The following is a 57,671-nucleotide window of genomic DNA, read 5'->3' on the forward strand; positions in this document are numbered from 1 at the left end:
CATTCTACTTGACGGTCACACAAGATATTGATTTTGAAGATGGTTCTATTGATGTAAATAAAACGCTTCATCATCAAATAAACGAAGTTCAAAAAGATAGAATCGGACCTCCTAAAACTGAAAAAGCCTATAGAAAAATAAAAGTTGATAAAAAACTTTTAGAGGAATTAAAAGACCTTAAAAAACCCGCTGACCAAAATAAGGAAATATATGGTGACGAATATCACTATTATGAAGATTTACAAAAACAAAAATATGATTTAGTTTTTTGTTATGATAATGGAGAATTTATTCCAAAGTCTACTCTTTTTAATGCCTTGAAAAGAGTTTTAGAAAAATCTAAATTAGGTAAAAGAATTACTATTCATGATTTAAGAGACACACATACTGTTATGTGTTTAGAAGCTGGTATGCCCTTACAGGAAGTTTCAGAAAGATTGGGTCATGAAGATATAAGTACAACGAATGAATTTTACATTCACATTACCGATAAAATGAAAAACACTTCTATTGAAAAATTGGAAAATTACATGAGCGAACTTCTTGATGAATAGGTTAGAATATCGGTCAAAAAAGTCCGTCAAAAATGCTAGTCGGTCAAAGTTTGTTTTTCAGTCGGTCAAAATAAAAGTCGGTCAAACTCATGAAAAATTTGACCGACTAAGAAATGTTATTATATCAATACTTAATAGCTTAGAATTTTGAATGGTAGTTCTCAATTTCCCAAGAATGTACACTTGTACGGTAGCTATCCCATTCTGATTTCTTCAATGAGACATACTCGCTGTATACATGCTCTCCTAGTGTTTTAGCAGCAATCTCACCTGATTCTAATGCTTTGATTGACTCTGCTAAGCTACCAGGCAGGTTATCAATACCCAGGAAGGCTCTTTCCTCTTCCGTCATATGGAAGATATCCTCATTAATTGGAGCTGGCGCTTCTAATCCTTGTTCGATTCCATCTAAACCTGCTGCAGCAATAACTGCAAACGTTAAGTAAGGGTTTGCGGATGGATCTGGACAGCGTAATTCCACACGTGTCGCCAAACCTTTCTTGGCTGGAATACGAATTAGCGCTGAACGGTTAGAAGCAGACCAAGCAATATAACATGGTGCTTCATAGCCTGGAACTAAACGCTTGTAAGAGTTTACTAGTGGGTTTGTGACTGCCGTAAAGCTCTTTACGTTTTCTAGGACACCTGCAATGAATTGGTATGCTTTTTCCGATAATTGTAACTCATCTTCTGGATTAAAGAAGGCATTTTCGCTTCCTTCAAAGAATGACATATTGACATGCATACCAGAACCGTTGATTCCAAATACTGGTTTTGGCATAAATGTAGCGTGCAATCCAAATTTCTTCGCAACTGTCTTCACGACCCATTTATATGTTGTTGACAGGTCTGCTGCCGTTAAAGCATCAGCATATTTAAAGTTAATTTCATGTTGTCCTTCTGCTACTTCGTGATGAGATGCTTCAATGGTAAAGCCCATTGCTTTTAAGGCACGGTAGATTTCTAAACGAACGCGCTCGCCAAGATCATGTGGTGATGGCTCAAAATAACCTGCTTTATCACCGAGTTCTTGCGTTGCATATCCATTTTCATCTGTTTTAAAAAGGAAAAATTCTAACTCAGGTCCAACTGAAATCGTGTACCCTTGATCAGCAGCACGTTCAACTGTTTTTTTGAGAACATTTCTCGTATCCCCAGCAAAAAGTGAGCCGTCTGGGTTCTTTACAGAACATAAGAAGCGTGCTTCTGCATATCCCTCTTCTACTGTCCAAGGAAGAACTGCGAATGTAGCTAAATCTGGTTGAAGATAAAGGTCCGATTTATTAATCGGTGAAAAACCTTTAATCGAAGAACCATCAAACATCATTTTACCTTCTACGACATCTTCTAGTTGCTCAACTGTTACCGTAACGTGCTTTAAGATCCCTTCTATGTCGACAAATTGCAAGTGTAATAGTTCAACACTTTTTTCGTTAATCGTTTCTTTAATTAGTTCTAAAGTTGTTGCAACTGCAGGTGTGTTTGAAATGAATGTTTTCGTCATGTTATATTACCTCGCAATTTCATGTTATATTTTGTTACATCAATAAATAGATTATATTTTAAAAAGCATAGTTTGACAATCTTTTTTTAGTAAATTTTTTGAATATTTATGCTGTTTTTTTAGTAAGCGTTTTCATCTTTTAGGCATTAAAAGGAAGTTTTTTCAATCTGCGTGGGTTTTTTGGTTTATAAATATACAAAAATATGCATAATGATCTTATAAAAAGATGTCTGACACGAGCTATTAGAGTATGTAATAGGTTGACCATTTTTCTTGGTTAAGAAATACGACATACAATAAAGAGAAAACCCTCTATCCGCTGATAGAGGGTTTTCTCTTTATTATGATGCTTTTTGGATATCTATATCTTTTCCTTCTTTACGCATCTTATTAAATTCAGCAGTCGCTGTGAATAGGACGTCTGTGGATGAGTTCAGTGCTGTTTCAAAAGAGTCTTGTAAAACTCCGATGATAAAGCCTACCCCAACTACCTGCATAGCCACATCAGCTGGAATTCCGAATAAGCTGCATGCTAGAGGAATAAGTAATAAGGAACCGCCAGCAACCCCTGAAGCACCGCATGCACATACAGCGGACAATACGCTGAGGATGATTGCTGTAGGTATATCCACTTGAATTCCTAATGTATGAACCGCTGCAAGTGTCAAAACAGAAATCGTAACAGCTGCACCAGCCATATTGACGGTGGCGCCAAGTGGAATAGATACAGAATAGGTATCCCTATCTAATCCTAGTTTTTCACATAATCTCATATTGACAGGAATGTTTGCAGCCGAGCTGCGTGTAAAGAATGCTGTAATACCGCTTTCCTTTATGCACTTAAATACAAGCGGGTATGGATTCTGACGAATTGCCGCAAAGACAATGATTGGATTAACAACAAGTGCCACAAAGACCATGCAGCCAATCAAAACTAAAAGTAATTTTCCATAACTAAGTAAAGATTCAATTCCATTTGTAGTAATAGACTCAATAACTAGACCCATGATTCCAAATGGTGCAAACTTAATGACCCATGTAACTACTTTGGATACGGCATCTGAAAAATTAGAAATCATTGTTTTTGTCGTATCCGGGGCATTTTTTAAAGCAACACCAAGGACTATAGCCCAAGCTAAAATACCGATATAGTTCCCATTAAAAATGGCCTTCACTGGGTTATCCACAACGTTCATCAGTAATGCTTTGAGTACCTCTACCACACCACCAGGAGCCGCCAACTCCTCAGCACCCTTTGCAAGTGTTAAGCCTACAGGAAAAATAAAGCTTACAATAACAGCTACTAATCCAGCTAAAAAGGTTCCTAGAAGGTATAGGAAAATAATAGACTTCATATTCGTTTGGTGACCACTCTTGTGTTGAGCGATGGCTGACATAACTAAGAAAAGTACCAGCACTGGTGCTATTGCTTTTAATGCCCCTACAAACAAAGAACCTAATATCACAATGGGTTTTGCTACTTCTGGGATCGTAACCGCCAGGATAATACCAATAATCAAACCTACAATTATTTGTTTTACCAGACTCATATGATTCCACTTATTCATTAGTTTTTTCAAGATATATTCCCCCACTTGTTTGAGATAATATTGCAACATTCATTGTCTATTTAGATGTGCATGTTCACTCTCCACTTAATCAACTGAACTATTCTCTAACAAATAGTATTATAATGAATATTTAGACATATTACAATAGTATTATTTTTTGTTAAATGTAGTAAATAATAAAAATAAAACACTGCTCTCAAATGTGAGTTCCCTCTGATGAACTGCTTTTCAAATGATCCAGCTTAAATAAAAAGAGTAATAGTATTGATTCAAAGTGTACAGCTATGATTTTTCACGAAATATCCTTCCGCACTTCTTTCCTTGAGATTAAGATATTTTCCACCTCATTCACATTGTTTGTTATTTGACTATATTAACTTAATAATTTGCATGAATCAAGTAATATTTTAAGATAAAACACGAACGTTAATAAAAAAATACTAAAAAATGTTCGAGTTTAATTAAATGTAGATTCCTTTGAATATTGAACTAAAGAATATAAATGTACACAGTAAAAGAGAATTCAGTGTAGAATAACTATTATGAAGTGGAGGTCGTAAAATGAAAAAAGTGATTATTTATTCCCAAGAGACGTGCCCACCTTGTCATGCGGAAAAACTATGGTTAAAAGAAAATGGGATTGAGTTCGAAGAAAAAGATATTCGTAAAAACGATCAATATCTGCAAGAACTTATTGAACTAGGTGCTTCTGCTACACCAGTAACCATTATCAAAGACGAAGATAGCGAAGAGGTCATCCTAGGATTTGATCAAGCTAAATTCGCTGCATTATTTGGGGTTTAATGTCTGTAATAAGTTAAAGTTATATAACAAAAAAATGGCATGCGTCAATTCGCATGCCATTTCGTGAGTCAATTTGTATTCGTGCACCTCAAAACGGTAACCTTAAACTAATACGAGCAAGTGCTTTTTGAGAAATATATTTCCCTTCCAAGGAACCTATCAGTTACAAATAAATGTAGATTTTATTCTCCTACTATCTTCCCGTTCTTTAGCATCTCCTCTGTTAAGGTGATTCCTTCCTCCTTAGCTGCTTTTTTGTTGATAAACAGCTCAAGGTTTTCCGGGAAGCCAACTGGAATTTCGTTAGGTTTCTTTCCTTTGAGAATTTCCACAGCATTTTACCGGTAGAGTAGCCTAGATCGTGATAGTCAAATCCATAAGATGCGAAGGTTCCACGTTTTACAGAATCGCCTTCACCGACAAAGGTTGGGATATTTTGGGCGTTGGCAACAGTTATAACCGATTCTAGGGCAGAAACAACGGTGTTGTCCTTTGGAATGTATAATACGTCCGCACGTCCTACCATTGACTCTGCTGCTTGTTTTACTTCGGTACTAGCAGTTATGGTTGTTTCAACCGCCTCCAGCCTTACTGCCTCTAATGCGGTTTTCGCGTGTTTAACATTTACAACAGAGTTGGGTTCACCATTGTTATATATGATGCCTACCTTCTTGGCATCGGGGATAAATGTTTTAATTGCAGCAATCGTATTCTTTATCGCATCTGGGTGCGTATCAGATGTGCCTGTCGCATTCCCGCCTGGCTTTTCCAGGCTTTTGACAAGTTCGGCCCCGACTGGATCAGTAATGGCGGTAAACAATATTGGAATATCCTTCGTCTGCTTGACCACCGCCTGAGCACTTGGGGTGGCGATAGCCAAAATAAGGTTATTCTTGTCTGCAACCAATTTTTGGGCAATAGACATATTATTGTTCATATCTCCCTGGGCATTTTGGTAATCAAGCTTCAAGTTCTTTCCTTCTTCATAGCCAGCATCCTTTAGTGCCGCGATAAAACCCTCTCGTGCAGAATCAAGTGACGGATGCTCGACAATTTGCGTAATGCCTATTTTCACCACTTTCTCGTTTTTGTCCTTTGTCTGTCCGCCAGTTTCCTTACTTCCCCCTCCACATGCCGAAAGCAACAATAACACTCCAAACAAAAATAGTGCTAAACTCTTTTTCATCCATTGATCCTCCTAAAATTACTCAACTATTTATGTATTCTACTGATGAACAATAAATGAAGCAGTCTCCTTACTATCGTAAATTTTTGTAATAAATTTATAATATTCAGATTTTACCACGTATAGTAAGTGTGGGACAATAGTAATTTTAAGTGTAAGACGTTTTATAGTGATTAACATATTAATAACAAGGAAATTTATTCTTGATACCAAAACAAGAACAAGTCACAATCCAATTGCTGGAGTGTCTGCACAATTCTCCACATAGAATATAAGAAAAAGAAGGCTGACTCGCAACGTGCACAAATCAACTTTTTATTATGTTTTTTTAGGACTTTTATAAATGAATACAAAAAAAAGCTCTTGGACCAACCTAAATAGCTGATTGGGCCAAGGTCTTTTTCATTTATTTATGTTATTTAAAATTTCCACTCGTTCCTCATTTAATCTAGCTTACATTCTACAAAAATCCTTATGCGAAACGATAGTAGATCAATAAAAAGGTCGCCAGCACAAAAATGAAGTTTAAAAATACAAAGATAAATTGATCAACTTTTGTTTTATGCATTTTAATTGGCGGATTATAGAATGAAACACCCTCTATAATAAAGATGATTAAAACAACGTGAATCATGAAATGGCCGATGACTTCTGTCAATCCAAAGAGCATTGTGGTTGAGATAAAAATTCCTGTTACCACAAAACCAAGTACTCGATTTAAAATACCAACAACTAATAAATAACCTACAATAAATTCGATGAACGCCGCCATCACAACAAACAAACTTGGTTCAAAGCCAAATGTAGGCACATGATGGTTAGTGACAATATCCAATGCCATACCTGGATAAACCCATTTTTCGACGGCTACCCAGCTCAGTGATAACCCTGTCCCTAAATAGAGAAATGGGAACCCTGCCTTCTCCAGCTTTGTACTCCCTACCAATAAGACACCAATAATGGCTACATAAAAACCATAGTCTAACATATAAAAAATGCCATGATGGATCGTTACATAAATAAATAATCCTAATAGAATAGAAGCACCGATTTTTGTTGAAATATGATGAGGAATCAATAAAAATCCAATGGTCACCCACGCTAATATAGTAATGAAAGTACTACTTATGTGAAACTCAGGAGCAAATAACGTTCCATTTATCATTTGAATTATCAATGCAATGGCGGTCCCATATTTTAATAAGTATCTAGAATACTTTCTTAGACTGGATAGACGATCCTCCATTTTTTTCATTGGTCCCCATTCAGCCATTTTCGGAATGATCAAGGTTAATGCAGCTAAAACAATAGCCGCAACTAGAGTTAAAAATATAAACACCGGTGATAATATATGTTCAATAGACTCCTTATGTGGCACTACTTTTGTGAACCATTTCACATGTGCCTGTGCAAAAAAAGGTGTCATAATAAGCCCTAGTGTTAATAGTATCTGAAATATCTTTTTCATTAGTAATCCCCCTAGTATTATAAACAACATGACTATAGTGATAATATACATGATAAATCATTATCATATCCGTCCTATAATTGAACTTTTTGTGAAATATTTCACAAAAGGAATTGGTCCATCGCATATGCGAGGAACTATCTAACGTAAACTATCAAGTCAACTTTTGTTTTCTTTTTTTGACTAGTTGGATTTAATTGAAGCATGATAAGGATTAAAATTAAAAGACCGAACATGCAGCAACACGTCCGATCAAGTTTATATTATATTTCCCTCAAAGGGGATCGACTATTTTCACACCAGGCGCTAAACACAAGAATACCTATCTCAATCCTTTTAGTCTACAAAAACTCCCCAACCGTCAGAATAACCACCATGTGGTTTGCTTAAGTTATTTAAATTATTCTGTATTTTAATTAATTCATTATAATTTAATAGCATTCTTTTAGAGCAACAACATGCCCACTCGTCAGTTTCGTCGTCTTGATCTAAGAAACAATTGAATCCTTCTTCTTTTAGTACTTGTGTTAATTTTTCTCCTGTTGTTTGATCAGGCACAGCAACAAAAAATTCCACTGATTGTTGTTTTTTAAAATCTAATCCCTCTTTATATAGACTTCGTAAAGCATCTCCATCAGCATCATTAGGAAATTTCATTCTTTTTCCTCCAAATTCTAGTACATTCATTGTTGTCATTATAATTCACTTATTTCTTTTCGACAAACCAGAAAGCTGACCGGATACTTATTTTATCCAAATTAGATAAGCTACTCTTATTCGTTTAGCAAGTAATTAACTGCTCTATTCTACTCCCGGAAACCATCCAGGCGAATGAATAATGGCCTTCCAGAGGGGATCTGGTACTTCCAGTTCGTGCTGATGATTCTTATTTATTTTGGTGACAATCTCAGATTCTCTACCTTGTTCCACTTTTTGCACCCACTCAGGATCAATAATTAGTTCACGTGCCAATGCGATTAAAGGGACTCCTGTTTCGTATGCTTTTAAGGCATCATCAGCTGTATAAATTGAACCGACACCGATTACTGGAACTCGGTCACCTACAAGCTCCTGAATGATTTCAAGACGTGAACGTGTATCCTCAACTCCCCGTTTAGGTGTTGATCTGAAATCCTGCAATGAAACATGAAGGTAATCAAGGTCTTTTTCTGCAAGTGTATCTATTAGTGCAAGTGTGTCAGCCATAGTGATCCCAGGTGTTTCAGGTTCCTCAGGGGAAAAACGATAGCCAACCAAGAAAGGCTCCTTCCCATATTCAGCAACAACTCTCTTTACTTCATCAATAACCGCTAGAGGAAAAGTTAGACGTTTTTCAAGAGTCCCACCCCATCGGTCTACACGACGATTAGAATGAGGGGAAAAGAATTGCTGAATCAGGTACCCATTGGCACCATGTAATTCAACACCATCATAACCTGCTTCAATGGCTCGTCGAGTGGTTTCTCCAAAATCGCGAATAATGGATTCGATCTCTGTTTCAGTCAATGCCCGGGGTACAGGTTTTCCTTTACCTTCTGAAGGAACTGCACTAGCACTTACCACATCACCATCTACTAATTCAGGTGGAACCTGGCGGCCGCCATGGAAGATTTGCAAAATCGCTTTCGCCCCCTTCTCTTTAATCGCTGATGCTAGACGACGCAAACTTGGTATCATTTCATCACGGTCTCCACCAAATTCACCATGAAATCCTTTACCATTCCTGGTCACATAGGTACATGCTGTAATGACCATTCCGACGCCATTGGATCGCCTTTCATAATACTTGACCTCCGCATCTGAGACGGTCCCATCAGGATTTGATGAGAAATTGGTCATTGGTGCCATGACAATGCGATTTTTTATTTGAATCCCCTTTCCTATCGTAAATGACTCAAATAATGGTGCATATTTTAAATTCATCATGCTTTACTCCTCCACCTTGTTCATTAATGTTAAATTGGAAATTACTTTACCCAATCTACAACTTCATCCTATAGTTTACCGTTTCGTTCAAGGCAAATTCCTAACATATTAAGTGTGCTTTACAATTAATTCTGTCAAAGCTTCTTTTGGTTGGAAGCCGATAACCTTATCTACTTCAACACCGTCTTTGAAAAGAATCAACGTTGGAATGCTCATGACGCCAAATGCCCGTGTTGTTTCTGGGTTCTCATCTACATTAAGTTTGATAATCCCAACTTTATCACCGATTTCAGCATCGATTTCCTCCAACACAGGTGCAACCATTTTACAAGGGCCGCACCACGGAGCCCAAAAATCTACTAACACCAATCCCTCTTTCATTTCTGAAGCAAAAGTTTGATCTGTTACGTGTGAAATAGCCATTATTTTTTCCTCCAATTTAATTTTATATTTTTGGCTCTGTTAAGGCTCATTGTGGATTTTGGCACTATGTTGATTGGAGCGGAAGGCGCGAGACTCCTGCGGAAAAAGAGGCTCCCGGACCGCCCGCGGAAAGCGAGCGCCTGGAGCGGAAATCAACATACAAGTTTAACATAGCTATATTTTTAAAAAACTTTATTGTTCTCTCAGACAAATATTTAATAATTACCTTTTTGCATCTAAATCCCTAATTCTGTTTCCACTGATTTTATATTCAGATTTCTTGTTATTCACTTTTGGAATTTTTTTACTAGATGCTAATTTCGCCGATAATTCCTTAAACCACTGCTCATCTTTAAAAAGTAAAGCTAAATCTATTAAAGCTAAAAGCTCACTTTCATTTCTACCTGTTAACTCTGGCAGCTTTTCAGCCCGTTTATTTAGGATCCAAATCGATTTTCCAATCGCTTTTTCATTGTCACTGTCGACCACATTTACTTGTAGAATTTCTTTGTGAGAGTCTACGGTTTCAACATACCCTTGAATCAGTTCTCCATCTTTTGACCTTCCATGTACCCAATCCCCATTTTCAAATCGATTGTTATCGGCCATCGTCATCTACACCCCTTAAATGTTATAAAAAAAGTTACAGTTTGGTTTTTAAAAAAAGTATATCATCAATATCGCGTCATACTGTAATAAAATAATATACAGAATACATGAAAGAAAAAACTAAATCATGTGCAACGTTTAATTTTTTCTAAAACAGTACTAAGAGTAATATTCTCTAAATATTTTTCAAAATACAATTCAGCATCATTGAAAATTTGATCCATAATCACCTGGGTATTAGACGATATCACACATTTTTGCTCCGGATCACCTGTGCACCAGTTTGGTTTTAGGCTTCCTCGTGAAACTATACGATAAATATCTGCCAATGATACCTCTTGAGAGTTACAGTCGAGAATATAGCCACCGCCGATACCTTCTTTTGTCTTAACAAATCCATGATTTCGCAAACAACTCATGATCTTGCGAATCCGTGCCGCGTTTGTACAAACATTGGTAGCGATCGACTCACTGCTAGCCATATGATCTGGTAAATATGCTAAATAGACTAAACTATGGACGGCTATTGTAAAATCACTATTCACTTTAATGCTTCCTCCTCAAGAAGATTAATGTAATTTTAATATTTACAGTTTATAAAGTCAACAAAAAATAACTCCATATTAATAATTTCCACTATAGCCCATTTGTTTTTGGCAATCAAAAAATTTAGTTTCTGCAGGATAAATTTTATTCATTATTTAGAAGAAGCACACTGTAGCATTTCATAAAATAATTTCCTAATGGTTACATTATAATAATAAAACTAGGGGGGTTTAGCATGACGACTTCGAGCCAAGCACCTATTACCTCATCAGAATTAGCAAATTTGTGGATGGCTTATCAAGAAAAAACCATGATGCTTAGAGTATTGGAACATTTTATCGAGCACTCCGATCCTGAAGGAAAACAACTGTTACAGTCGCATTATAATGGTGCCGCCAAAAACATTGAGATGATTAAAATTATTTTTCAACAAGAAGGCGCAGTAATTCCAATTGGTTTTACAGAAAACGATGTATATAAAAGCGTTCCAAAGTTATTTGATTTTATGTACGATATTATGTATCTACATTTGATGACTAAAGTGGAAATGAGCCTTTATGCACTTTTCACAGGCATGTCCTATCGAAAGGATATTGATGATTTATTTATCGGAATGACAGCTGCATCACAATCAATGAACAGCCAAGCAACTCAATTCCTTTTAGAAAAAGGGGTACTGGTACGTCCACCTTTTGTATCAATGCCAAAACAGGTAAATTTTGTACAGGAGAAAAATTATATGGATGGGTTTAATTGGTTTAGTGAAACTAGATCCCTGAATACTGTTGAAGTTTCTCTTATCCATCATGCAATTGAAACTAATCTTGTAGGGATGCAATTAATGATTGGATTCGCTCAAGTTGCTTCTGATAAAGAGGTTCAAAAATATCTTGCCAAAGGAATGGAATTGTCCAAAAAAATCGAAATAGATTTAGGTGAATTCTTACGCCAAAGTTATATTGAGCCCCCAGCTACTCATGCTGGTAAAGCAACAACGTCAAAAGCCGCGCCATTTTCTGACAAATTGATGATGTACAATACCAATTTGTTAGCTTCATTTGGGCTCGGAAGTAATGCATTAGGCACTGGATTTTGTTTACGGAGTGACTTGCCGGCTAAAATGGCTTTTAACGCAAAAAATATTTTCACTTTTGCTCAAGATGGGGGAAAGATTATGATCAAAAATGGCTGGATGGAAGAACCACCACAGATAGAGGATCGAAATCAATTAACCAAATAATTGTTTTTTGAGAACAGCAAAACTAACCTTAAAAAAGGCTAGTTTTTTTCTATTTGAGGTTCCAAACATTTGATCCACTCCTTATTGTTTGCTTTTTCAATATAATAACGTATTAATCATAGATATCTCAATAGAGAAATAAATTTAAATACGAACATTAATTTATTTTTAAATAATAATCATTCGTTAATTATTTTGTATCTGTTCCGCAGGAACTTATACTTTAACTCATAAAAAAGAGACCTGACTCAATAATGATATGAATCAGGTCTACTATCGAACTCGACATTTATTTAGGTAATAAGGATTTTCCCATCAAATAACGGTCCACTTCATGTGCAACCTGACGGCCTTCGTTGATAGCCCAGACAATAAGGCTTTGCCCTCTTCTTGCATCTCCCGCAGCAAATACACTTTCTACGTTTGTTCTGTACTCACCGTATGCTGCTTCGATCTTTTGATTGGCAGCTTTTACACCAAATTGGCTTAAAAGCGGCTGCTCCGTTCCCTCAAATCCAATCGCAATAAACACAAATTGAGCGGGCCATACTTTTTCTGTACCTGGTATTTCTTTAAAATAGAACCGACCTTCATCGTCTCTCAATTTTTCCATTTGGATGGTATGAAGTTCTTTAAGGTTGCCGTTTTCATCCGCTACAATTTTCTTGGTTTGGATAGAATACTGACGTGGATCTTCACCAAACTTTGCTTCTGCCTCTTTATAAGCATAATCCATTGTAAAAACATTGGGGTAGGCAGGCCACAGATTTCCTGAAGTACGAGTCTCAGGTAACTGCGGGTGTTTACCAAACTGAACCACACTACGGCATTTTTGGCGAAGGGCTGTAGCTACGCAGTCAGCTCCGGTGTCGCCTCCGCCAATGACAATGACGTCCTTGCCTTCAGTAGTAATAAACTGGCCATCTTCAAAGTTAGAATCCAAAAGACTCTTTGTCGATTTGCTCAGGTACTCCATCGCAAAATGGATTCCCTTCGCAGATCGGCCTTCAATTACAAGATCACGCTGTTTCTGAGCGCCAGTGCAAAGAATTACAGTATCGAATTGTGCTTGCAAATCTTCGGCAGTAATATCCTTTCCAACCTCAGTATTGGTGACAAAATCAATACCTTCTTGACGTAACAAGCTAATTCTCCGCTCTACCACTTCTTTATCAAGCTTCATATTTGGAATGCCGTACATAAGTAATCCACCTGGACGGTCTGAACGTTCAAAAACCGTTACCGAGTGACCTGCTTGGTTAAGTTGATCGGCACTGGCTAATCCAGCGGGGCCGGAACCGATAATCGCTACTTTCTTCCCGGTCCGTGAAACTGGAATACGAGGCGTGATCCAGCCATTTTCAAAACCTTTATCGATAATTGCCTGCTCAATGTTTTTAATCGTTACCGCTGGATCAGTAATAGCCAACGTACATGAACCTTCACACGGAGCTGGACAAACTCGCCCTGTGAACTCAGGGAAATTATTCGTTTTTAGCAAACGATCGAGCGCTTCTTTCCAACGGCCACGATAAACCAAATCATTCCACTCTGGAATAAGATTATGAATCGGACAGCCTGATGTTGCTCCTTGAATTTCCATTCCTATATGGCAGAAAGGAGTGGCACAATCCATGCACCGTGCTCCTTGTCTGCTTAATGTTTCATCTGAGAAAGGAACTGAATACTCTTTCCAGTCGCTTAAACGCGTAAGGGGATTTCGTTCTTTTCCTTTTTCTCGGTTGTATTCCATAAATCCTGTTGCTTTTCCCATCTTCCTCTCCCCTTTCTTAGCGTAGTACAGCTTCTGGCTGTTTAGGTGTATTTTTCTGTTTGGAGGAATTGGCCAAAAACGCACTCATTATTGCGTCTTCTTCTGTTAAACCTGCTTCCTTTTGCTTCTGAATTTGCTCCAACATGCGTTTATAGTCCTTTGGAATGACTTTGTTAAATTTTCTCACATGATTTTCCCAGTTTTCTAGAACACAGCTTGCTTTCACACTGTTCGTATTATAGAAATGAGTTTGAATCAATTGCTTAAGCTCATTCTCATCGTTTTTCGTTAAGGACTCAATTTCAATCATCTCTTGGTTACATAACTTCTTAAAGGCATCTTGATCATCAGCTAATACGTACGCAATTCCGCCAGACATCCCGGCAGCAAAGTTTTTGCCGACATCACCTAAAATAACGACACGTCCACCAGTCATATATTCACAGCCATGGTCACCAATTCCTTCGACCACGACGTTCACACCGCTATTACGGACTGCAAATCGTTCACCTGCACGTCCATTTATATACGCTTCACCGCTTGTCGCACCATATAAGGCAACATTTCCAGCGATTACATTTTCGCCTGCCGATAGTTTTGAAGATTCGTCTGCTTTCACAATCAACTTTCCGCCCGATAAGCCTTTTCCAAGGAAATCGTTTACGTCACCCGAAATCTCTAATGTCACGCCTTTCGGAACAAAGGCACCGAAGCTTTGACCTGCAGATCCAGTAAATCTTAGGGTAATCGTATTTTCAGGAAGCCCCTCTTCACCGTAACGCTTCGATACCTCACTTCCGACGATTGTTCCAACGACACGATTCACATTCGAAATCGGGAAGCTCGCATCCACTGGAATTCGATCTTGTAATGCTTGTTGAACCGCCGGCAAGATTTTTTGAATATCAAGTGAATCATCAATTTTATGATTTTGTGGAGTCTTGAACGTACGAACTCCTTCAGGTTGATGCAGCAATGGAGTTAAATCTAGATCCTTTGCTTTCCAGTGTGCTTTTGCACGGTCACTCATTTTCAGAACATCTGTACGGCCTACCATTTCATCAACCGTTCTAAAGCCAAGCTCAGCCATTAGTTCACGTACTTCTTGGGCAACAAAACGCATATAGTTTACGATGTAATCAGCTTCTCCTGTGAACTTTTTACGAAGCTCCGGATTTTGTGTAGCAATTCCAACCGGGCAAGTATCTAAGTGACATACGCGCATCATGACACATCCGAGCACGACAAGCGGGGCAGTCGCAAAACCAAACTCTTCTGCCCCAAATAACGCAGCCATTACGACATCTTTTCCAGTCATTAATTTACCGTCTGTCTCAAGGACAACACGTTCACGCAAGCCATTAAGCATTAATGTTTGGTGTGCTTCGGCAAGTCCAAGCTCCCATGGTAATCCCGTATGTTGGATACTGGTTTTTGGTGATGCTCCTGTTCCGCCGTCATAACCACTGATTACAATAACATCAGCTGCACCTTTCGCAACACCTGCCGCAATCGTTCCTACTCCGCCCTTAGATACGAGCTTAACGCTGATTCGGGCATCCCGATTGGCATTTTTTAAATCGTGAATCAGCTGTGCCAAGTCTTCAATCGAGTAGATATCATGGTGCGGCGGCGGCGAAATCAGCCCGACTCCTGGTGTAGAACCACGAACATCGGCCACCCATGGGTAAACTTTGTTCCCAGGCAGCTGTCCGCCTTCACCTGGCTTTGCCCCTTGTGCCATTTTAATTTGAAGCTCATCAGCATTGACAAGATAGTGACTTTTCACTCCGAAACGGCCTGAAGCAATTTGCTTCACAGCACTTCGGCGATTATCGCCATTTTCATCCAAGATAAAGCGGCTTGAATCTTCCCCGCCTTCACCCGAGTTGCTTTTTCCTCCTAAGCGATTCATCGCAATCGCCAATGTTTCATGGGCTTCCTTACTAATGGATCCAAATGACATTGCTCCTGTTTTAAAACGTCGAACAATGGAATCGACTGTTTCTACTTCCTCTATTGGTAAAGACTTTCTCGATTCATCAAATAAGAACAAATTCCGTAAGAATCCAATTCTCTCTTCATTTGCTAGCTTGGAATACTTTTTAAATAATTCGTAATCGCCTTTACGACAAGCCCATTGCAGGGTATGAATGGTTCCAGGGTTAAACGCGTGATGTTCCCCTGTTTTTCTCCACTGGAAATTACTTCCTGAATCTAATGTTTGATCATAAGAACCCGCAAATGCAGCAGTATGGAGCATCTTCGCTTCTTCAGCAATCGTATCTAAACTGATACCGCCAAGCTGAGAAACTGTTCCAGTAAAGTAACGTTCAATGACATCTCCACTAATTCCAACTGCTTCAAAAATTTGCGCACCGCGATAGCTTTGGACGGTTGAAATTCCCATTTTGGACATGACTTTTACAACGCCCTCAGTCATTCCTTTTACATACTTGCTTACTGCTTCCTCATATGTGAACGGTAAGCTTCCATCTAAAATAGCCTGCTTATATGTTGCGAAGGCAAGATACGGATTGATGGCATCAACACCATAGCCAATTAAAGCGGCCAAATGATGAACTTCACGTACTTCCCCTGATTCAATAATGATGCTTGCTTTCGTTCTGCTGCCTTCACGAATCAGATGCTGATGAAGGGCGCTTGCAGCCAATAATGAAGGAATCGCTGCTTCCTTTTGATTCATGTTACGATCAGATAAGATTAATAGACTTACACCTTCAGAGATGGCAGCATCCGCCTCTTGGCAAATCTTATCAAGACTGCCTTCGATATCTTCAGTGAACAGAATGTCAATTACCTTACTCTTAAAATCAACTGAATCCAATGATTTTAGCTGTTCCAGTTGACTATTGGTAATTACCGGTGTATCCAGCTGAATTCGGCGGCAGTTTAATTCTGAAGGATTCAATATATTTCCTTCCGCCCCTAATAATGTCATCGTCGATGTGACAATCTCTTCACGAAGTGAATCAATTGGCGGATTGGTTACTTGGGCAAATAGTTGCTTGAAGTAGTTAAACAAGGATTGAGCACGGTCAGATAAAACCGCTAATGGCATATCATTTCCCATTGCTCCAATTGGATCTTTCCCTTCGCTCACAACAGGAACTAGATATTTTGAAATATCTTCGTATGTGTAGCCAAATGATTTCTGGCGAACTAGTAAATCCGATAGAACCTCTTCTTCGTTTTGTCCATCATCATTTAATCGAACCAGTTGCTCATCTAACCATTGTTGATAAGGAAGAGCTTCAGCCATCTCGGATTTTACTTCTTCATCCGAAATAATTCGGCCTTCTTCTAAATCAATCAATAGCATTTTGCCTGGGCTTAAACGTTCTTTATATATTATTTTCTCGGGTTCGACATCGATGACGCCAACCTCTGATGAAAAAATAATATAATCATCATCAGTAACGTAATAACGAGCCGGACGAAGGCCGTTACGATCTAATATTGCCCCAATTTGTTTTCCATCCGTAAAGGAAATAGCTGTTGGACCATCCCAAGGTTCCATCAGACAGCTATGATATTCGTAAAAAGCTCTCTTTTCCTTTGTCATATGCGGGTTTTCTGACCATGGTTCAGGTATCAGCATCATCGCAGCGTGAGCAGGTTTCCGGCCAGCTAACACCAAGAATTCAAGTGCGTTATCCAAAATCGAAGAGTCACTTCCATCTGTATCTAAGAGTGGGAGCACCTTTTGCAGGTCCTCACCAAATGCTTCCGACACAAATTGCTTTTCACGCGCCTTCATCCAATGGACATTACCGCGAAGTGTATTAATTTCCCCATTATGGATCAGGTAGCGGTTTGGATGAGCTCTTTCCCAGCTAGGGAACGTATTTGTACTAAAGCGGGAATGCACTAAAGCGAAAGCCGATACAAAACTCTCATCCTGTAAATCTAGATAAAATCTGTTTACCTGTTCCGGTGTTAATAACCCTTTATATACAATGGTTCTGCTTGAAAGGCTGGCAAAATAAAAACTTAATTCAGATTCCTTAGCCCACTGTTCTGATTGTTTTCTAATGATATATAATTTACGCTCAAAAGATAATTCATCCAACAGTTCCTCGTTTGCTCCGATAAATACTTGGCGGATGAACGGGCGGCTTTTCTTGGCTGTTTCTCCGATTGTTTCTGTATTGACAGGCACAGTCCTCCATCCGAGAACCGTCTGACCTTCTTGTTCAACCAATTTATTGATATACGATTCTATTTTTTCTCTTTCAGAATCATTATTTGAGAAAAAAAGCATCCCTACCCCGTAGCGACCTTTTTCAGGTAATTGGACGTTCTGGAGGGCTTTGCGAAAAAAGCTATCTGGAATCTGGACCATGAGCCCGGCGCCATCTCCTGTAAATGGATCACTTCCCTGTCCCCCGCGGTGGTCTAGTTTACAAAGCATGCTTAGTCCTTTTTTTACAATCTCATGAGATGCATGCCCTTTAATGTGGGCATATAATCCAATTCCACATGCATCATGTTCATATTCAGGGCGGTAGAGACCTTGTGCCTTTGGTAGTTGATGAAATGTCATTATTATCTCCCCCGTTCTTAATTTTCCGATAAATCAGTATGAAGTAATTTTAAGTTTTAATATACATATAAACAATATATAATTAAGATTAAATCAATCTTGTTTTAATATGAATGGAGGAAATTAAGGTGGAATTGCGTCAATTACGATATTTTATGGAGGTAGCTGAACGCCAACATGTAACAGAAGCGGCTGAAAATCTAAATGTAGCCCAATCCGCGGTAAGTTTTCAGATTGCCAAGCTTGAAGATGAACTCGGTGTTCGTCTATTTGAACGAACCGGAAGGAATATTAAGTTAACCCAGATTGGAATGATCTTTTTAACTCATATAAAAAAGGCGATAAAATTTCTTGATGAGGCAAAAGAAAAGATTGATGAGTATTTAGATCCTCAATCCGGCACCATTAAAATTGGATATCCAACAAGTTTAGCCAGCTATTGGCTTCCAACGGTTATCTCTGCTTTTAGAACAAAACAACCAAACGTTGTTTTCCATTTGCGTCAGGGCTCCTATCAATACTTAATTGATGCCGTTAAAAATGGAGAAATTGATCTAGCGTTTATTGGCCCCGTCCCAACCAAAGATCCTGATATTGAAGCAAAGATTTTATTTACCGAAAACATTTCTGCTTTGCTTCCTGCAAACCATTCACTTGCCGACCGAAAGAGGTTAGATCTAGGTGAGTTACGAAACGATTCCTTTGTTTCATTCCCAAAAGGGTATATTCTCCAAAAAATTGCAGTAGAGGCATGCAAAGAAGCAGGATTTGTACCAAATATCACCTCAGAGGGAGAGGATTTAGATGCATTAAAGGGACTAGTTTCAGCAGGCATCGGGGTATGCCTCTTACCAGAAAGCACCGTTCATGACTCCATTCCACGGTTTACAGTAAAAATACCGATTGATTCCCCTCAAGTCAAAAGAACAGTTGGCCTAATCACACCAAAAATTAGAGACCTAGCACCCTCCGAAAATCTCTTTTACCAATTCGCGATTGATTTTTTCCGCGTATTAGAGCAGTTTCAATAGATTGGATTTTCGGTTTTATTTTCAGTGTTATTTTCAGTGTCATTTTCGGTGTCATTTTCGGTGTCAGGCACCGTAAAAAGACACTTATGTTCATTTGTTTATGTGGGGTGGACATTATACCCATCTCCCTTTTTATGTGGTCACAGGATCAAGAGATTTATCAATCATAAGCCGTATGAAGGTCAAAAGTTGTCGCAGCAACATTAGATTTGTCCTTCATAGAGGCCATGAAGGATAAAAGTCGCCGAGGGAACAATAGATTTGTCCTTCATAGAGGCCATGAAGGACAAAAATCGCCGAAGGAACATTAGATTTGTCCTTCATAGAGGCCATGAAGGACAAAAGTCGTCACAGCAACATTAGATTTGTCCTTCATAAGAGCCATGAAGGACAAAAGTCGCCGAAGGAACAATAGATTTGTCCTTCATAAGGGCCCGCTTATGAAGCTGCTAATAATAGTTAACGGAATGCCTTAGATCCTATATCTGTTCGGTAATGAGCACCTGTAAAAGATACTTTTTCTACTGATTGGTAAGCTAATTCCCTTGCTTGTCCTAGATTTTCTCCAATCGCAGTAATTCCTAGAACTCGTCCGCCATTAGTTACAATCGCGCCTTTCTCTTGCGTTGTACCGGCATGGAAGACGATTGTCGGATAAGCTATTTGGTCCAATCCGTTAATTACTTGGCCCTTTTCGTATGGGCCCGGATAGCCAGCAGAAGACATAATGACGCAAACAGCGGACTTTTCTTTCCATTTCACCTCTACATTTTCTAATTCTCCAGTGAGACTTGCCAGCAAGATATCAAGTAAATCTGTTTCGAGCAGTGGAAGAACTACTTGTGTTTCCGGATCGCCAAAGCGTGCATTGTATTCAATGACCTTTGGACCCTCTTTTGTCAGCATCAAACCCGTATAAAGAATCCCTTCAAAAGGACAACCTTCCGCTGCCATCGCTTTTGCAGTTGGTTGGACAATATCTTCGATTACCCGCTCAACCATTGATGAATTAATATGCGGTAAAGGAGCGTACGTTCCCATTCCACCAGTGTTTGGTCCTTTGTCATCATCATACACTGGCTTATGATCTTGAGCTGGAACCATTGGCTTCACAACCGTCCCATTCACAAAAGCAAGCAGGGTCATTTCTTCTCCCTCAAGATATTCCTCCACTACCACCCTCGCACCTGCCGAACCAAACGTAACTTCCTTTAGCATACTTTTAAGCGCTTTCTCAGCTTCCTCCAGTTTTTTTGCTACAACCACGCCTTTTCCTGCAGCTAAGCCATCCGCTTTGATAACGATTGGTGCTCCTTCACTGCGAACATAGGTAAGTGCCTCCTCGTAGTTTGAAAAAGAAGCATATTTAGCTGTCGGAATCTCATACTTCATCATTAATTCTTTAGCGAACTCCTTACTTCCCTCTATCATTGCCGCTTCCTTTGAAGGGCCATATACTGGTAATCCCTGCTCTTTAAAATAATTAACAATACCCAATGAGAGAGGCTCTTCTGGTCCAACAAAAGTAAGGTCTATTTGTTCCTTTTTGGCAAAATCCGCCAATTTCTCAATTTCTGAAACAGCTATCGAAACGCATTCTGCTAATTCTGCAATTCCAGGATTGCCAGGAGCACAATACATTTTTTTAATTTTAGGACTTTGCGACAGTTTCCAAACAATTGCATGTTCACGTCCGCCTCCCCCTACGACTAACACCTTCATTTAGTCTTACCTCCTAGTGTTTAAAATGTCTTATGCCCGTAAACACCATGGCGATTCCATGCTTATTTGCTGCTTCAATCGATTCTTCATCCCGAATCGATCCACCTGGTTGAATGATGGCGGTAATACCTGACTTAGCAGCTTCTTCGACCGTGTCTGACATCGGAAAAAATGCATCGGAAGCAAGGAAGGAACCAATTGCTTTATCTCCCCTTGCTCGATGGCTATTTTCGCTGAACCTACCCGATTCATTTGACCAGCACCAACGCCAATTGTTTGAAAATCCTTTGTCAGCACAATTGCATTGGACTTCACATGTTTCACCACTTTCCAGGCAAAAAGAAGCTGTTCCACCTCTTCTTCCGTAGGCTTTCTTTCGGTAACTACATGAAGATCCTTCGAACTAATTTGCTTTACATCTTCTTCCTGAACTAGTACTCCTCCAGAAACAGAGGAAAGCTGCCGTTCTGGTTGCGAGTCCATTTTTAACTCGGCGACTCGAAGCAAGCGGAGGTTTTTCTTCTCCTTCAACACTTCCAATGCCTCTTCATCAAAATCAGGCGCCATAATGATTTCAAGAAATATTTCTTTCATCCTTTCAGCTGTTGGCCTATCAATTTTACGATTTGCGGCAATGATTCCGCCAAAAATCGATACAGGATCGGATTCATAAGCCTTTTGATACGCCTCAAGGATTGTCTTTCCGATACCTACTCCGCATGGATTGGTATGTTTTACCGCTACGACTGCTGGTTGAACAAATTCTTTTACTAATTTTAAAGCCGCATCATCATCATTGATATTATTGTAAGATAATTCTTTTCCGTGTAATTGTTCAGCTGTTGATAGAGTTCCTGATTTTGTTAATGGTTTTCGGTAGTATGCCGCTTTTTGATGAGGGTTCTCTCCGTATCGCAGGTCTTGTGCTTTCTCGAATGTAACGGTATATTGCTCCGGCCACTCTTCTCCCACTTGATTCGTTAAATAATTGGAAATTTAGGAATCTTAGGCCGCAGTATGACGAAACACTTTCGCCGCTAACCTTCTTTTTGTATCTATGTTCACATCCCCATTTTTCATTTCAGTCAGAATGATTGGATAATCCTGAGCATCCACAACAACGGTAACAAAAGCATGATTTTTAGCTGCTGAACGCAGCATAGTCGGACCGCCGATATCAATGTTTTCGATTGCATCTTCATAGGTAACATTGGGTTTCGCAATCGTTTCTCTAAAGGGATATAAATTCACCACCACCAAATCTATCGGCTGAATGCCCAGCTCTTCAATTTGCTTACGATGTTCTGCCTTATCTCATATGGCTAAAAGGCCACTATGAATATTGGGATGAAGTGTTTTTACACGACCATCTAATATTTCTGGAAAACCAGTAACCTCAGATATTCCAGTTACCTTTACACCTTTTTCAGCAAGCAGCTTTGCCGTACCGCCAGTTGAGATAATTTCCACTCCGAGTGCTTGTAATTCCTGTGCAAATTCCAAGATTCCCGTTTTATCTGAAACACTTTTCAGGGCCCTTCTCATTTTACAACCTCCTTATTCGCCAGGCTCTGGATCACTTCCGGAAATAATGTGTGCTCTTGCTCCTGAATCTTTTTGATTAATGTTTCTCTTGTCTCATCCGAATCGATTGTGACTGTTAGCTGGGCGATAATAGGCCCTGTATCCATTCCTTCGTCGACATAATGGACCGTGACACCGGTCACCTTTACCCCATAATCCAGTGCTTGACCAATGGCATCTTTTCCTGCGAATGCTGGCAATAAGGACGGGTGGACATTGATTATTTTCCGATCGTAAGCCTGGAGTAAGACATGACCTAGCAGTCGCATATATCCGGCCAGTACGATAAAATCAACGTCCAGTTGTGTTAACTTTTTAAGGATCTCTTCTTCATAAGCCTGTTTGTTTGGATAGTCCTTGGCCATAAAAGTAAACACCGGAATCCGTTCATCCCTTGCTTTCTGGACTGCAAGGGCTTCAGGACGGTCACTGACCAGTAAAACCACTTCAACGTTTTTGATTTTTTTCGAATGAATGGATTCTATAATCGCCGCAAAATTAGAACCCGTACCAGAAGCAAAAACTGCAATCTTCATATTTACTCCTTCTTGAATACGACGTCTTCAGTACCTTTTTGCACTGTACCAATTACGTAGGCATCCTCACCCAACGTTTGCAGGTGCTCGATAATTGCCGTGGTTTCTGCAGAATCTACAACTAATATCATTCCGATTCCCATATTAAAGGTTCGGAACATATCATAATCTGAAATATCGCCTGATTTTTGGATAAAGGAAAAAATTCCTGGGACTTTCCAAGATCCCTCCTTAATTTCGGCTTGAAAGCCTTTTGGAAGAATTCGTGGAATATTATCATAAAAACCTCCTCCCGTTACATGAACAAGACCATAGACAGTATATTTTCTTACAGTTGAAAGGATGGATTTTACATAAATTTTGGTTGGTTCAAGCAATACACTTCCCAGTTCAGCCCCCAATTCATCCACATAGTCACCTAATGAGAACTTAGCATCCTCCAATAGAACTTTTCGGACAAGTGAAAAACCATTGCTATGTACTCCACTTGAAGCTAAACCAATTAGAACTTGACCTTCTTTTACTTGCGAACCATCAATGACATGTTTTTGATCTACCATACCAACGGTAAAGCCTGCAATATCATATTCCTCGTCCTGATACATTCCCGGCATCTCGGCAGTTTCCCCGCCAATTAGTGAACACCCCGCCTGCACACAACCATCTGCAATCCCTTTAACTATGGCTTCAATTTTTTCCGGGATGATCTTACCACAGGCTAAATAATCTAGAAAAAAAAGCGGCTCGGCCCCTTGGACGATAACGTCATTCACACACATGGCAACCGCATCGATTCCAATCGTATCATGCTTGTTCATGGCAAAAGCAATTTTCAATTTGGTCCCTACTCCATCCGTACCAGAAACAAAAACAGGTTCTTCCATCTTCGTTAAATCTGGTTTAAATAGAGCCCCAAACCCTCCTAATCCCGTTAAAACCTCTGGACGGAAGGTTTTTTTTACATGTTTTTTCATTCGTTCAACGGCTTCATTTCCCGCATCGATATTGACCCCAGCTTGGCGGTACGCATCACTCATTCGTTTCTCTCCTTTACGGTAAACTTGCAGAGATTTCCTGCATATTGAGCTTTTTTAATAATCCCGAACGCATTATGTTAGGAATTGCATTCTTCCAGGCTTCTTTTAATGTAGTAATCGGTTGAGAAATAACGGTCTTTCCATTATGTGTAATTGATAGTTCCTGACCTTTCACCCTACCGATTTCTTTTATAGGCACCTCCTGCTGTTGCGCCATTTCCTTTATCCTCTCCGCATGTTCCGGAGAAACGGAAAGAATGATTCGAGATTGAGTTTCACTAAAGAGGCTTAAGTCCGTTCGCAGTTCATCGGTTAACTTGATTTCTGCTCCCAACTTCCCACCAATACAGCTTTCAGCTATTGCTACTGCTAAACCGCCTTCTGCCGTATCATGAGCTGATTGGACTAATCCTTCTTGAATCATATTAAGGGTAAAGGTTTGAATCTTTTTTTCCAAATCAAGGTTTAACTGCGGCGGGCGCCCTTCGATCTTGCCTGTCATAATTTTTTGGTATTCCGACCCGCCTATTTCTGCTTTTGTTTCCCCAATTAAAAAGATTATATCTCCGTCTTTTTTAAATTCTTGAGTAGTAATATGGTCGATATCTTTAATTAGCCCGACCATGCCAATGGTTGGTGTTGGAAAAATAGCTTCTCCTTTTGTTTCGTTATATAGGCTGACGTTTCCGCCAATAACCGGAGTATTGAGTTGACGGCACGCTTCACTAATTCCATCCGCTGCCTTTTCAAACTGCCAGAAGATTTCCGGCTTTTCTGGACTTCCAAAGTTCAAGTTATCAGTAATAGCTAAAGGCTCTGCACCGGAACAAACGACATTACGGGCCGCTTCCGCTACCGCAATAGCTCCTCCAACAAACGGATCAAGATATACATACCTTCCGTTGCAATCCGTTGTCATCGCCAGTGCTTTTCGTGTTCCACGGATAGCAACTACAGCCGCATCCGATCCAGGTATGACTGCCGTATTTGTTCTAACCATATAGTCATACTGTTGATATACCCACTCTTTGCTGGCAATCGTCGGCGATGCTAGCAGCTGTTGCAGAACTGAATGATAATCCTTTGGCTCTTCAATAGCTGCAGCTGTGTCTAAGGATGAATATTGTTCGTAATAGGGCGCCTCTTTAGATGGCTTACAATACACTGGGGCATCTTCTGCCAGCTTGTCAGCGGGGATTTCCGCAACTATTTCTCCCTTGTGAAGTAAACGGAGTTGGTTATCATCAGTCACCCTGCCGATCACAGCGGAGTGGAGCCCCCATTTATCAAATATCTTTTTTACTTCCCCTTCCTTTCCTTTTTTCACAACAACCAGCATTCTTTCTTGTGATTCGGAAAGCATCATTTCGTAGGCATTCATTCCTCTTTCTCGCTGTGGAACGAGATCAAGATCCAATTCAACGCCATTTCCCGCTTTACTGGCCATTTCAGAGCTTGAGCTGGTTAAACCTGCTGCCCCCATATCTTGTATCCCGACCACATGACCAGAGGCGATTAATTCAAGAGTGGCTTCCAGCAGCAATTTTTCCATAAAAGGATCTCCCACTTGGACGGCTGGACGTTTCGCTTCGGAATTTTCACTCAACTCTTCTGAAGCGAATGTAGCTCCATGAATGCCGTCTCTTCCGGTAGCAGCTCCAACATAAATTACAGGGTTATCAATCCCTTTAGCCACGCCTTTTTGAATTTCATCATGGCTGATTAAACCCACACACATGGCATTAACAAGGGGATTGCCTTCATAGCAATCATCAAAGTAGATCTCTCCGCCAACCGTCGGTATGCCCATACAGTTACCATATCCGGCAATACCCGCAACCACATTTTCAAAGATATATTTGGTTTTTGGGTTATCAAGTTCGCCAAAACGAAGCGAGTTCAATAAAGCGATTGGGCGAGCCCCCATAGAAAAAACATCCCGAATGATACCGCCAACCCCCGTTGCAGCACCTTGATAGGGCTCAATCGCCGAAGGATGATTATGGCTTTCAATTTTAAACACGACTGCTTGATTATCACCGATATCAACGATACCTGCTCCTTCTCCAGGGCCTTGCAAGACATGCGGACCGGAAGTCGGAAAACGTTTTAGCACTACCTTCGAATTTTTATAGCTGCAATGTTCGGACCACATGACACTAAATATGCCCGTTTCCGTATAATTTGGTTTCCGCCCAAGGATTTCGATTACTTTATCAAATTCTTCATCGGTTAATCCCATTTCCCGATAGACCTTCTGCTGGGCGATTTGCTCAGGATTTGGTTCTTTAAACTGTACCATGTTGTTTCCTCCAGTAACTTAAAATAGATGAAAACATACGTTTTCCGTCATCTGTTCCCAGCCATTTATGAACCGCACGTTCCGGGTGGGGCATTAAACCTAATACATTTCCTCTCTCATTGATCACCCCTGCAATCTCAGAAATCGACCCATTTGGATTCGTCCCTTTATATCTGAATACGATTTGATTGTTTTTTTCTAATTGATCCAATGTCTCTTGATCACAATAATAATTTCCGTCGCCATGGGCAATGGGAATACGTATCGTTTCACCTTCTTGATAGTCTAATGTGAACGGAGTTTGATTGTTTTCTACTTTTAAATCAATAGTGTCACAATGAAATTTTAACCGCTGATTTCTTCTTAAAGCACCTGGCAAAAGATTAGCTTCAGTTAGTATTTGAAATCCATTACAGACACCAAGAATCAATTTCCCTTCTTCAGCCGCAATTTTCACCTGCTCCATGACAGGAGACAAGCTCGCAACAGCCCCTGGCCGCAAGTAATCTCCATAGGAAAATCCCCCTGGAACAAGAATCGCATCATATTTTGATAGGTCCGTTTCTAGATGCCATACATATTCGACCGACTGTTCAATCGTATCTAAAACAGCCTTATACATATCCACATCGCAATTTGAGCCAGGAAAAACCAGTACAGCAAAGTTCAACTTATTCCCCTCCTATCCTTCCTGCTTAGTAAGTTCAAACCGAAAGTCTTCAATCACCGTATTGGCTAACAGCTTCTCACACATATCCTTTACTCGTTCTGCTGCCGCCTTTTGATCATCGCTATTAATTTCAAGCTCCATGTATTTTCCTATTCGTACATCTCCAACCTCATCATATCCTAGTGAATGCAGTGACTCATGTACGGCATTCCCTTGTGGATCTAATACACTTTCTCTTAAGGTTACATATACCGTTGCTTTAAACATTGACACTACCCCCAATTCTCCTTAATATTTCTTGATAGGCTTCCTCAACGTTCCCTAAATCCCGCCTAAACCGATCTTTATCTAACTTTTCCTTTGTATGGGCATCCCAAAATCGACACGTATCCGGAGAGATTTCGTCTGCTAAGATAATAGTTCCTGCTGGGGTTTTTCCGAACTCTACTTTAAAATCCACTAAGATAATATCTTTGTTTAACAGATATTCGTTCATAATTTCATTGATTTTTAATGCTTCCTTTCGAATGGCTGCTACTTCAGACTCTTTAGCCAGCCCAAGAATGGCAATATGATCATTGTTAATCAAAGGGTCCCCTAGCTCATCATTTTTATAGTAGAATTCTACAATTGTTTCTGGGAGTTCCTTCCCTTCCTTCCATCCCAGCCTTTTTGCAAGTGAGCCCGCCGCTATATTTCGAACGACAACCTCAATCGGGATAATCTCTACTTGCTGAACAATCTGCTCTGTTGATGAAATCTTTTTAATAAAATGATTATCCACGCCTTTTTCTTTTAATAAACTTAGGAAAATGGCACTAATCTCATTATTTAGAGTTCCTTTTCCTGCTATTTGACCTTTTTTCTCGCCATTGAAGGCAGTGGCATCATCTTTATATTCAATCCAATACTTTCCTGGTTCTGATGTTTTAAACACTTTTTTCGCTTTACCTTCATAAAGCTGTTCTAATTTTTCCATTATTTTTCACTCTTTTCACTGTTTGGTTATGTTTTTAGCCGGACAACTAAAATAGCCGCGTATCCTTATGACCAAATTCCAAGATCCTTAATTTGCTCGTCTATTCGCTCGAGAGTTGAACCTAAAAAATTAATGTGACCCATTTTCCGATTTTCTACGCTTTCCTTTTTGCCGTATAAATGTAGTTTGGCTGTTGGAGGAAGCTGTTCTATTTTATCTAGCACTTGCCTTAGATGCTGACCTAAAATATTAACCATTATAATCGGAGTTAAAAGAGTAGTATCTCCTAAGGGCAGTCCACATATTGCCCGAATATGTTGCTCAAATTGAGAAGTAATACATGCGTCCATTGAATAATGCCCGGAATTATGGGGTCTTGGTGCTAACTCGTTCACGATAATTTCACCATCATTCGTAAGGAACATCTCTATCGCAATTAATCCAACTACTTGTAAGGAGTCTGCTATTTTCAATGCTGTAGTTTCCGCTTGAATCCTTTGCTCATCGGTGATTCTAGCAGGAACGAAAGACTGATGCAGGATATTATTAATATGGACATTTTCAGCTACTGGGAAAGTTTTTGTTTGACCTTTAATATTTCGGGCAACAATCACTGATAATTCTTTACTAAACGGGATAAATTGTTCGATGATCATGTCCATCCCTGCCTTATTCCAAGCCTCCTTTGCAATTGGAATTTCATCCCTTTTTTTTATTACCCATTGCCCTTTCCCGTCGTATCCCCCTGTAGCTGTTTTCATTATGAAAGGCAATCCCAAACAATCGATAGCCGTTTCAATGTCATTCTCCGATTGTATGACCAAGAAAGGAGCTACTGGCACATTGATGGACTTTAACGTGGATTTTTCCCGAATACGATTTTGGGTTATTTTGAGCAGCTCGCTTCCTTGAGGTACAAAGGATGTAGTTTCTAACATGGAGGTTATAGTAGAATCTACATTTTCAAATTCATAAGTAATAACATCTGAGGAATCTGCTAGTTCTTTAACTGCTTTAAGCTCAAAATAGGGAGCTGTGATTTGAAGATCTGCAACCTGTCCACATGGTGAGTTAGGTGTCGGATCCAAAGTAATGAAACGATATCCCATATTTCTACCAGCAATTGAAATCATTCTTCCAAGCTGGCCTCCCCCTAAGATACCAATGGTTGAGCTGGGTTTAATTAATGTCAAAGTATTTCTCCTCCCTGACCTTATATAAATTTTTCATAATTTTAGGTTTTCCTGAAACACACTCCTTTACTTTTTTTAATCAAAAAAAACTTTTATTGTTTATAAAACCAATACAAATCATCTAGACATGAGAGATAAGGATAAAAATTCTGCTTTCGCCAAAAATAATGAAATGACATAAAGGGGAGGAATACTAAAATGGATTCAGAAATGCAGGAAAAATGCGGTGTATTTGGAGTTTTTAATCACCCCCAAGCGGCCGATTTAACATATTATGGACTACATGCCCTTCAACACCGTGGCCAGGAGAGTGCAGGAATTGTGGCTAGTGATGGAAAATCATTCAGGTATCACAGGGGAATGGGATTAGTTACCCAAGTATTTTCACGTGAGATCCTTGATGGACTAAGCGGAAATATGACCATCGGTCATGTACGATATTCTACTTCTGGTGCAAGTTTACTACAAAACGCACAACCTCTTGTTTTTAAGTACAGTGAGGGCGATTTGGCCGTTGCCCATAACGGGAACCTAGTGAATGCCAATATCGAACGGAAGGTTCTCCAGCAACAGGGTGCCATCTTTCAGACAACAACTGATACGGAAATTATTGCTCACCTAATAGCCCGTTCCAGTAAAAAATATTTTAATGAAGCTGGACCTGATGTCCTGAAGCGGATTGACGGTTCCTTTGCTTTGCTGATCATGACCGATAAAGAAATGCTGATTGCCCTAGATCGTCATGGGTTACGTCCCCTTAGCCTTGGAAAAATCGGTGAATCCATTATCGCGTCATCAGAAACATGTGGACTAAATGCGGTAGATGCTAAGTTCTGGAGGGATGTTGAACCGGGCGAATGGCTTCTTGTTAACGAGAAGGGAATAAAAACAGGAAGATTTGCTGCAAAAGGTGACGTTTCCCTTTGCTCCTTTGAATTTGTTTATTTTGCTCGTCCAGATAGTGTGATTCATGGAAGAAGTGTCTTAGCCATACGGAAAGAATTAGGCCAAATTTTAGCAAAAGAACATCCGACACCAGCTGATGTTGTCGTTGCCGTTCCAGAATCGAGTGTCCCTGCAGCAATGGGTTATGCCCAACAATCAGGAATTCCATATGAAATGGGAATCATCAAAAACCCCTATGCCGGTCGTTCATTTATTGAACCAACCCAAGAATTGCGGGACTTGGCCGTTCGTCTAAAATTAAGTGCTGTCCGTGAAATTCTCGAGGATAAGCGGGTCGTGCTTGTTGATGATTCGATTGTTCGCGGAACGACAAGCAAGCGAATTGTTGAATTGATTCGTCAGGCAGGTGCCAAGGAGGTCCATGTTCGAATTAGTTCCCCTATGGTAAGAAATCCTTGTTTTTATGGAGTGGATATGCCGACCAAAGAAGAACTTTTTGCTAACAAACATGAACATGAACGAGCAATGGGAAATGTGATTGGAGCAGATTCATTAGCCTTCTTAAGTACGGAAGGGTTATTAGAGGCGGTAGATGTAGATCTTGCAGAAACAAGCAGTCGCTGTATCGCCTGTTTTAGTGGAGCATATCCAACTAAATTGTATTTGAAGTGATAACCTTAATTAAACTAGGACCTTCTAAAATGGAAGTCCTAGTTTATCATTGTATTTATTCCCGAATAAACCCAAACTTTTGAAATCAAATTATCTTTTCATTCATAAATTGCGATTATTATTATTAATGTTAGTTTAGATGTTACGATAAAGAAAAACCTTCAAATTTATGAAGGTTTTAGCTTATTAATACGAATATTTGATTCAAGCCTTGCAAAAAAAGAAATATGCGACCTATTTCCCCTGAAAATCACTAATTAATTAATTTTCATCATTTTCGTACGCGATAACCACTACTTTTTTATGAGCTTGCTCACTTATTTTTTCTTCTAGTGATTGAATTTCATTGATTAAATTAGGTGAAAGCGTAGCTGCAACATACTGATTTTCACTATTCAATATCATTACTCCTTTGCGATATTTGTCTTAGGTATCTTTAAAAACCTAAATTAAAGATTTTCCTGCATCAGGAGAAAGAATTGGATCCCAGCCGGTAATAATAGCACTTTTTCTGCCTGAATATCATTATTATTCAGTTCACTTCAATGTCTTATTCATTTTCGTAATTGTCTACCCCTCAATTTGAAATTCCTGTGGAGAAATTTGATTACCTTGTGCATTATTATTATTACACCACCTTTTGAAAGGATAAATTTTTCTTTTCCTCCCAATAATTTGAAACAAAAATGATTGGAACTCGTAGATAAAGGGAGGAAAGGATGTGGGTGCATTGAACAGATACTCAATTGAAGAATTTATCAAACAATCGGAGCAGAAGGATAAAGGCGAAGGTTTTTTTGAATTAGAGACTCCCCGGCTTTTGGAGGTAAATTTAGACGGTCAAGTTTGGGCCAAAGCTGGCTCAATGGTTGCCTATCATGGAGAAATAAAATTTGTACGTGAAGGAATATTAGAACACGGTCTAGGAACCGCGTTCAAAAAAGCATTTACAGGAGAAGGCGCTTCCTTAATGAAAGCGAACGGAAAAGGCAAGTTATATCTCGCGGATAGCGGCAAGAAGATCATCATCCTGAATTTACAAAACGAATCCATCTATATTAATGGGAATGATCTACTTGCTTTTGAACCAAGTATTAAATCGGAAATTAAATTAATGAAGAAAATTGCCGGAATGATGGCAGGCGGGTTATTTAATGTTCGTTGTGAAGGAACCGGAATGATTGCTTTTACTGCGCATTACGAACCACTCACCTTAAGGGTGTCGCCTGGCAACCCTATGATAACGGATCCAAACGCAACTGTAGCCTGGTCAGGAAATCTTCAGCCTGAATTTCAAACAGATATCAGTTTAAAGACTTTTCTTGGAAGAGGCAGCGGTGAGTCCATTCAAATGAGGTTCGAAGGTGAAGGCTTTGTTGTAATCCAACCCTACGAAGAGGTTTACATGAAAGCAAAGCAAAGTTAGTTGGGTTGGTGAAAAAGGTAAACACCAAAAAAAAGTTCCTGGTACCAGGAACTTTTTTTGGCATTCTGGCGTTCACCATTTATTACCCTCTTCTATCTCCTAAATGTAACAAAGTCTATATTAACAGGTTCGCTTTCATTAGCTCTCAGAAGTAGATTGATCTGTCCTCGGTGATATTGACCATGTAATGCAACATGGGTCAATATATCCCTTACCGAATTTTGAAACTCTTTGCCTTTACTATTTCTGTATAAAACGATCTGTTCGAGATCAGAATTGGATAAACCAGAAAGAAATTCTTTAAAGTTTTGCAGATTTTGATTAACAAGTTCTGCACTGGCTTCTAAACTGACCTCTGCCCAAATAGGTAACTTGGAACTGTCCGATCCTTTTAGCCTAGTAAACCACACATGTTCTGCCAAAAGCAGATGTGAGAATAGATTCTTAACTTGTTTGTTCTCTCCTTCCATATTTTTCAAGGTTTCAAGAATTCGTTGATTAGACCAATGTAAATGCTCAAACATATTTTGAATCGTTTCCACATGACCACCTCCATGTATTTAAACAATATGTATTATCAAATAGAATTTAGAACCATTTACATTTTAGACAATACCAACATATTTTTGTTATAAATCATTACTAATTTTAGGTATTATCATCGATAGGTTTCCAACCATAAATGTACATGTTAGAATCATATAGTTGTTATATTCTATCTACTACCGGTGGTGTGTTGTGAAAGAATCTGTACTAATACAAGAAAACAAAAGAATCAAACTGAATTTTAGTTTTCTAAAAAAAGACATGGTCTTTACCGTCTCACTTATATTAGCAGCGACAAGTTGTTTTATTCATCCTATCAAACTGGAGTATATAAATTTTCAAGTATTGGTCAGTTTATTTAGCCTTATGCTTACCATTAAGGCTTTGGAAGAACTTAAATTGCTAGAAAAATTCGCTATTGTCATTATAAATAATTGCAATAATAGCAGATCCGTTTCTGCCATACTGATTTTGTTATGTTTTTTTAGCTCCATGTTTGTTACGAACGATATTGCGCTTCTTACTTTGGTACCATTGACCCTAGTTGTCAGTAGGAAGACCAAAATGCCCATGATGGAGACCATTATTCTTCAAACCATTGCGGCCAATATTGGAAGTAGTCTAACTCCCATGGGAAATCCGCAAAATTTGTTCATTTATTCTTATTATGGGATCAAGCCTATGCCCTTTTTTATGACCGTCCTATTCCTGGCTGTCCTTGGGATTAGTTCTCTCTATTTACTTATTAATAGACTTCATAAAAGAGAATTGAAAGTAGTCCTGACTCCACTTCCGATAGACGATTGGAAAAAACCAACTGTCTGGGGATTAGTACTGGCTATAATCATTGCTTCTATTTTTGGTGTCGTCAGTTACCAAGTTGCCTTAGTAGTTACATTAATGACCGTTGTCGGTTTGAATGTAAAATTATTGATCAAAATTGATTATCTGTTACTCTTAACATTTATCTGTTTTTTTATCTTTATTGGAAATGTATCCAATTCAAATACATTACAAGCCGTTGCCAGTGCCAGTCTGAAAGACCCTACTTCCGTCTATTTTAGTTCGATATTTTTAAGCCAATTTATTAGTAACGTCCCTGCTTCTATCCTCCTGGCAGAATTCACAACAGATTGGAAACCTTTATTATTGGGAGTTAATATTGGCGGACTTGGGACCATTGTTGCTTCATTAGCCAGTGTGATTTCTTACAAACTATTCATTCAGGCAAATCCAACCGAGAGTAAAAAATATTTAATTAAATTTAGTCTCTATAATTTTTCCTTTTTAGCGTTTTTAAGTTTGATTCAGTACTTTATCATTAAACTATTTTTAAATTGAGCTTTTTCATATGCAGTGTATTTAAAAAATCAGGCACCATCCAGAGAATTGGAAGTTGCCTGATTTTTTATTAAAAGGGAATCCCAAGTATTAAGTCTCTCCAACCAGAACTAATTTTCTTTTGACCGGTCAAAGAAAAATATCTTACCTTCTTTAGTTGGAAAAAGATTTAACTCCTTAACCTTATCTGCGTGATTCGTCATGATTTCCTTAAAAAGTTCATTCGCGGATTTATTTTTTGTTTCTATCCCCAATTTTTTTGCGGCTTGGAAAATTCGTTTTTCTCGGACTTCATGGGCTACTTTACGAAGATTTTTATTTTCAATAGAAATGCCTAGTTCTTTAGCGTCTTTTTTAATCTGAGTCTCACGAATTTCATGGACTAAATCCTTTAATTCTTTGCCATTAGTCGATATTCCTAAATCCTTGGCCACTTTTTTTATGTGGGTTTCACGAACTTCATTGGCTAAATCATATAGTTCTTTGCCTTCAATCGAAATACCCAACTCTTTCGCTTCATTTTTGATTACTGTATCTCGGACTTCTTTCTCCAATGAATCTATGTCCTTCCCTTTGGTGTCAATCCCTAGCGATTCGACCTGCTTTTTAATAACCTCAGGATCGTGTTTAAAATGAGCTCGACCATGGGCTTCTGTTGCCTTTACATGTGCGTTATCCTCTGTTGCAAAAACCTGCACTGAACCTAGAAATCCAAACAATAAAACCATTACACAAATACAGGTCCTCTTCATCTTTCTCATCATGTGATATCCTCCTAAAATGGTTTGGGTATTACAGATGATAGGATGTCCAGAAGATATTACCAATTTATGAACAAGTTGTTAAATTTTGTATTCTCTTTCTTTTATTTTTCTTTGCTAAAATGTAAGGATTCATAATCTGAGATGAGATGAGTAAGGGATTTTTCGAATTCTTAATATACTTCCATGCAGACTCGGAATTTTTTTCCACTTCCTGCTGTTTAAGTCCAATCATTGTTTGGTAATCATACAAAAATAAAGCTCCAGCAAAATTAGGAGCTTTAAAGGAAGTTATTATATGGATTTGTTTATCGAACTTTTTCTAAATGACGTACCATTTGCCCGTAATGACCTGTTACGTGCTGAACGATTAAATGGTCGACTAAGAATGATAACGGTTTTCCGTCAAAGTTTGGATTATAACTTGGAGCTGTTTTTACTAGATCCTCTTCTTTAACTCTAGCAAGTGCTGCCTCAACCTTCGGTACTAAGTTTAGTAGTTTAGTTATGGCATACTCTTTCTTAATACGAGATACAATGTTTTCATCTACTGCAGCTAAACGACGTACATGTTCATGATTCCGTCCCCATTTTGCACCTGGAACAACTAGCAATGCTTCCAAATCGGCTACCCAAAAATCTACCGCTTCTAAAATATGAGAAACAATTTGCATGGTGGACCATTCATTTTCAGAAGGTTTAACATAAAGAGTTGCCTCTTCCGTATTTTTCACTACCGCTACAATATCATCTATACTCTTTTTAAAAGTTTCCAATTTTTCATTCAGTACTGCTGTCGACATCGTAATAAGCCCTCCTACAATTCACTTATTGTGAACTTTCAACACTTTCGTGCTAAATAGTATTATAAGAATAGATTAAAAATGCGCTAGAGTTAGCTCTAACGCATTTTTGATTTGCGTAAAGTTGTAAATTAGCAATCGACACGTTGGTAATTTTTATTGAAATAGCCATATAAGAAATCAACAATCTTGTAATCAGTTGGTTTGTGTTGTTCTAAAATAAAGTTGCGAAGTGAAATGGTCGTTGGATCCTCCGCGTGAATGATTTCGCCCCATTTACGTGCTGTTGTTTGTACCATTGCAGAACGTGGAATTCGCATTTCTTGGTATGCTTTAAATGCTTCTTCGTAAGTATTATGTTCTTTTAATTTCGCACCTAGGACAAACGCATCTTCAAATGCTTGAACGCCGCCTTGAGCTAAATATTGAAGCATAGCATGACCAGAATCCCCTAATAGCGTAATGTTGCCTTTTGTCCAATTGTCGATTGGTTCACGGTCAAACATTTGCCAACGGAATTGACGGTTAATGTAAGTTAAAGCGTTTTGAACTTTTGGATGACTATTTTCAAAACGACGTGTAAGTTCTTCTGGATTTCCCCAGTCTTCTACAGTAGCATCATAGGATTTAAATACTACTACTTGGTTGTAAAGCTCACCACGACGAACTGGATATTGTACTAAGTGTAGGTTTGGCCCAATCCACATGATGACATCATCTAAGTCTAAGTTTGAGTTATTAGCCACTTCTTCAATTGGAATCGTTCCACGGTAAGCTACATAAGCAGAGTTTACTGGTTCATCATCAATCAGTAGCTTACGCATTTTTGATTTTACCCCATCCGCACCAATCACTGCTTCTGCACTAAACGTTTCACCATTTTGGTTGGCAATGGTTACAGTATCACCGTTTTGTTCTGCCGTTTGAATGGTTTGGTTTGTAAAGAATTTGATATTCCTGCGTTTTTGACATGCTTCATATAGAACTCTGTGTAAGTCAGAGCGATGCAATACGACATATGGTTGGCCGAATTCTTTTTGGAAACCTTCCCCTAAATCAAGAGTTGCTAACTCTTCTGCAGTATAAACATCTTTTAGAACAAGACGTTTTGGTACTACCGCATGCTTTAAAATTTCTTCCTTTACTCCTAGACGGTCTAACACTTCTAAGGCGTTTGGTGCTAACTGAATACCTGCACCTACTTCTCCAAATTCAGGTGCTTGCTCAAAAATTGCTACTGATTTACCAGATTCCTGGATTGATAGGGCTACGGCTAAACCACCGATTCCTCCACCTACTACAATAATATCGCTTACATTAGTCATTGAAAATTCCTCCCAAATAAGTTATTATCTTCTACAAATAGTGAACAATGTTCTTGATAAGTAAACTTTAAATCATCTTTCACTATTTCGTCAATACAAAAATTTTTAAATTCTGAAATTTCTTTTAATCAATTTATCTACTACACTATCCAATATCAACTGAAAAGAGGGGGATCATTATGACAATTGAAACGAAAACAACCGGTGTTCAGTCATTACAAATTGGGTTAAACATATTAGAAATCTTAGCAATGGATAAAGAGCCTCTAAAGTTTACTGATATTCAAAACCGAACTTCTATGACAAAAGGTAATTTATATAAATATTTGGCAACACTATGCCAATTTGGATTAATCAATCGTAATCCTCATACAAACACGTATACGCTTGGACATAAATTAGTACAGTTAGGAAATATTGCTTTAGGTCAAACTTCTTTAATTGAAGTGGTTATACCCTATTTCAAAAAGATCACCGAGCACACGAGCCTAACAGTACTACTGGCTGTTCCTTCGATAAAAGGTCCACTCATTTCATATATTTTAAGTGCAGATTATGGAATAAATATCGGAGCACAAATGGGGACACACTTGCCGCTCTCCTCCTCAACCGGCGTCGTTTTTTCTGCTTTTGAAAATGATGTCCTCATGAAAGAATGGGAAGAAGAAGAATTATCCCAGCTCAATGAAAGTGAATTACAGCAATATCAAGGTGAAAAGGAAAAAACAAGAGAGTTGTTTTTTGCATCAAAAACTGAACCGCTAATCAATCATGTCTCTTCTTTTAGTGTCCCTTTATTAAATTTCAACAATGAACTGCTCGGTGCCATTACCATCGTTGGTATTACTGAGACAGTACCAAAATCAGCGGACCATCCGATTGGACAATACGTTCTCAAAACCGCAAAGGGAATTTCAGAATATTATGGTTTCATAGAATAATCACCTACTCTTCCATCTGCGTTTTAGCATGAAGTTCTTCTATAGAAGTTTATGCTTTTTACTTTGTAATCCTGAATATTTGAGGAGATATGAAATGATAATAGGATTTTATTTTTTCTGAAAACAAATAATATTGACAATCTTATCAAAATCTATTAATATTTTTTATAAATAGTGAACTAGTTTCACAATTAGTGAAAACGAGGAGGACAACAATGAAACTTATTAATTTTACTGTCGCTGGGCATACTCGTGCAGGGGCAATCGTGGACAACCAAGTAATCGATTTAAACTATGCGTACCAAGCACAGTTAAAAGCAGAAGGAAAGTACCGTTTCGAAGCCATCGCAAAAGCATATGTGCCAGAAAATACAGACGAGTTATACCAAGGTGGTAAAGAATCACTGCAACTAGCGCAAAATGCAATCGATTTCATTTTAGCTAATCCTGAAAGCTTTGATAAAAAAGTGATTTACAATCTCGAGGATGTTAAGGTAGAAGCACCTGTTCAACGGCCAGGCAAAATTATTTGTGTTGGTCACAACTACCGCGAGCACATTTTAGAAATGGGTCGTGAACTCCCAACCCACCCAGTTATTTTTGCAAAATTCGCTAATACCATTTTAGGACCCGAGGACGATATTCCACACTATCCAATTTCTGACCAACTTGACTATGAAGCAGAGTTTACTTTTGTTGTTGGCAAACAAGCACGCAATGTTTCCGAAGAAGATGCATTAGACTATGTAGCAGGTTATACCATTACAAATGACGTCACCTATCGTGATATTCAACGACGCACTCTTCAATGGTTACAAGGAAAAACAGTTGAAGGTAGTGCACCGATGGGACCCTATTTAGTAACTTCCGATGAGTTACAAAATCCATCTGGCTTAGATGTTGTTCTAAAAGTAAATGGGGAAATACGTCAAAAAACAAATACTGCGAATCTAGTATTCTCCGTTCAAAAATTAGTAGCTTTCTTATCCAATTTAATGACATTAGAGCCAGGGGATGTTGTTTTAACAGGAACTCCTGGGGGTGTTGGAGTTGCGATGAATCCTCCGCAATTCTTAAAAGATGGAGACGTCGTTCGGATTGAGATCGACCAACTTGGTGCGCTCGAAAATAAGGTAAAGGCAACAGATGTCTTAGCCACTGTATAATTAGGATTTGCAAGGGGTCTAGCAGCATACGCTGCCCCCCTTTTCGCTATAAATTTGAATAATAAAGGAGAATGTGAAATGGCTGAAGTAAATCCAGAAGTTCAGGAGTTTATGAAAAGCTCAATTGTAACCGATTACACAAGAGATATTCAACAATACAACTTAGGACCTCTTTGGGAAGCAATTCCAGCAATTATGCACAAAACGCCAAAGCCTCAGGCACAAGCTTATCTTTGGAGCGATGAATTACTCAAAAAGAAAATGGCTGAAGCCGCTCAAATCTTCACTCCAGAACGCGGTGGGGAACGTCGTGCGATTTATTTCCAAAATCCTGGCTTAACTTATCGTGAACCTTGGGGATGGGGATCTACTACTCAAACGATTTATGCAGCTATTCAAATGTTATTGCCTGGTGAGCAAGCTCCCTCGCACCGTCACTCACAAAGTGCCTTGCGCTTCATTTCTGAAGGATCAGGTGCATACACGATCGTACAAGGTCAGCGTATTTTCATGGAAGAAGGCGACTTTTTAATTACTCCAAAGGGCTTATGGCATGGGCACGCCCATTTAGGTACAGAGCCGATGTATTGGATGGATGCTTTAGATATCCCTACTCTTTACGCAATCGGTGGTACCTTCTTTGAACCTTATGAAGATGGTTTACAACAACCAGATATTCCAGATAACTTTTCAGAGATCCGTTATCGTGGCGGCATGGTTCGTCCTGTTGGTGATGAAAAATTCACAGTTGCTCCACTTGCTAATTATAAATGGGATCGAACGGTAGAAGGAATTAAAGGCTTGATGGAATTCGATCCAAATCCACAGCATGGATATGCAGTAGATTACATTAACCCATCTACAGGTAAATCGGCGAACCCGACGCTTGGCACTCGAATGCAGCATTTACCACATGGGTTCCAAACAAAGGCATTACGCCATACACACTCAACTGTTTACCAAGTACACAAAGGTTCAGGTCACACAGTCATTAATGGCATTCGCTTCGATTGGAAAAAAGGCGATTACTTCGTTGTTCCAAACTGGGCTTGGTATGAACACTCTGCATCAGAAGACTCTTACCTCTTCTCAGTAAACGATTTACCAATTATGAACCGTTTCGACTTAGAACAAGAGCAATTGTTTGAAGAAAACAACGGCCACCAAAAAATTACTGGCGAATTTAAAGCGGACTTCCGTTAATAGAATGATTTAAAAAAACGCTCAATTTGAGCGTTTTTTTTCATTTGCAAATTTGAAACTGCCCTAACCTATTAAAGGTAAGCCTTTATGACCACTTCACTAGTGAATTAAGTAATATACCCACGGCAAAAAGCAGCAGCATGATATGTGTGTAGTTTAACGTACGCTTTCGTTTATTTTGAAGAAAAATCAATATCCAAAGAATAGCTAAAACGATATGAATAAAGTCCAGTACATGTTCATCTCCTGCCATTAGCACCATCTCCTAGGATCTTCGTTTACATGTGTTTCCGAAAATCCCCCGATATCCCATCTTCCTTATCTTTTGAGCCATTTTTAGGCTCCTATCTTCCGATACCAAATGATCATTTAAACAGGGGCAACCACCTTATGAAATCCACTCATGCAAATACAATCGTTTTATTACCATGAACAAGTACTTTATCTTCAACATGCCAGGAAACGGCTTCGGCGAGAACTCTTTTTTCCACATGACGTCCCGCTGTCTTTAAATCCGCTACTGTATAGCGATGATTAATACGCTGTACATCTTGTTCAATAATTGGTCCTTCATCAAGATCATTTGTTACATAATGGGCAGTTGCTCCTATTAACTTCACCCCTCGGTTAAACGCTCTTACATAAGGATTTGCCCCAACAAAAGCCGGTAAGAATGAGTGATGGATGTTAATGATTTGTTTAGGATATTGCGAAATGAAATTAGGAGAAAGAATTTGCATATACCTGGCCAAAACAATAATATCTACTTTCCCTTTCAATAGTTCAAGTGCTTTCTGTTCGGCATCTCCTTTCGTTTCTTGAGACAGCGGGATATGATAAAAAGGGATCCCGTAACCCTCAACCAATTCTTTTAAATCAGTATGATTACTGATCACCATAGGGATATCCACAGGAATTTCATTAGATTTCCACCGCCAAATAAGCTCACTGAGACAGTGGTCCGCTTTGGAAACAAAGATGGCCATTCGCTTTCTTCTTTCATTACTGCTCAATTGCCAATCCAAAGCATAATCCCGCGCCATCACATGTAGATCTTTTTCAAGTTTTTCAAATGTAGAGTCAAATTCTTCCAAATCAAACTCGATCCGCATAAAGAATATTCCTGCTTGTGGATCCGTTGTATGTTGGTCAAAATGTACAATATTCGCTTTGTGTTCTAATAAAAAATTCGTTACCGTCGAGATAATCCCCGGCTTTTCCGGACAAGAAATTAATAATTTTGCACGGTTCAGCTTTACCTTTGTGTTCATTGCTCTTCCACCATCCTTAGGATTATGATTGATGTTATTTTATGCATGAATTGCCTTTCCATCTACGGCAAGAGCAGCTTCACCAATTGCTTCAGCCAATGTCGGGTGGGGATGGATCGTATGAGCAATATCCATGGCGGTTGCGTTTAATACACGAGCGAGGCCTATTTCTGTAATCATATCCGTTACATGTGGACCTACCATATGAGCTCCTAACAGCTTATTCGTTCCTTCTTCAACAACCAGTTTGACAAAACCATCTGATTCACCAAAAACCAATGCCTTTCCGATGGCACGGAATGAAAATTTACCAGTTTTTACTTGATACCCTTTTCCCTTTGCTTCTCCTTCTGTGAGCCCAACACTTGCTACTTCTGGGCTGCTGTATACACATTTTGAAACAAGAGTCGAATCAAGTGGTGCAGGGTTTTCTCCTGCCATATGTTCAATCGCGATGATCCCTTCATGTGAGGCAACATGGGCAAGCTGCAGGCCGCCAATCACATCACCTATAGCGTAAATGTTTGGTTCATTCGTTTGATAAAACTCATTTGTTTTAATAAAATCACGATCTAGATCAATGGTAGTATTTTCAAGCCCAATGCCTTCCGTATTTGGTAATCGCCCTACGGAAACTAAAAGCTTATCAGCAGAAAACGGTGTTTCTTTTCCTTTATGCTCCGCTTTAATCGAAACACCCTCACCTTTTTCAAGTGTCTCAGGCAGCACCTTTGCACTAGTGACGATTTTCACACCTTTTTTCTTCATTAAACGCTGGATTTCCTTTGATACATCTTGATCTTCTGTTGGTAATATACGATCGGCATATTCAAGTACTGTAACTTGTAATCCGAAGTCCACGAGCATCGATGCCCATTCGATTCCAATCACTCCGCCGCCAACAATGATAATCGAATATGGAAGCTCCTCCATTTTCAAGGCTTCATCCGATGTCATCACATAGCTTTCATCTACTTCTAGGCCATGGAGTGTTCTTGGACGAGAGCCTGTTGCAATCAAAATATTCCGGGGGCTTAAAATGATTTCCTCTTCTTGATTATTCAATTCCACTAGAACATCTTTTGACTGCAAGATACTACCTTTACCATCATAAACATCGATCTTTCCTTTTTTCATTAAATGTTGGACACCTTTAAATAGCTGAGCCGTAATTTCTTCTTTCCGAGCCTGTACTTTTGAGAAATCAAGTCCAACTTCTGAGGCAATGACACCATACTTATCTACATTTTTTGTTTGAGCGTACACTTCTGCGCTTCTTAATAAAGCCTTACTAGGGATACAACCAGCATGAAGGCATGTTCCACCGATTTTTCCTTTTTCAATAACCGCCGCTTTTAAACCTAATTGGGAAGCGCGAATGGCAGCAACGTACCCGCCTGTTCCACCGCCGATAATAACAACATCATATTCTTTTGTCATCTTCGTGTCTCCTTTAATAAAAATATGTAAACATATCTATAGGAAAACTTGGTTTAATATCATCATAAAACAGTTCAAACTCCAATCCGTATTACACCTCAACAATGTACCTATTAAACAATTTCAATTGCACATGCACTTGAGGCAAAGCTTTCTCCAACTAGAAAACCGTGTTCAGCGCTATAATCGATTTGTGTTTCTTCATTTATATAGCGTTTTGTAAAACGATCCAGCAAAATCTGAATCCCATCCATCTCAATGATAAAATCGTTTCGTCGTGGTTCATCAAATACAATGGAAAACTTAACAGTCATACCACATCCGCCAGCGACTTCGGCGTCAATCCGGGGAGTCTGGTCTCCATTGACTACCATTTCCTTTAGCTTGTTCATGGCTTCTTTTGTCATTTTTATCATCATAGGACTCCTCTCCCCCTATTTTAATTGATTACGCATTCGCTTTTGCTGCATTGACCTGTTCGTCAGCATGATAAGAGGAGCGAACGAGCGGACCGGCCTCGCAATGACTAAAGCCTTTTGACATGGCAATGTTCTTTAGTTCTTCAAACTCTTGTGGACTCCAGTATTTATGGACTTTAAGATGATGTTTGGTTGGCTGCAAATATTGACCGATTGTCATAATATCTACATTGTTTGCACGAAGATCGTCCATCGTTTCTATAATTTCTTCTTTTGTTTCTCCTAGACCAATCATAATACTTGATTTTGTTGGAATAGTAGCATTCATTTCTTTTGCTCGTCTCAAAAACTCAAGGGAACGTTCGTAAGTTGCCCGTGAACGAATTCTTGGTGTTAAACGTTTCACTGTCTCAATATTGTGATTTAAAATGTCTGGCCTGGCATCCATTAATGTTTTTAAGTTGTCATATTCACCCTTCATATCGGACGGGAGGACTTCAATGCTGCAGAATGGATTGCGGCGTCTTACTGCCCGTACCGTTTCAGCAAATACCCCGGCTCCTCCATCCTTTAAATCATCACGAGCAACGGCTGTAATCACGACATGCTTTAAGCCCATCTGCTCCACTGATACAGCAACACGTTCTGGTTCTTCCCAATCAAGCTCTGTCGGCAGCCCTGTTTGAACCGCACAGAATCGACAGGCACGCGTGCATACACTTCCTAAAATCATAAAGGTTGCGGTTTTACGTTCCGCCCAGCATTCATGAATGTTTGGGCATTTCGCTTCTTCACAGACCGTATGTAGCTTTTTTTCACGCATCATTTTTTTTATGCCAGTATATTGTTCATTCGTATTTAATTTTATTTTTAGCCATTCCGGTTTGCGAACATGATCAATAGACATATCTTCCACTCCTATGAACAGTCATGAAGTTTTTGGTTTATTTTAAACCACCAAGAATGACATAGTGAGAAAATTCATTTTCTCTATATCTTCATTCTCAGTGGTTCATGTTTACCCATTCGTTTAAGACATTACGGTTTCTCTTTTTACTGCTTCTTCTTTTGTATAACGTAAGATTGGTGTTCTAGCTGCCTGTACTTCATCCAAGCGGCCAATAACCGTAGTATGTGGTGCGTCTAATACGACACCTGGATTTTCTTCCACTTCTTTTGCAATTTGAATCATGACATCCGCAAAAGCATCTAGTGTTTCTTTTGACTCTGTTTCTGTCGGTTCAATCATCAAACATTCCTCCACATTTAGCGGGAAGTAGATGGTAGGTGGATGGTAGCCAAAATCAAGCAGACGTTTGGCCATATCAAGTGTTCTTACACCAAGTTTTTTCTGTCTTGATCCAGATAACACAAATTCATGCTTACAAATTTGTGAATACGGTGCCTCAAAATACGGCTCGAGTTTTTTGCGAAGATAATTCGCATGTAGTACTGCACTTTCCGACACTTGACGTAACCCCTCAGGTCCCATTGTGCGAATATAGGTGTACGCACGTAATAGAATACCGAAGTTTCCATAATATCCTTTAACTCGACCGATAGATAGCGGTTGGTTAGAATCTAGCACATATACCTCATTCACTTTCTCAACACGCGGTACTGGTAAAAACGGAATCAGTTTCTCTTTCACACCGACTGGACCTGCACCTGGGCCGCCGCCCCCATGAGGTGTAGTAAATGTTTTATGAAGATTTAAGTGCACGATGTCAAAGCCCATTTGACCCGGAGTAGATTTCCCTAAGATGGCATTCGCATTAGCTCCATCATAGTATAATAAGCCGCCTGCTTCGTGAACAACCTTAGCGATTTCTACGATTTCTTTTTCAAACAGGCCGAGAGTATTTGGATTTGTTAGCATTAGTGCTGCTGTATTATCATTTACATGCTTCTTTAATTCTTCTAAGTCGACTAACCCATGCTCATTGGATGGAATCGTTATCGTTTCAAAACCGGCAACCGATGCACTTGCAGGGTTTGTTCCGTGTGCGGAGTCTGGAACAAGGACTTTCGTTCTCACCTCTCCTTTTTGCTTATGGTAGGCTTTGACCATCATTAACCCTGTCCATTCACCTTGAGCTCCTGCTGAAGGCTGTAAAGTCACTGCATCCATTCCTGTGATGACAGCTAACTCTTCCTGTAATTCATATAAGACCTCTAGTGCGCCTTGTACTGTTTCTGTTGGCTGGTATGGATGAATGCGGCTAAACCCTTCCAAACGAGCTACATCTTCATTAATTTTCGGATTGTACTTCATCGTACAAGAACCAAGTGGATAGAAGCCATTATCGATCCCATGGTTTTTATTCGAAAGCGCTGTGTAATGACGAACAAGCTGCAACTCTGATACTTCCGGGAGTTCTGCTGGTAGGTCACGAATCAAATGCTTGGGAAGTTTATCATTTAGATCAACAGTATCAACGTCACTTTCCGGAAAGCTTGATCCAACACGTCCTTGACGACTGATTTCAAAAATTAGGTCATTATATTCAACCATTTACAACTGCCTCCAATACCTCGATAAATTGGTCAATCTCTTCTTTTGTCCTCTGCTCTGTTACTGCTAGTAGCATTTGATTTTCTAAACCGTAATCCGTTCCTAAATCAAACCCACCGATGATACCTGCCTCAAGAAGTTTGGCATTGACTTCCTTTACCGGACGAGGAAGCTTAACAACAAATTCATTAAAGAATGGCGCTTTATTCATAATGGTAAAGCCTTTTTTATTTAGAGATTTTGCCATGTAATCTGCTTTTTCAAAGTTTAATTGGGCCATATGACGAATTCCTTGCTTTCCAAGTGCACTCATACAAACCGCAGAAGCAAGTGCATTTAATGCTTGGTTTGAACAAATATTGGATGATGCTTTATCACGGCGAATATGTTGTTCGCGTGCTTGCAGGGTTAATACAAATCCGCGTTGTCCTTTTTCATCTTTCGTTTGCCCGACAATTCGTCCTGGAATTTTTCGCATGAATTTCTTACTTACCGTAAAATAACCGCAGTGTGGGCCGCCGAAGGACATCGGGATTCCTAATGGCTGCATATCCCCAATCACAATGTCTGCTCCAAGTTTACCAGGAGCCTGCAAGAGTGCCAGTGCCAATGGATTGGCGCTTACAATTAAAAGCGCTCCTTTTGTATCCGCGATATTCTTAATTTCTGCTAGATCCTCAATGGAACCGAAAAAGTTTGGGTATTGAACAATAACAGCAGCAGTGTTTTTATCAATTTGTCCTTGCAGCTTCACTAAGCTTGTCTCATCATCAGTAAGATTGACGTCTTCAACTATATAACCTTGGCCATCTGCTACCGTATTTAAGATGGCACGTGATTCAGGATGAACTGCCTTTGACACAAGTACTTTGGAACGCCGTGTTGATGCAACAGCAAGTGATGCAGCTTCCGCAAGAGATGTAAAGCCATCGTACATCGAAGAATTGGCCACATCCATTCCTGTCAGTTCACAAACCATGGTTTGGAATTCAAAAATCGCCTGTAATTCACCTTGGCTGATTTCCGGTTGGTATGGTGTATAGGCTGTGTAAAATTCGGACCGTGAAATCATATGATTGACCACACTTGGAATATAGTGATCATAGGTTCCTGCACCAAGAAAGGTTGGGTAATGATTAGCATTTTTATTTTTGGAAGCAAGTTGATTCATTTTTTTCAAAAGAAGCGGCTCAGGCACAGCCTCTGGAATAGGTAGCTCACCATTTAATTGAATTTCAGCTGGAATATCTTCAAATAACTCATCTATCGAAGAAATATTTAAAAAAGCGAGCATTTCCTCTTGATCTTGTTTCGTATCAGGGAGGTATCGATAAGTGGAAGTCATTTTATTCCTCTCCTTCATTAATAAATGCTTGGTACGCATCTTCATTTAAAAGTGATTCCAATTCTTCAGGATTGGACATTTCCACTTCTACTAACCAACCTGCTTCAAATGGATGTTCATTAATCGTCTCAGGTGCATCTCCTAACTCTTCGTTTACAGTAACAACCGTACCTGATACAGGAGAGTATAGGTCAGAAACTGCTTTTACTGATTCGATGGTCCCCATTGATTCATTCGCTGTAACTTCATCATCCACTTCTAAGGTTTCAACAAAGACAATATCTCCTAATTGCTTTTGTGCAAAATCAGAGATTCCAATACGTACTCGATTTCCGTCTAATTGTAATACCCACTCATGTTCTTTGCTATATAGTAAAGTTGCTGTCGCTTTAGTCATTGTTTCTCTTCCTTCCGATTGTAAATTCAAGTTTGATCATTCAGGTCTTGATTTCATGTAAGTTTACGTAACAGTCGGCCTGCCTATCATCTTTATGCAAGTTAGCCAGAGAACTCTATCACTCTATTAACCCTTTTTATAGAACGGTGTTTTAACAACAACCGCCTCAATCTGCTTATTACGGATGACCACTTTTAATGGTGTTCCCACTTCTGCATGTTCTGCGGATATTAGTGCAAGGCCTATGCTTTTCTTTAAAGATGGTGATTGGGTTCCTGATGTAACAACACCAATTGCCTCTCCACCTTCTGAAACTACTTGATAACCGTGGCGTGGAATCCCCCGGCCTGTTACCTCAATTCCTACTAATTTTCGTTTTAATCCGGCTTCTTTTTGTGCTGAAAGTGCGGATTTACCGATAAAATCACTTTCTTTTTTCGTTTTTACGGCAAAGCCGATTCCAGCTTCAAGGGGACTAATATCACTTAATAGCTCTTGACCATAGAGTGCAAGACGTGCTTCTAAACGAAGCGTGTCACGTGCACCGAGGCCACATGGTTTTAAGCCATCATCACTTCCTACTTCTAAAAGCTTTACCCAAAGTGCTTCGACTTGTGCAGCATCTAAATAAAGCTCAAAACCATCTTCTCCTGTATAACCTGTACGAGATACGAGCACATCTGTAATCCCGTCCAGGTTGACATGTTGAGCAAATTTAAATGGGCCAATTTCTGATAGATTTGCTTCCGTTAACTTTTGTAAAATACCTTCAGCCTTTGGACCTTGGATGGCAAGCTGTGCAATGTCATTCGAAATATTTTGGAGCGTCACATCTCCTTTTACATGCTGCTTCATCCATTCATAATCTTTCTCAATATTTCCGGCATTAATGACGAGTAAATATTTTTCATCCGCTAATTTGTACACTAATAAATCATCGACTGTTCCGCCGTCTGGATAGCACATTGCTGTGTACTGTGCTTGATCGATACTAAGCTTTGTTACATCGTTAGTGACAAGGTAGTTAATGTAACTCTCTGCATCTTTGCCTTCAACAAGCACTTCACCCATATGTGAGACATCAAAAAGACCTGCTTTTGTTCGAACCACCTCATGCTCATCTAAAATGCTGGAAAATTGTACTGGCAATGCCCAGCCTCCAAAATCAATGACCTTCGCACCTGATTTTCCATAAATTTCAAAAAGTGGTGTTTGCTTTAATGCTATTTCTGTCCCCATTGATAGACCCCCTACTTATGATTTCCTACAAAATAGTCGTTCCTTCACCTGTTTACCTGTTTCTGTCGTTGCTAGACCTCCAAGCGCTGTTTCCCGAAGTGTCCGAGGCATATCTTTTCCAACCCTATACATCGCTTCAATTACTTCATCACACGGAATGCGACTTTCAATCCCAGCAAGAGACATATCAGCCGCTGAAAATGCGATGGAGGTTCCAATCACATTTCGCTTTATGCAAGGCACTTCAACAAGACCTGCTACTGGATCACAAACTAAACCCAAGAGTGACTTCATGGCAATGGCCGTCGCATTCACTGCTTGCTGTGGCGTGCCCCCTTTTAACTCAACGATTGTTCCTGCGGCCATGGCTGTTGCGGATCCTACCTCTGCTTGGCAGCCTCCAGCCGCCCCCGAAATGAATGAACGATTTGCAATGACAAACCCGAGCATACTTGCTGTGAACAACCCCATGACTAAATCTTTATAGGGTGTGCCATCATTTTTATGAAGCGAAAACAATACACCAGGCAAAATACCGGCTGCCCCAGCAGTTGGCGTGGCTACAATAACCCCCATCCGTGCATTGCTTTCAGAAGTTGCCAATGAAAAGCTCATTGCATTGCTTACATAACTACCTGACAGAGATTTACCTTGATGTACGTAATCATACATTTTCACGGCATCCCCGCCAGAAATTCCACTCGGTGCGGTTGAGGCATCTTTTATACCGCTATCAACGGCTTCTTTCATTTTGATCAATCGCTCTTCCATCATGCTAATAATGGTTTCTTGGTCTCTTCCTGATTTTTCTGTTTCCATCATCAACATGATTTCACCAATGGTTTTTTGTTCTCTTTCACAAGCTTCAATCAGCTCTTTCATGGACTGTATCTTCATTAAATTGCCTCCATAAGTACTTTCCCTCTTGGTTGATAAGAACTAGCAAGGACTGTAAAGTCATCGCCTGCACTTAAACGAATATCTACCATCTTCTCGTTAATCATAAAGATTTTTGATAAGCCTCCACCAAGTGATGCACCGCCAACCTTTACAACACGATCTTCGTATTTCACTGTCACGATTGTTGTATTTGGGTGGTCATAGTAGTCACAGATATCTTCAAATTCGAAATTGTACTGCATGCCAACCTCTTTTGCCCACTCCAATGAATGTTTAATGCGTGTATCATCGGTATCCATCCCAAGCAATCCGCCAAGAAGTGCTTTATCTGTTCCATGTCCTTGATAAGTTTCAGCAAAGGAATCATAAAATACAATATTGACCTCTTGTGGACAATCTCCTAACAGTTCATAAATAAATTTCCCGATAGATACGACACCTGCTGTATGAGAACTCGACGGTCCCACCATAATCGGGCCAATAATGTCAAAACAACTCTGAAATTCCATCCTCATACCCCTTTCTTATACTGTGATTGCCTGTTGAAATAACGGATAGACGCCACAAATTGCTTTGGTTGTTTCTTTTGCTTTCTCAAGTACGACTTTGTCCCCTTTGCTCTTCAAAACAGCTGCGATAACTTTCCCGATTTTCACCATATCATCCTGTTTCATACCTCGTGTCGTTAAAGCCGCTGTTCCCATGCGAATACCGCTCGTAACAAACGGCTTTTCTGGATCAAATGGAATCGTATTTTTATTTACAGTAATGCCCGCTTCTTCTAATAATTTTTCTGCTTCTTTTCCAGTTAAATTCCACGGACGTAAATCTAAAAGGACGATATGATTATCCGTTCCACCAGAAACAAGGGCTGCACCTTCATTTTTTAATGTTTTGCCTAGTGTGTCGGCATTTAGAATGATTTGTTTCGCATATTCCTTAAAGCTTGGCTGCAATGCTTCATTGAATGCAACCGCCTTAGCTGCAATAATATGCATTAACGGGCCGCCTTGAATCCCTGGGAACACCGATTTATTAATGGCTTTTATCATCTCTTCATCATTTGTTAAAATAATGCCGCCGCGCGGTCCTCGGAGCGTCTTATGCGTAGTGCTCGTTACAACATCTGCGTATGGAACCGGCGATGGATGAAGACCAGCTGCAACAAGTCCCGCAATATGCGCCATATCTACCATGAATTTTGCGCCAACTTGATCAGCAATTTGTCTAAACCGTGCAAAATCAATCGTTCTAGTGTAAGCACTTGTACCTGCAATGATCAATTTCGGTTTTTCTTTATTCGCGATCGCTTCCAGTTCATCATAATCAATCAATTGAGTATCTTCTCTCACACCATAGGAGACTACCTCAAACCATTTTCCTGAAACACTAACAGGACTTCCGTGCGTTAAGTGTCCGCCATGTGAGAGGTTCATCCCCATCACTTTATCACCAGGTTGAAGCAGAGCGAAAAATACAGCAAAATTTGCTTGTGCACCTGAGTGAGGCTGAACATTGGCATATTTAGCACCAAACAGCTGAGTTAGGCGGTCAATCGCTATTTGTTCTGCCACATCGACAAATTCACATCCGCCATAGTAACGCTTCCCTGGATAGCCTTCTGCATATTTATTCGTCATCACACTTCCCATTGCTTCTAAAACATCTTGGCTTACGAAGTTTTCAGATGCGATCAACTCCAATGTTTGATGCTGACGATGCTGCTCTTTCCGAATTGCTTCAAAAATAGTTGAATCATTTTGTTGTAAACTCATCCCGTTTCCCCCTTGATTCGTTGTTTTAGCTACCTCTATCTGTGTTTAACCTCGGATTTTATCTGTTCATTCTCAAGATAAAATCTGAAGCGAAACATACTTTTTTGCACGCAAAAAAGGACAGAAAAGGGTAGCACATGGCTTACTTCTACCCTTCTCTGTCCTTTTACCTGAGAGTTTAAGTTCGATTAAGAACCTTCCCCTTTGGTGGCAAATACTTTATCTGCGCTCTCCAGAGTTGCGTCCAATTGTGGTTCCATCTACCTGAGAGATTTGTTCCAAGGGTCTTTTTGGAACTTGCTCCTTCGGTGGCGTGTAAACTTGCACTCTCCCACAACCATCTTCCGCTTATTTATTTTTATTATTTTCAGAATAATAGTAAATGCAATCTAAGTCAAGCTTTTTTGAAAGCGGAAACATTATTTATTAATAAAAGTTATTTTTTTGGGTTGCCACTTAATTTTCTGCTACTTTTTGTTGATTCTCCTGATCCGCATAATTCTCCCGATCCGCATAATCCGCCTTCTTTATCAACATCTTATAAATCGCAATCAGCATGATAAACCAGACAGGTGTTACGAATAAGGCAACACGAGTGTCTTCCGCAAGTGCAAGTACGACAAGCACGAACGCTAGGAAGGCAAGGATTAAGTAATTGGAAAATGGATAAAGCGGCAATTTAAATTTGTTCACTTTCGCTAGATCTGGTCTGGTTTTGCGGTATTTCAAATGACTGACGACAGTAATACCCCAAATAAAGATGAAACATACTGTAGAAATACTTGTAATCAGCGTAAATACTCCTTCTGGCATTACATAGTTCAACACAATGGCAATTAAAATAACAACAGTGGAAAAGAACAATGCATTGGAAGGTACCTGACGAGAAGTAAGTTTTGCAAATGGTACAGGTGCATTTTTATCTCTGGCAAGTGAGTATACCATCCGGCTTGTACTGAAAATGGCGCTGTTACATGCCGATGCTGCAGATGTTAGAACGACAAAATTGACGATACCAGCAGCTGCAGCGATACCAACCGCCACGAATACTTGAACGAATGGGCTTTTCGCTGGATTGATGGCGTTCCACGGATAAATACTCATAATGACAATAAGGGCGCCAATGTAGAAAATTAATACCCGAATAGGAATATTATTGATTGCTTTTGGGATAACTTTTTCCGGGTCTTCTGTTTCACCAGCAGTAAGTCCTACAAGTTCAATGCCAACAAACGCAAACACCACCATCTGGAATGAGAGAATAAAGCCATTTATGCCATTTGGGAACATGCCGCCGTGACTCCATAGATTCGTGAAACTGGATGCGCCTGAATTTGTGGAAAAGCCTTTAATAATCATGAAAATCCCGATAACAATTAATGCAAGAATCGCAATAACTTTAATTAATGCGAACCAGAATTCCATTTCGCCAAAAAGCTTTACGGTTGCAAGGTTCATGATTAGCAAAACGACTAGTGCAATTAATCCTGGCATCCATTGTGGTACATTTGGAAACCAAAACTGAGTATAGAGACCAACTGCTGTTAAATCGGCCATAGCGATTGAAATCCAGCAAAACCAGTAGGTCCAGCCAGTAATAAATGCTGCCATATTACCTAAATAGTCTCTAACAAAGTCAACAAAAGAATGATATTTCAAATTGGATAAAAGCAGTTCTCCAAGTGCACGCATGATTAAAAAGCAAATGACACCTGTAATCAAGTAAGCAAATAAAATCGATGGACCTGCTAAATGAATAGATCTACCTGCTCCAAGAAATAATCCTGTTCCGATAGCCCCGCCAATAGCGATAAGTTGAACGTGCCTGTTTTTTAAACCTCTCGACAATGTTTGTTCCTGCATATGAATTCCCTCTTTCTACTTTTTGAGAATGTTTAATATTTTATTAGTCAATTCGGCAGAAATAAGCGCTTACATTTTTCTGAAAATTATACTCAACAGGACAATCATGATGTGCACTCTCCAATTATTAGTTTTGTGTTTACCTCCTCCTTTTTTTGTTTATTACTATTTTTCTCCACAAAAAAAGGACAGAGAAAAATAGGCGTTCCCCATTTTCCTCTGTCCTTTTACCTGAGAGTATAACTCCTTTGGTGGCACATGGCGCTCTCCAGAGACGCGTCCTATTGTGGTCCTTTTACCTGAGAGATTGAGCCCAATTTTTGGGACTTGCTCCTTCGGTGCTAAACAATGCGTTTAGTCTCTCCCACAATACTCATCCGCAATTATGAATATAATTAAATCCTAGTCTATTCAAGGAATGATGTCAAATGAATTTTCTGAATTTAATTAATTATTATAATTTTATAGAAATACAGAAACCATTGTTAACAGACACTTTTCCATTACAATTTAATGTATTCATGTGCCTTCAACTCCTATTTATATGTTAATCCAAAATCAAATCCGTAAGAATCCCCATTTTTATTTTTATAGACATAGGAAGGATCCTCTACATAGCCTGGAATATCTCCAACCTCGTTGTCTACCGCTTCTTTGTTAGCAGGTATGGTGAATGGAAGTTTCCCTGTCGGATTGTATTTTCCACGAATAACGTCTACGATTGCCTCAGCCTTTACGCCAAACGTGCTGATTACCGCTCCAGCATGGGGCTCAATTTGATCAATCAACCACGGGTTAGTGAAGTTAATCGCAGTAATCGTCGGAACTTTTTTCTGAATCTCAATAATTCTATCAACATTAGTAATTCCTGTTTCAGGGCCTATGGTTATCCGTGGATTATTATCCCAATTCGATTGAACAGGTCGGACCCAAACAAACGCATGAGTCGCTTCCTCAAGTTTATAATTTAGAAGGTAAACAATAATAGAGAATATTTTTAGGTGAATTTGTGTTTTTTTAAGATTTATAAAATTCAGATATATATACCCATAGCCAAAGTCCTAGCTTTAGACCATATAAGAACGCAAAATTGATATAAATTAAGCGCAAACTTAAATCAATCAAAAAAAAGAAGCCAAAAACTAGATTCTTGGCTCGTCGACCTTTATGGAGTTTTTTCCGGTACCTTTTCAAGCGCTGATTTTCGAAACTCTGATGGTGAAAAGCCTGTAAGCCTCTTAAAGTTGTTACTAAAATAGGCTAAATCCGAGTATCCCACTCTCTCAGCAATCTCAGATAATCGTAAGGTTGTATTCAGTAACAAACGTTTGCTTTCCTCAATTCGCAGCTCGGTAATATAATCGACAAACTTCTTGTTCAGCTGTTGTTTGAATAATTGACTAAGATAACTAGGATTCATATGGACAGACTCTGCCGCATCTTTCAGTGTAATTTGGTCTAATGCTGTTTTTTCTAAATACTGCAAAACCTTTTCAATCGTTGAGGAAGGAAGATTTTCATCCTCATTTTTTGGAGTATTCCTTTTTGTCTCTTCTTTTGATTTCATTTCCAGCCACTTTTCAAGACAATCTTTTAACTCGGTTTCCTCTACTGGTTTTAGAAGGTAATCGGTTACACCGGTTCGAATCGCTTGTTGAACAAATTGAAACTCGTCATGAACACTGATCACAATGACATCCTGTTTCTTCTTTAAATGACTCAATTCTTTTACTAACGAAAGCCCGTCCATTATAGGCATTCGAATATCCGTTAACACTAGGTCTGCATCATTATGCTTAATCCAGTCGAGTGCTTCTAACCCGTTTTCACATTCGTGGACCACTTGCAAAGGAAGCTTCAACTTGTTTATCGTCCACTTAAGAGCTGTTCGAACCCATCTCTCATCATCAACCAACAAGATATTTTTCTTCATTCTCTCTCCTCCTCCACATGATGATCTAGTATGGGTAAATGGATCAATACCTCAGTCCCTGAGCCCTGTTCACTTTGAATGGTTATTCCATACTCGGGTCCAAACAAATAATGAATTCTTTGATGAACATTTACGATTCCTATATTTTTCCCATCACTAGTGGCCGTTTTTAAGTCCATTCTTTTCTTGATTTCTTCTAAAATATGATCCTTTATTCCTTCACCAGTATCGGAAATGCGAATAACAACGGAAGACTCAGAATGACGGAAAGCTGATATCACAATTTTTAATTTTCTAGTATTAGGACCATAACCATGAACAAAGCAATTCTCAACCAATGGCTGAAGTGAAAATTTTACCACTTTCAGCTCCATTACCCATTGAGGAATATCAAACATGTACTCAAAACGGTCCTCAAAGCGAACCTTTTGAATCTGCAGATACATTTCACAAAAATTCATTTCTTCTCTAAAACTCACGGTAGATGAATGATTATTAAGATTATACCGAAGTAGTTTTCCAAGTGAGAAAGACATGGTTGCAATATTTTCCTGATTTTCTTCCAATGCCATACCCCTAATGGTTTCAAGAGAATTGTATAAAAAGTGGGGATTCATTTGTGATTGCAGCATTTTTAATTCGACTTCTTTTTGTTTAAGTGACATTTCTGCTTCCTTTAACTTAGAGACGTATACTTCTTCAAGTAAGTTGGATAGTTTCTCAACGGTATTATTAAAACCAGCAGTCAATTGTCCGATTTCATCATTTGTATCCACTCGAACTCTGCCATCTAATTTTCCAATTTCAACTTCCTTCATAAAATGTTGCAGACGACGGATGGGCCGAATAATGCTTGTGGCGAATCCGAACCCGATCAAATAGGCAATGATCAAAGAGACAAGAATGGTTAAGAATATGGCTTTTTCAATTTGAACGATTCCCCCCGTCAAATCTCGGTATGGGACTGCCGATAGAAACCTCCAGCCGAGGTTCCGAGAAAAAGTATAGGTAACAAAATCTCTCCGTTCATTTTCTAAAATTTCCGTGCTGCTTCCTTCTGTTTTCAGGTTTGAAAGTTGTTTAAATTCAACCTTTTTCCCGAGTTTTGAGTAGTCAGGATGGTAAATATAATGCCCGTTCGCATCTAGAATGGAAAAATAGCCATTTTTACTGATAGTTACCTTGTTAGAGATTTCTTCAATTCTTCTGAAATTGATATCAATAATAAGCATGCCTACAGGTAAGAGCGTCTGGGGGTTATATAGTCTCCTTACGAGTGAAATGACAGGCTGTTCCTTATTTTCTAATTTTAACTTTCTCATAACTAACATACTCATCCCATTAAGTGGGACAGACGAATACCAATATTCTTCTTTCATTTTCGTAGCAGGATAGAAATTTCTATTTCCAAGAGTATCAATTACCTGATTGTTATTAAGTAGTATAGTGATATTAGTTATATCTGCTCTTGAGTATTCTGCTTCTTTAAGGGTGTTACGAGTTGGTTCAATAAATTTATCTCTATTTTCTGACATTTTCAATTTCAAAAGGCTCGATAATTCAGGAGAGTTGATAATTTTTAAGCTGGTAATCTCAAAATCTTGTAAATAATATTCGATATGTGACTCTACTTGATCAATTACTTGGCTGCTCGATTGTCTAAGTACATTTTCAAGTTCAACCGATGAACGATTGTATGAAATAACTCCAACTGAAATGACTGGAAAAATAACCAGAAAACTGGAGAAAATGCAGAGCTTTATCATCAGTGATTGATTTTTTAAGAGGATGTATCGTTCAAGGAATTCTGCGATTTTTCTCCACCACTTCATCATTGTTGTTATTCATTCCAATCTATTAGTGATTTTTTAAACAGAAAAGACCTAGCTGGTAAATGGATATATTCACCAACTAGGCATACTGCCAGCTATAGATTATGGACGTGCTTTTTCAATGGCATCCATTACCTCTTTATAATCTTTTGAATATTTATCAACCATGGATTTAACAGCGTCTTTCCAAGGTGTAATATCATCAACCTCAGTGAAGGTAACTCCTGCATCTTTAAGTTTCTTAGTAGAACGCTCTTCCCACTTATCCCATTCTTCTCTTTGAGCTTGAACGGAATCAAGTGCTGCTTGTTTCACAATTTTTTGGTCTTTTTCTGAAAGCTTATCCCATGCTGCTTTACTAATAAGCAGGACTTCAGGGATCCGTTGATGATGGTCTAAAATAAAGTTTTTCGCTTCTTGATAATG

Annotated in this window: 50 protein-coding genes, 2 pseudogenes and 2 riboswitches (1 of these 54 running past the window's edge); of the genes and pseudogenes, 10 read left to right on the forward strand and 42 right to left on the reverse strand. The window is 39.1% G+C overall.

Features of this window, described 5'->3' with window-relative positions; all coding sequences use genetic code 11:
* A partial coding sequence (locus J7E67_RS13405; protein WP_214732057.1) for a site-specific integrase occupies window positions 1-554 on the forward strand: 554 nt, incomplete at its 5' end.
* Between the two features lie 139 nt (window positions 555-693).
* Here J7E67_RS13405 and glnA read toward each other — a convergent pair.
* Together glnA and sstT are read right to left on the reverse strand one after the other, a co-directional pair.
* Window positions 694-2,058, reverse strand: a complete 1,365-nt coding sequence (gene glnA, locus J7E67_RS13410; protein ID WP_214732058.1) for a type I glutamate--ammonia ligase — start codon at window positions 2,056-2,058, stop codon at window positions 694-696.
* Between the two features lie 341 nt (window positions 2,059-2,399).
* Window positions 2,400-3,626 (reverse strand): serine/threonine transporter SstT, encoded by a 1,227-nt coding sequence (sstT, locus tag J7E67_RS13415; RefSeq protein ID WP_374223926.1) that lies wholly within the window; start codon window positions 3,624-3,626, stop codon window positions 2,400-2,402.
* Window positions 3,627-4,190: 564 nt separating this feature from the next.
* Here sstT and J7E67_RS13420 point away from each other — a divergent pair.
* Complete coding sequence (locus J7E67_RS13420) at window positions 4,191-4,433, forward strand: glutaredoxin family protein (RefSeq protein ID WP_214732060.1); 243 nt, start codon at window positions 4,191-4,193, stop codon at window positions 4,431-4,433.
* Between the two features lie 182 nt (window positions 4,434-4,615).
* Here the strand turns inward: J7E67_RS13420 and J7E67_RS13425 are convergent.
* The 7 genes and pseudogenes from J7E67_RS13425 to J7E67_RS13455 all read right to left on the reverse strand — a co-directional run bounded on the left by J7E67_RS13425 (window position 4,616) and on the right by J7E67_RS13455 (window position 10,590).
* Window positions 4,616-5,619: pseudogene (locus tag J7E67_RS13425) on the reverse strand (ABC transporter substrate-binding protein).
* 472 nt (window positions 5,620-6,091) lie between these two features.
* A complete protein-coding gene (locus J7E67_RS13430; protein WP_214732062.1) occupies window positions 6,092-7,087 on the reverse strand; it encodes a hypothetical protein in 996 nt (331 codons plus the stop codon).
* 336 nt (window positions 7,088-7,423) lie between these two features.
* A complete protein-coding gene (locus tag J7E67_RS13435; protein ID WP_214719191.1) occupies window positions 7,424-7,744 on the reverse strand; it encodes a ribonuclease E inhibitor RraB in 321 nt (106 codons plus the stop codon).
* A 144-nt stretch (window positions 7,745-7,888) separates the two neighbouring features.
* Window positions 7,889-9,013 carry an NADH-dependent flavin oxidoreductase gene (locus J7E67_RS13440; protein ID WP_214732064.1) on the reverse strand — a complete coding sequence of 375 codons (1,125 nt, stop codon included), beginning with the start codon at window positions 9,011-9,013 and terminating at the stop codon, window positions 7,889-7,891.
* Between the two features lie 108 nt (window positions 9,014-9,121).
* Window positions 9,122-9,436, reverse strand: coding sequence for a thioredoxin (trxA, locus tag J7E67_RS13445; protein ID WP_214719188.1), 315 nt, complete (start codon window positions 9,434-9,436; stop codon window positions 9,122-9,124).
* A gap of 222 nt (window positions 9,437-9,658) precedes the next feature.
* Complete coding sequence (locus J7E67_RS13450) at window positions 9,659-10,051, reverse strand: IDEAL domain-containing protein (protein WP_214732066.1); 393 nt, start codon at window positions 10,049-10,051, stop codon at window positions 9,659-9,661.
* A 119-nt stretch (window positions 10,052-10,170) separates the two neighbouring features.
* Window positions 10,171-10,590, reverse strand: coding sequence for an RrF2 family transcriptional regulator (locus J7E67_RS13455; protein WP_214719185.1), 420 nt, complete (start codon window positions 10,588-10,590; stop codon window positions 10,171-10,173).
* A 236-nt stretch (window positions 10,591-10,826) separates the two neighbouring features.
* Here J7E67_RS13455 and J7E67_RS13460 point away from each other — a divergent pair, with 236 nt between their 5' ends.
* Window positions 10,827-11,831, forward strand: a complete 1,005-nt coding sequence (locus J7E67_RS13460; protein WP_214732067.1) for a DUF3231 family protein — start codon at window positions 10,827-10,829, stop codon at window positions 11,829-11,831.
* A 289-nt stretch (window positions 11,832-12,120) separates the two neighbouring features.
* Here the strand turns inward: J7E67_RS13460 and gltD are convergent, their stop codons facing one another.
* Window positions 12,121-13,605 (reverse strand): glutamate synthase small subunit, encoded by a 1,485-nt coding sequence (gltD, locus tag J7E67_RS13465; protein ID WP_214719181.1) that lies wholly within the window; start codon window positions 13,603-13,605, stop codon window positions 12,121-12,123.
* A gap of 16 nt (window positions 13,606-13,621) precedes the next feature.
* A complete protein-coding gene (gene gltB / locus J7E67_RS13470) occupies window positions 13,622-18,172 on the reverse strand; it encodes a glutamate synthase large subunit (RefSeq protein ID WP_214732068.1) in 4,551 nt (1,516 codons plus the stop codon).
* 128 nt (window positions 18,173-18,300) lie between these two features.
* On the opposite strand from gltB, the gene gltC reads away from it, so the two are divergent.
* Window positions 18,301-19,203 carry a glutamate biosynthesis transcriptional regulator GltC gene (gene gltC / locus J7E67_RS13475; RefSeq protein ID WP_214732069.1) on the forward strand — a complete coding sequence of 301 codons (903 nt, stop codon included), beginning with the start codon at window positions 18,301-18,303 and terminating at the stop codon, window positions 19,201-19,203.
* Window positions 19,204-19,662: 459 nt separating this feature from the next.
* On the opposite strand, the gene purD is transcribed toward gltC, so the two are convergent.
* The 9 genes and pseudogenes from purD to purK all read right to left on the reverse strand — a co-directional run bounded on the left by purD (window position 19,663) and on the right by purK (window position 29,226).
* Complete coding sequence (gene purD / locus J7E67_RS13480; protein WP_214732070.1) at window positions 19,663-20,925, reverse strand: phosphoribosylamine--glycine ligase; 1,263 nt, start codon at window positions 20,923-20,925, stop codon at window positions 19,663-19,665.
* Between the two features lie 13 nt (window positions 20,926-20,938).
* A pseudogene (purH, locus tag J7E67_RS13485) lies at window positions 20,939-22,470 on the reverse strand (bifunctional phosphoribosylaminoimidazolecarboxamide formyltransferase/IMP cyclohydrolase).
* Complete coding sequence (gene purN / locus J7E67_RS13490; RefSeq protein ID WP_214732071.1) at window positions 22,467-23,045, reverse strand: phosphoribosylglycinamide formyltransferase; 579 nt, start codon at window positions 23,043-23,045, stop codon at window positions 22,467-22,469. The pseudogene purH and the gene purN overlap by 4 nt, the downstream one beginning before the upstream one ends.
* 2 nt (window positions 23,046-23,047) lie before the next feature.
* Window positions 23,048-24,082, reverse strand: coding sequence for a phosphoribosylformylglycinamidine cyclo-ligase (purM, locus tag J7E67_RS13495; protein WP_214732072.1), 1,035 nt, complete (start codon window positions 24,080-24,082; stop codon window positions 23,048-23,050).
* A 13-nt stretch (window positions 24,083-24,095) separates the two neighbouring features.
* Window positions 24,096-26,384 (reverse strand): phosphoribosylformylglycinamidine synthase subunit PurL, encoded by a 2,289-nt coding sequence (purL, locus tag J7E67_RS13500; protein WP_214732073.1) that lies wholly within the window; start codon window positions 26,382-26,384, stop codon window positions 24,096-24,098.
* The gene (gene purQ, locus J7E67_RS13505; protein WP_214719168.1) at window positions 26,371-27,054 is read right to left on the reverse strand and encodes a phosphoribosylformylglycinamidine synthase subunit PurQ; all 684 of its coding nucleotides are present in this window, start codon (window positions 27,052-27,054) and stop codon (window positions 26,371-26,373) included. Before purQ ends, purL begins: the two co-directional genes overlap by 14 nt.
* 12 nt (window positions 27,055-27,066) lie before the next feature.
* Window positions 27,067-27,321: a phosphoribosylformylglycinamidine synthase subunit PurS gene (purS, locus tag J7E67_RS13510; RefSeq protein ID WP_214719167.1), complete on the reverse strand. Its 255-nt coding sequence runs from the start codon at window positions 27,319-27,321 to the stop codon at window positions 27,067-27,069.
* Entirely contained in the window at window positions 27,314-28,033 is a 720-nt protein-coding gene (gene purC / locus J7E67_RS13515; RefSeq protein ID WP_214719163.1) for a phosphoribosylaminoimidazolesuccinocarboxamide synthase, read from the reverse strand. The genes purS and purC overlap by 8 nt, the downstream gene beginning before the upstream one ends.
* Before the next feature lie 65 nt (window positions 28,034-28,098).
* On the reverse strand, window positions 28,099-29,226 hold the full coding sequence (purK, locus tag J7E67_RS13520; RefSeq protein WP_214719161.1) for a 5-(carboxyamino)imidazole ribonucleotide synthase: 1,128 nt from the start codon (window positions 29,224-29,226) through the stop codon (window positions 28,099-28,101).
* Between the two features lie 198 nt (window positions 29,227-29,424).
* On the opposite strand from purK, the gene purF reads away from it, so the two are divergent.
* Window positions 29,425-30,804: an amidophosphoribosyltransferase gene (gene purF, locus J7E67_RS13525; RefSeq protein WP_214719159.1), complete on the forward strand. Its 1,380-nt coding sequence runs from the start codon at window positions 29,425-29,427 to the stop codon at window positions 30,802-30,804.
* A gap of 261 nt (window positions 30,805-31,065) precedes the next feature.
* Here purF and J7E67_RS13530 read toward each other — a convergent pair whose 3' ends face one another.
* Window positions 31,066-31,209, reverse strand: coding sequence for a hypothetical protein (locus J7E67_RS13530; protein ID WP_214719157.1), 144 nt, complete (start codon window positions 31,207-31,209; stop codon window positions 31,066-31,068).
* Between the two features lie 325 nt (window positions 31,210-31,534).
* On the opposite strand from J7E67_RS13530, the gene J7E67_RS13535 reads away from it, so the two are divergent.
* On the forward strand, window positions 31,535-32,230 hold the full coding sequence (locus J7E67_RS13535; protein ID WP_214732084.1) for an AIM24 family protein: 696 nt from the start codon (window positions 31,535-31,537) through the stop codon (window positions 32,228-32,230).
* Between the two features lie 92 nt (window positions 32,231-32,322).
* Here J7E67_RS13535 and J7E67_RS13540 read toward each other — a convergent pair whose 3' ends face one another.
* Entirely contained in the window at window positions 32,323-32,772 is a 450-nt protein-coding gene (locus J7E67_RS13540; RefSeq protein ID WP_214732075.1) for a DinB family protein, read from the reverse strand.
* A 196-nt stretch (window positions 32,773-32,968) separates the two neighbouring features.
* Between J7E67_RS13540 and J7E67_RS13545 the strand changes: the two genes are divergently transcribed.
* A complete protein-coding gene (locus J7E67_RS13545) occupies window positions 32,969-34,117 on the forward strand; it encodes an SLC13 family permease (protein ID WP_214719153.1) in 1,149 nt (382 codons plus the stop codon).
* Between the two features lie 110 nt (window positions 34,118-34,227).
* On the opposite strand, the gene J7E67_RS13550 is transcribed toward J7E67_RS13545, so the two are convergent.
* The 3 genes from J7E67_RS13550 to J7E67_RS13560 all read right to left on the reverse strand — a co-directional run bounded on the left by J7E67_RS13550 (window position 34,228) and on the right by J7E67_RS13560 (window position 37,006).
* Window positions 34,228-34,881, reverse strand: coding sequence for a hypothetical protein (locus tag J7E67_RS13550; RefSeq protein ID WP_214732077.1), 654 nt, complete (start codon window positions 34,879-34,881; stop codon window positions 34,228-34,230).
* 305 nt (window positions 34,882-35,186) lie between these two features.
* Window positions 35,187-35,681 carry a DinB family protein gene (locus J7E67_RS13555; RefSeq protein ID WP_214713429.1) on the reverse strand — a complete coding sequence of 165 codons (495 nt, stop codon included), beginning with the start codon at window positions 35,679-35,681 and terminating at the stop codon, window positions 35,187-35,189.
* 131 nt (window positions 35,682-35,812) lie between these two features.
* Window positions 35,813-37,006, reverse strand: a complete 1,194-nt coding sequence (locus J7E67_RS13560; protein WP_214732080.1) for an FAD-dependent monooxygenase — start codon at window positions 37,004-37,006, stop codon at window positions 35,813-35,815.
* A 179-nt stretch (window positions 37,007-37,185) separates the two neighbouring features.
* On the opposite strand from J7E67_RS13560, the gene J7E67_RS13565 reads away from it, so the two are divergent.
* From J7E67_RS13565 to J7E67_RS13575, 3 genes are all read left to right on the forward strand, one after another.
* Window positions 37,186-37,947: an IclR family transcriptional regulator gene (locus J7E67_RS13565; RefSeq protein WP_214713427.1), complete on the forward strand. Its 762-nt coding sequence runs from the start codon at window positions 37,186-37,188 to the stop codon at window positions 37,945-37,947.
* A gap of 215 nt (window positions 37,948-38,162) precedes the next feature.
* A complete protein-coding gene (locus J7E67_RS13570; RefSeq protein WP_214713426.1) occupies window positions 38,163-39,113 on the forward strand; it encodes a fumarylacetoacetate hydrolase family protein in 951 nt (316 codons plus the stop codon).
* Window positions 39,114-39,191: 78 nt separating this feature from the next.
* Window positions 39,192-40,316 (forward strand): cupin domain-containing protein, encoded by a 1,125-nt coding sequence (locus J7E67_RS13575; protein WP_168244344.1) that lies wholly within the window; start codon window positions 39,192-39,194, stop codon window positions 40,314-40,316.
* Window positions 40,317-40,401: 85 nt separating this feature from the next.
* Here J7E67_RS13575 and J7E67_RS13580 read toward each other — a convergent pair whose 3' ends face one another.
* The 17 genes from J7E67_RS13580 to J7E67_RS13660 all read right to left on the reverse strand — a co-directional run.
* The gene (locus J7E67_RS13580) at window positions 40,402-40,569 is read right to left on the reverse strand and encodes a hypothetical protein (RefSeq protein WP_168244345.1); all 168 of its coding nucleotides are present in this window, start codon (window positions 40,567-40,569) and stop codon (window positions 40,402-40,404) included.
* A 148-nt stretch (window positions 40,570-40,717) separates the two neighbouring features.
* The gene (gene purU / locus J7E67_RS13585) at window positions 40,718-41,587 is read right to left on the reverse strand and encodes a formyltetrahydrofolate deformylase (RefSeq protein WP_214713425.1); all 870 of its coding nucleotides are present in this window, start codon (window positions 41,585-41,587) and stop codon (window positions 40,718-40,720) included.
* Between the two features lie 39 nt (window positions 41,588-41,626).
* Window positions 41,627-43,027, reverse strand: coding sequence for a dihydrolipoyl dehydrogenase (gene lpdA, locus J7E67_RS13590; RefSeq protein WP_214713424.1), 1,401 nt, complete (start codon window positions 43,025-43,027; stop codon window positions 41,627-41,629).
* A gap of 113 nt (window positions 43,028-43,140) precedes the next feature.
* A complete protein-coding gene (locus J7E67_RS13595; protein ID WP_214713423.1) occupies window positions 43,141-43,446 on the reverse strand; it encodes an iron-sulfur cluster biosynthesis family protein in 306 nt (101 codons plus the stop codon).
* A 28-nt stretch (window positions 43,447-43,474) separates the two neighbouring features.
* Complete coding sequence (gene lipA, locus J7E67_RS13600) at window positions 43,475-44,353, reverse strand: lipoyl synthase (protein ID WP_214713422.1); 879 nt, start codon at window positions 44,351-44,353, stop codon at window positions 43,475-43,477.
* Window positions 44,354-44,476: 123 nt separating this feature from the next.
* Window positions 44,477-45,961 (reverse strand): aminomethyl-transferring glycine dehydrogenase subunit GcvPB, encoded by a 1,485-nt coding sequence (gene gcvPB / locus J7E67_RS13605; RefSeq protein WP_214713421.1) that lies wholly within the window; start codon window positions 45,959-45,961, stop codon window positions 44,477-44,479.
* On the reverse strand, window positions 45,954-47,306 hold the full coding sequence (gene gcvPA / locus J7E67_RS13610; RefSeq protein ID WP_214713420.1) for an aminomethyl-transferring glycine dehydrogenase subunit GcvPA: 1,353 nt from the start codon (window positions 47,304-47,306) through the stop codon (window positions 45,954-45,956). The genes gcvPB and gcvPA overlap by 8 nt, the downstream gene beginning before the upstream one ends.
* 1 nt (window position 47,307) lies before the next feature.
* Entirely contained in the window at window positions 47,308-47,703 is a 396-nt protein-coding gene (gcvH, locus tag J7E67_RS13615; protein ID WP_214713419.1) for a glycine cleavage system protein GcvH, read from the reverse strand.
* 126 nt (window positions 47,704-47,829) lie between these two features.
* Complete coding sequence (gene gcvT / locus J7E67_RS13620; RefSeq protein WP_214713418.1) at window positions 47,830-48,942, reverse strand: glycine cleavage system aminomethyltransferase GcvT; 1,113 nt, start codon at window positions 48,940-48,942, stop codon at window positions 47,830-47,832.
* A gap of 15 nt (window positions 48,943-48,957) precedes the next feature.
* Window positions 48,958-49,839 carry an L-serine ammonia-lyase, iron-sulfur-dependent, subunit alpha gene (gene sdaAA / locus J7E67_RS13625; RefSeq protein ID WP_098934092.1) on the reverse strand — a complete coding sequence of 294 codons (882 nt, stop codon included), beginning with the start codon at window positions 49,837-49,839 and terminating at the stop codon, window positions 48,958-48,960.
* The gene (locus J7E67_RS13630; RefSeq protein WP_214713417.1) at window positions 49,839-50,351 is read right to left on the reverse strand and encodes a serine dehydratase beta chain; all 513 of its coding nucleotides are present in this window, start codon (window positions 50,349-50,351) and stop codon (window positions 49,839-49,841) included. Before J7E67_RS13630 ends, sdaAA begins: the two co-directional genes overlap by 1 nt.
* 15 nt (window positions 50,352-50,366) lie before the next feature.
* Window positions 50,367-51,617, reverse strand: coding sequence for a serine hydroxymethyltransferase (gene glyA / locus J7E67_RS13635; protein WP_214732082.1), 1,251 nt, complete (start codon window positions 51,615-51,617; stop codon window positions 50,367-50,369).
* Between the two features lie 241 nt (window positions 51,618-51,858).
* Window positions 51,859-51,961, reverse strand: a riboswitch (glycine riboswitch).
* A 112-nt stretch (window positions 51,962-52,073) separates the two neighbouring features.
* Window positions 52,074-53,480, reverse strand: coding sequence for an amino acid permease (locus J7E67_RS13640; protein WP_214713415.1), 1,407 nt, complete (start codon window positions 53,478-53,480; stop codon window positions 52,074-52,076).
* 277 nt (window positions 53,481-53,757) lie between these two features.
* Window positions 53,758-53,857, reverse strand: a riboswitch (glycine riboswitch).
* A 159-nt stretch (window positions 53,858-54,016) separates the two neighbouring features.
* Window positions 54,017-54,523, reverse strand: a complete 507-nt coding sequence (locus tag J7E67_RS31840) for a glycoside hydrolase family 3 C-terminal domain-containing protein (protein WP_214732085.1) — start codon at window positions 54,521-54,523, stop codon at window positions 54,017-54,019.
* 122 nt (window positions 54,524-54,645) lie between these two features.
* Window positions 54,646-55,413 (reverse strand): response regulator transcription factor, encoded by a 768-nt coding sequence (locus tag J7E67_RS13650; RefSeq protein ID WP_214713412.1) that lies wholly within the window; start codon window positions 55,411-55,413, stop codon window positions 54,646-54,648.
* Window positions 55,410-57,248 (reverse strand): sensor histidine kinase, encoded by a 1,839-nt coding sequence (locus J7E67_RS13655; RefSeq protein WP_214713411.1) that lies wholly within the window; start codon window positions 57,246-57,248, stop codon window positions 55,410-55,412. Before J7E67_RS13655 ends, J7E67_RS13650 begins: the two co-directional genes overlap by 4 nt.
* 99 nt (window positions 57,249-57,347) lie before the next feature.
* A protein-coding gene (locus J7E67_RS13660) for a TRAP transporter substrate-binding protein (RefSeq protein WP_214713410.1) crosses the window boundary here: on the reverse strand, window positions 57,348-57,671 show its end. It continues 702 nt past the right edge of the window; the window shows 324 of its 1,026 coding nt (coding positions 703-1,026); its start codon lies beyond the right edge, outside the window; it ends in the stop codon at window positions 57,348-57,350.

Source organism: Bacillus sp. ISL-46 (genome assembly GCF_018613205.1).

Excerpts from the sequence above, each read along its gene's own strand:
- purM (WP_214732072.1), bottom strand. The coding sequence starts at position 24,082 with ATGAGTGATGCGTACCGCCAAGCTGGGGTCAATATCGATGCGGGAAAT.
- gcvH (WP_214713419.1), bottom strand. The coding sequence starts at position 47,703 with ATGACTAAAGCGACAGCAACTTTACTATATAGCAAAGAACATGAGTGG.
- lipA (WP_214713422.1), bottom strand. The coding sequence starts at position 44,353 with ATGTCTATTGATCATGTTCGCAAACCGGAATGGCTAAAAATAAAATTA.
- trxA (WP_214719188.1), bottom strand. The coding sequence starts at position 9,436 with ATGGCTATTTCACACGTAACAGATCAAACTTTTGCTTCAGAAATGAAA.
- sstT (WP_374223926.1), bottom strand. The coding sequence starts at position 3,626 with ATGAATAAGTGGAATCATATGAGTCTGGTAAAACAAATAATTGTAGGT.
- glyA (WP_214732082.1), bottom strand. The coding sequence starts at position 51,617 with ATGAGTTTACAACAAAATGATTCAACTATTTTTGAAGCAATTCGGAAA.
- lpdA (WP_214713424.1), bottom strand. The coding sequence starts at position 43,027 with ATGACAAAAGAATATGATGTTGTTATTATCGGCGGTGGAACAGGCGGG.
- J7E67_RS13435 (WP_214719191.1), bottom strand. The coding sequence starts at position 7,744 with ATGAAATTTCCTAATGATGCTGATGGAGATGCTTTACGAAGTCTATAT.
- gltD (WP_214719181.1), bottom strand. The coding sequence starts at position 13,605 with ATGGGAAAAGCAACAGGATTTATGGAATACAACCGAGAAAAAGGAAAA.
- J7E67_RS13575 (WP_168244344.1), top strand. The coding sequence starts at position 39,192 with ATGGCTGAAGTAAATCCAGAAGTTCAGGAGTTTATGAAAAGCTCAATT.
- J7E67_RS13580 (WP_168244345.1), bottom strand. The coding sequence starts at position 40,569 with ATGGCAGGAGATGAACATGTACTGGACTTTATTCATATCGTTTTAGCT.
- gcvPB (WP_214713421.1), bottom strand. The coding sequence starts at position 45,961 with ATGGTTGAATATAATGACCTAATTTTTGAAATCAGTCGTCAAGGACGT.
- J7E67_RS13530 (WP_214719157.1), bottom strand. The coding sequence starts at position 31,209 with ATGATATTGAATAGTGAAAATCAGTATGTTGCAGCTACGCTTTCACCT.
- J7E67_RS13630 (WP_214713417.1), bottom strand. The coding sequence starts at position 50,351 with ATGGAATTTCAGAGTTGTTTTGACATTATTGGCCCGATTATGGTGGGA.
- J7E67_RS13595 (WP_214713423.1), bottom strand. The coding sequence starts at position 43,446 with ATGATGATAAAAATGACAAAAGAAGCCATGAACAAGCTAAAGGAAATG.
- J7E67_RS13560 (WP_214732080.1), bottom strand. The coding sequence starts at position 37,006 with ATGACTAATGTAAGCGATATTATTGTAGTAGGTGGAGGAATCGGTGGT.
- J7E67_RS13430 (WP_214732062.1), bottom strand. The coding sequence starts at position 7,087 with ATGAAAAAGATATTTCAGATACTATTAACACTAGGGCTTATTATGACA.
- purD (WP_214732070.1), bottom strand. The coding sequence starts at position 20,925 with ATGAAGGTGTTAGTCGTAGGGGGAGGCGGACGTGAACATGCAATTGTT.
- J7E67_RS13550 (WP_214732077.1), bottom strand. The coding sequence starts at position 34,881 with ATGATGAGAAAGATGAAGAGGACCTGTATTTGTGTAATGGTTTTATTG.
- J7E67_RS13555 (WP_214713429.1), bottom strand. The coding sequence starts at position 35,681 with ATGTCGACAGCAGTACTGAATGAAAAATTGGAAACTTTTAAAAAGAGT.
- purF (WP_214719159.1), top strand. The coding sequence starts at position 29,425 with ATGGATTCAGAAATGCAGGAAAAATGCGGTGTATTTGGAGTTTTTAAT.
- J7E67_RS13650 (WP_214713412.1), bottom strand. The coding sequence starts at position 55,413 with ATGAAGAAAAATATCTTGTTGGTTGATGATGAGAGATGGGTTCGAACA.
- purL (WP_214732073.1), bottom strand. The coding sequence starts at position 26,384 with ATGGTACAGTTTAAAGAACCAAATCCTGAGCAAATCGCCCAGCAGAAG.
- J7E67_RS13460 (WP_214732067.1), top strand. The coding sequence starts at position 10,827 with ATGACGACTTCGAGCCAAGCACCTATTACCTCATCAGAATTAGCAAAT.
- purC (WP_214719163.1), bottom strand. The coding sequence starts at position 28,033 with ATGGAAAAATTAGAACAGCTTTATGAAGGTAAAGCGAAAAAAGTGTTT.
- gcvT (WP_214713418.1), bottom strand. The coding sequence starts at position 48,942 with ATGGGGACAGAAATAGCATTAAAGCAAACACCACTTTTTGAAATTTAT.
- purU (WP_214713425.1), bottom strand. The coding sequence starts at position 41,587 with ATGAACACAAAGGTAAAGCTGAACCGTGCAAAATTATTAATTTCTTGT.
- J7E67_RS13420 (WP_214732060.1), top strand. The coding sequence starts at position 4,191 with ATGAAAAAAGTGATTATTTATTCCCAAGAGACGTGCCCACCTTGTCAT.
- purS (WP_214719167.1), bottom strand. The coding sequence starts at position 27,321 with ATGTTTAAAGCAACGGTATATGTAACCTTAAGAGAAAGTGTATTAGAT.
- gltB (WP_214732068.1), bottom strand. The coding sequence starts at position 18,172 with ATGACATTTCATCAACTACCAAAGGCACAAGGTCTCTACCGCCCTGAA.
- sdaAA (WP_098934092.1), bottom strand. The coding sequence starts at position 49,839 with ATGAAGATACAGTCCATGAAAGAGCTGATTGAAGCTTGTGAAAGAGAA.
- purN (WP_214732071.1), bottom strand. The coding sequence starts at position 23,045 with ATGAAGATTGCAGTTTTTGCTTCTGGTACGGGTTCTAATTTTGCGGCG.
- J7E67_RS13640 (WP_214713415.1), bottom strand. The coding sequence starts at position 53,480 with ATGCAGGAACAAACATTGTCGAGAGGTTTAAAAAACAGGCACGTTCAA.
- glnA (WP_214732058.1), bottom strand. The coding sequence starts at position 2,058 with ATGACGAAAACATTCATTTCAAACACACCTGCAGTTGCAACAACTTTA.
- J7E67_RS13565 (WP_214713427.1), top strand. The coding sequence starts at position 37,186 with ATGACAATTGAAACGAAAACAACCGGTGTTCAGTCATTACAAATTGGG.
- J7E67_RS13655 (WP_214713411.1), bottom strand. The coding sequence starts at position 57,248 with ATGATGAAGTGGTGGAGAAAAATCGCAGAATTCCTTGAACGATACATC.
- J7E67_RS13570 (WP_214713426.1), top strand. The coding sequence starts at position 38,163 with ATGAAACTTATTAATTTTACTGTCGCTGGGCATACTCGTGCAGGGGCA.
- J7E67_RS13440 (WP_214732064.1), bottom strand. The coding sequence starts at position 9,013 with ATGATGAATTTAAAATATGCACCATTATTTGAGTCATTTACGATAGGA.
- gcvPA (WP_214713420.1), bottom strand. The coding sequence starts at position 47,306 with ATGACTTCCACTTATCGATACCTCCCTGATACGAAACAAGATCAAGAG.
- J7E67_RS13450 (WP_214732066.1), bottom strand. The coding sequence starts at position 10,051 with ATGACGATGGCCGATAACAATCGATTTGAAAATGGGGATTGGGTACAT.